The sequence below is a fragment of the Modestobacter sp. VKM Ac-2979 genome (assembly GCF_026967995.1).
Classification (GTDB): Bacteria; Actinomycetota; Actinomycetes; order Mycobacteriales; family Geodermatophilaceae; genus Modestobacter.
This window is the reverse complement of record NZ_JAPVBO010000003.1, coordinates 507,387-552,436: the sequence shown is the minus strand read 5'-3', so window position 1 is coordinate 552,436 and position 45,050 is coordinate 507,387. Positions and strand designations below refer to the sequence as shown.

32 protein-coding genes and 1 pseudogene (1 of these 33 only partly in view) are annotated in these 45,050 nt (G+C 70.5%); 18 read left to right on the top strand and 15 right to left on the bottom strand.

Features of this window, described 5'->3' with window-relative positions; translation table 11 throughout:
• Positions 1 to 2,248: heavy metal translocating P-type ATPase (locus tag O2W15_RS11390; RefSeq protein ID WP_269179509.1), on the bottom strand; the 2,248-nt coding region annotated here is incomplete at its 3' end.
• 654 nt (positions 2,249 to 2,902) lie between these two features.
• Between O2W15_RS11390 and O2W15_RS11385 the strand changes: the two genes are divergently transcribed.
• The 15 genes from O2W15_RS11385 (at position 2,903) to O2W15_RS11315 (ending at position 16,900) form a co-directional block, all read left to right on the top strand.
• Complete coding sequence (locus tag O2W15_RS11385; protein ID WP_269179508.1) at positions 2,903 to 3,658, top strand: hypothetical protein; 756 nt, start codon at positions 2,903 to 2,905, stop codon at positions 3,656 to 3,658.
• A gap of 293 nt (positions 3,659 to 3,951) precedes the next feature.
• Entirely contained in the window at positions 3,952 to 4,593 is a 642-nt protein-coding gene (locus O2W15_RS11380) for a hypothetical protein (RefSeq protein ID WP_269164348.1), read from the top strand.
• Complete coding sequence (locus tag O2W15_RS11375; RefSeq protein ID WP_269164349.1) at positions 4,590 to 4,880, top strand: hypothetical protein; 291 nt, start codon at positions 4,590 to 4,592, stop codon at positions 4,878 to 4,880. Before O2W15_RS11380 ends, O2W15_RS11375 begins: the two co-directional genes overlap by 4 nt.
• Before the next feature lie 56 nt (positions 4,881 to 4,936).
• Positions 4,937 to 5,719 carry a hypothetical protein gene (locus O2W15_RS11370; RefSeq protein ID WP_269164350.1) on the top strand — a complete coding sequence of 261 codons (783 nt, stop codon included), beginning with the start codon at positions 4,937 to 4,939 and terminating at the stop codon, positions 5,717 to 5,719.
• A gap of 181 nt (positions 5,720 to 5,900) precedes the next feature.
• The gene (locus O2W15_RS11365) at positions 5,901 to 7,163 is read left to right on the top strand and encodes a type IV secretion system protein (protein ID WP_269179507.1); all 1,263 of its coding nucleotides are present in this window, start codon (positions 5,901 to 5,903) and stop codon (positions 7,161 to 7,163) included.
• Entirely contained in the window at positions 7,160 to 8,689 is a 1,530-nt protein-coding gene (locus tag O2W15_RS11360; protein WP_331253869.1) for an SCO6880 family protein, read from the top strand. Before O2W15_RS11365 ends, O2W15_RS11360 begins: the two co-directional genes overlap by 4 nt.
• On the top strand, positions 8,686 to 10,206 hold the full coding sequence (locus O2W15_RS11355) for an ATP-binding protein (RefSeq protein ID WP_269179505.1): 1,521 nt from the start codon (positions 8,686 to 8,688) through the stop codon (positions 10,204 to 10,206). The genes O2W15_RS11360 and O2W15_RS11355 overlap by 4 nt, the downstream gene beginning before the upstream one ends.
• Before the next feature lie 634 nt (positions 10,207 to 10,840).
• Positions 10,841 to 11,362, top strand: coding sequence for a M23 family metallopeptidase (locus tag O2W15_RS11350; RefSeq protein ID WP_269179504.1), 522 nt, complete (start codon positions 10,841 to 10,843; stop codon positions 11,360 to 11,362).
• 60 nt (positions 11,363 to 11,422) lie between these two features.
• Positions 11,423 to 12,040 (top strand): conjugal transfer protein, encoded by a 618-nt coding sequence (locus O2W15_RS11345; RefSeq protein WP_269179503.1) that lies wholly within the window; start codon positions 11,423 to 11,425, stop codon positions 12,038 to 12,040.
• Positions 12,040 to 12,348, top strand: a complete 309-nt coding sequence (locus O2W15_RS11340; RefSeq protein WP_166756781.1) for a hypothetical protein — start codon at positions 12,040 to 12,042, stop codon at positions 12,346 to 12,348. The genes O2W15_RS11345 and O2W15_RS11340 overlap by 1 nt, the downstream gene beginning before the upstream one ends.
• A complete protein-coding gene (locus tag O2W15_RS11335; RefSeq protein WP_269179502.1) occupies positions 12,348 to 13,640 on the top strand; it encodes a hypothetical protein in 1,293 nt (430 codons plus the stop codon). The genes O2W15_RS11340 and O2W15_RS11335 overlap by 1 nt, the downstream gene beginning before the upstream one ends.
• 17 nt (positions 13,641 to 13,657) lie before the next feature.
• The gene (locus O2W15_RS11330; protein ID WP_269179501.1) at positions 13,658 to 15,169 is read left to right on the top strand and encodes a type IV secretory system conjugative DNA transfer family protein; all 1,512 of its coding nucleotides are present in this window, start codon (positions 13,658 to 13,660) and stop codon (positions 15,167 to 15,169) included.
• A complete protein-coding gene (locus tag O2W15_RS11325; protein WP_269179500.1) occupies positions 15,157 to 15,648 on the top strand; it encodes a hypothetical protein in 492 nt (163 codons plus the stop codon). Before O2W15_RS11330 ends, O2W15_RS11325 begins: the two co-directional genes overlap by 13 nt.
• Before the next feature lie 117 nt (positions 15,649 to 15,765).
• Entirely contained in the window at positions 15,766 to 16,470 is a 705-nt protein-coding gene (locus O2W15_RS11320) for a hypothetical protein (protein ID WP_269179605.1), read from the top strand.
• A 202-nt stretch (positions 16,471 to 16,672) separates the two neighbouring features.
• A complete protein-coding gene (locus O2W15_RS11315; protein WP_269179499.1) occupies positions 16,673 to 16,900 on the top strand; it encodes a hypothetical protein in 228 nt (75 codons plus the stop codon).
• 43 nt (positions 16,901 to 16,943) lie between these two features.
• Here O2W15_RS11315 and O2W15_RS11310 read toward each other — a convergent pair whose 3' ends face one another.
• The gene (locus O2W15_RS11310) at positions 16,944 to 17,405 is read right to left on the bottom strand and encodes an HIRAN domain-containing protein (protein ID WP_269179498.1); all 462 of its coding nucleotides are present in this window, start codon (positions 17,403 to 17,405) and stop codon (positions 16,944 to 16,946) included.
• A 731-nt stretch (positions 17,406 to 18,136) separates the two neighbouring features.
• Here O2W15_RS11310 and O2W15_RS11305 point away from each other — a divergent pair.
• Positions 18,137 to 18,553 (top strand): hypothetical protein, encoded by a 417-nt coding sequence (locus O2W15_RS11305; RefSeq protein ID WP_269179497.1) that lies wholly within the window; start codon positions 18,137 to 18,139, stop codon positions 18,551 to 18,553.
• 393 nt (positions 18,554 to 18,946) lie between these two features.
• Here O2W15_RS11305 and O2W15_RS11300 read toward each other — a convergent pair whose 3' ends face one another.
• Entirely contained in the window at positions 18,947 to 19,447 is a 501-nt protein-coding gene (locus O2W15_RS11300) for an STAS domain-containing protein (protein WP_269179496.1), read from the bottom strand.
• A gap of 181 nt (positions 19,448 to 19,628) precedes the next feature.
• Entirely contained in the window at positions 19,629 to 25,166 is a 5,538-nt protein-coding gene (mobF, locus tag O2W15_RS11295) for a MobF family relaxase (protein WP_269179495.1), read from the bottom strand.
• 280 nt (positions 25,167 to 25,446) lie between these two features.
• Here mobF and O2W15_RS11290 point away from each other — a divergent pair.
• Positions 25,447 to 25,844: pseudogene (locus O2W15_RS11290) on the top strand (integrase core domain-containing protein); the annotation flags it as partial.
• A 200-nt stretch (positions 25,845 to 26,044) separates the two neighbouring features.
• Positions 26,045 to 32,299 carry a hypothetical protein gene (locus O2W15_RS11285; RefSeq protein ID WP_269179494.1) on the top strand — a complete coding sequence of 2,085 codons (6,255 nt, stop codon included), beginning with the start codon at positions 26,045 to 26,047 and terminating at the stop codon, positions 32,297 to 32,299.
• 20 nt (positions 32,300 to 32,319) lie between these two features.
• On the opposite strand, the gene O2W15_RS11280 is transcribed toward O2W15_RS11285, so the two are convergent.
• From O2W15_RS11280 to O2W15_RS11230, 11 genes are all read right to left on the bottom strand, one after another.
• Positions 32,320 to 33,648: an AlbA family DNA-binding domain-containing protein gene (locus tag O2W15_RS11280; RefSeq protein ID WP_269179493.1), complete on the bottom strand. Its 1,329-nt coding sequence runs from the start codon at positions 33,646 to 33,648 to the stop codon at positions 32,320 to 32,322.
• Positions 33,649 to 34,732: 1,084 nt separating this feature from the next.
• A complete protein-coding gene (locus O2W15_RS11275; protein ID WP_269179492.1) occupies positions 34,733 to 35,794 on the bottom strand; it encodes a helix-turn-helix domain containing protein in 1,062 nt (353 codons plus the stop codon).
• Positions 35,791 to 36,228 carry a hypothetical protein gene (locus O2W15_RS11270; RefSeq protein WP_269179491.1) on the bottom strand — a complete coding sequence of 146 codons (438 nt, stop codon included), beginning with the start codon at positions 36,226 to 36,228 and terminating at the stop codon, positions 35,791 to 35,793. The genes O2W15_RS11275 and O2W15_RS11270 overlap by 4 nt, the downstream gene beginning before the upstream one ends.
• Before the next feature lie 1,188 nt (positions 36,229 to 37,416).
• Positions 37,417 to 38,202, bottom strand: coding sequence for a class I SAM-dependent methyltransferase (locus O2W15_RS11265; RefSeq protein WP_269179490.1), 786 nt, complete (start codon positions 38,200 to 38,202; stop codon positions 37,417 to 37,419).
• 4 nt (positions 38,203 to 38,206) lie between these two features.
• Positions 38,207 to 39,199: an ABC transporter substrate-binding protein gene (locus O2W15_RS11260; RefSeq protein ID WP_269179489.1), complete on the bottom strand. Its 993-nt coding sequence runs from the start codon at positions 39,197 to 39,199 to the stop codon at positions 38,207 to 38,209.
• Between the two features lie 67 nt (positions 39,200 to 39,266).
• On the bottom strand, positions 39,267 to 40,082 hold the full coding sequence (locus tag O2W15_RS11255) for an ABC transporter ATP-binding protein (RefSeq protein WP_269179488.1): 816 nt from the start codon (positions 40,080 to 40,082) through the stop codon (positions 39,267 to 39,269).
• Positions 40,079 to 41,191: a FecCD family ABC transporter permease gene (locus tag O2W15_RS11250; protein ID WP_269179487.1), complete on the bottom strand. Its 1,113-nt coding sequence runs from the start codon at positions 41,189 to 41,191 to the stop codon at positions 40,079 to 40,081. The genes O2W15_RS11255 and O2W15_RS11250 overlap by 4 nt, the downstream gene beginning before the upstream one ends.
• 279 nt (positions 41,192 to 41,470) lie before the next feature.
• Positions 41,471 to 42,961, bottom strand: a complete 1,491-nt coding sequence (locus tag O2W15_RS11245) for an ABC transporter ATP-binding protein (RefSeq protein ID WP_269179486.1) — start codon at positions 42,959 to 42,961, stop codon at positions 41,471 to 41,473.
• The gene (locus tag O2W15_RS11240) at positions 42,958 to 43,851 is read right to left on the bottom strand and encodes an ABC transporter permease (RefSeq protein ID WP_269179485.1); all 894 of its coding nucleotides are present in this window, start codon (positions 43,849 to 43,851) and stop codon (positions 42,958 to 42,960) included. Before O2W15_RS11240 ends, O2W15_RS11245 begins: the two co-directional genes overlap by 4 nt.
• Positions 43,848 to 44,825, bottom strand: coding sequence for an ABC transporter permease (locus tag O2W15_RS11235; protein ID WP_269179484.1), 978 nt, complete (start codon positions 44,823 to 44,825; stop codon positions 43,848 to 43,850). Before O2W15_RS11235 ends, O2W15_RS11240 begins: the two co-directional genes overlap by 4 nt.
• A gap of 1 nt (position 44,826) precedes the next feature.
• Positions 44,827 to 45,050: the 3' end of an ABC transporter substrate-binding protein gene (locus tag O2W15_RS11230; RefSeq protein ID WP_269179483.1), read on the bottom strand. 1,387 nt of this gene lie beyond the right edge of the window; the window shows 224 of its 1,611 coding nt (coding positions 1,388–1,611); its start codon lies off the right edge, out of view; it ends in the stop codon at positions 44,827 to 44,829.

The window sequence follows — 45,050 nt, the reverse complement described above, 5'->3', positions numbered from 1 at the left end:
CCTGGTCCAGGTCGGCTTCCTGGTCCAGGTCGGCTTCCTGGTCCAGGTCGGCTTCCTGGTCCAGGTCGGCTTCCTGGTCCAGGTCGGCTTCCTGGGCGAGGGCGTCGAGGTGGGTCTGGACCCGGCGGGTGAGCCGGCCGATCTCGGCATGTGCCCGGCTCATCGGCGCGACCGCCTCGTCGGACCCCAGGGCGTGGGCCAGGGCCGGGTAGAGCTCGGCCTCCTCGGCCTGCTCGTGCGGGACCAGCCGTTCCACCAGCGCGGTCCTGGCGCGGCGCAGCGCCTCGACCGCCTCCGGGGTCGGCGCGTCGACCAGTGCATCAGCTGCTGCCCGGACAAGCGGGAGGACCTGGTGCAGGTCGTTCTGCTCTGCGGCGAACCGGCGCAGTAACACCTGGGTCGCCGGCTGCACGGGACGGCCTCCGACCCCACCGCCACGCAGGGCCCGGAGGGCGTTGAGGATCACCGCGACGTCGATGGCCTCCTGTAGCAGTGCCCCGAACGCGGGCGGGATCAGGCCGACAGCGGCCAGCCCCATCGCCGTCAGGGACAGTCCCATGCCCACCGCCGCGCTCTGCACCGCAATGCGCCGCGCGTACCGGGCGATCTCCATCGCGTCGGCGACCCGGTCGAGCCGGTCGGTGGTGAGCACCACGTCGGCCGCCTGGGAAGAGGCGGTCGAGCCACGAGCGCCCATCGCGATACCCACCGTGGCCGCGGCGAGCGACGGGGCGTCGTTCAGGCCGTCCCCGACCATCACCGTGACCGCCTGTTCGCGCTCGGCCCGCACCGCCTCCACCTTGCCGGCCGGCGTCTGCTGGGCGCCCACCTCGTCCAGCCCCAGCACGGCGCCGACCTCCCGCGCCGGTTCGGGCCGGTCGCCGGTCAGCATCACCAGGCGGGTGATGCCGGCCGATCGCAGGCGGCGCATCGTCCGACCGGCGTCCGGCCGGAGCGGGTCCTTCAGCAGCAGCGCACCCACCAGGACGCCGTCGACCTCGACCCACACCAGGGCGCAGCCGTCCAACCCGGCCCGGCTGACCGCCGTGCGCGCCCAGGCGGCGTCCGGGACGGTGTCCTGCTTGCCGACCCGCACGAATGCGCCGTCGACCATGGCGACGACACCACGACCGGGCTCTTCCTGGACGTCGGCAGGCAGCACCAGCGGGATGCCCCGCTCGCGCGCCTCGGCGACCACGGCCTCGGCGAGCACGTGCGGGGACAGTTGGTCGGCCGAGGCCGCCAGCCGCAGCACCTCCGCCACGGCCCGACCGGGCGCGGTCAGCACCTCGGTCACCGCGGGCCGGCCGGCCGTCAGCGTGCCGGTCTTGTCCAACACCATGGTCCGGGCGGAACCCAGGCGCTCCAGCGCACCGCCACCGCGGACGACCACCCCCAGCCGTGACGTCCGGGACAGGCCGGAGACGATCGCCACCGGGGCCGCCAGCAGCAGCGGGCACGGGGTCGCCACCACCAGCACCGCCACGGCGCGGTCCGGCGTCCCGCTGACCGCCCAGGCGAGTCCGGCGACGACGAGGGAGAGCGGCAGGAACCAGGCGGCGAACCGGTCGGCCAGCCGGACCACCGGCGCGTTGTCGGCGCCGGCCTGCTGCACAAGGGCGACGATCCCGGCGTAGGTGCTCTCGGCGGCCGGGACGGTGCAGCGCAGCGCGACGGCGCCGCCGGCGTTCAGCGTGCCGCTGCGCACGGCCTCGCCGACGGCGCGCTCCACCAGCTCCGGCTCCCCGGTCAGTGCCGACTCGTCCAGGACCGCGGGGCTGTCGACCACCACCCCGTCGACCGGGAACACCTCGCCCGGCCCCACCAGCACCAGGTCACCGACGGCCACCTCGTCCACGGGCACCTCGGAGACCACGGACCCGACGCGACGGCGTGCGGTCCGGGGCGCCCGCTCCAGCAACGCCCGGAGGTCCCTGGTCGCCCGTCGCTGGGCGGCCGCCTCCAGGGTTCGGCCGGTCGCGAGCATGACCGCTATCAGGGCGCCGGCCAGGTACTCGCCGACCGCCAGGGTCCCCACCAGCGCGAGCAGAGCGATCAGGTCCACCCCCAGGCGCCGTCGGATGAGGTCTGCGATCACCCACCCTGCTGACGGCAGGACCGCGACCAAGGTGGCGATGGCCCACAGCGCGTCGTCCCACCTGCCGAGGCCGGTGGCCCAAGCCAGCCCGCCTGCCGCGAGCAGTGCCAGGGTCACCGTCAGCAGCGCCGGCTCCAGCCACCGGCTCACCTTCGACAACCAACTGAGCCCAGCCGTGGGCCGGGACGTAGATCGGTCGGACATGCGCCCCTCCCTGACCACCGGCGTTCGACCGACGCCGCGTGGTCTCGACCCTCGTGGGGAGCCCCTGGATCCGGCCATCGGCGCCAGTCCTCGGCCGGCATGACCTTGGTCCTCAACTCGACCGACCGACCGAGCGACCGACGGATGTCACCCGCCGTGGTCGGCAAAATCGAGTTGGCCACCGATCAGGTGCGTCTGCTCCTCGAACCGTGAGGCCGCCAAGTTGGTGAGTGCTCGCTTCAACCAGAAGGCGACCCAGTCGACCACGGCGGAGCGATCCCGTCGTGGTGAGCGCACAGAATGGACGCAACAGATTGAAGTACCGAATCTCCCAAAGGGTGACGCTGCTAGGGACTGCCAAATTCCAGTTGGACAGCCCCTGAACGACCGCCAAGTCCGTCCACAGTTGGAACGGTGAGGGCCCCGGCGTCGACCGTGCCTCCGTCTCCCTGCTCAAACGTCACAAGAGCCGGCATCGGTGCGCGGGTCACCCCCCGCGGGTTACGCCGGTCCCACGTGTGTCACCCCGGCGGGGGGACGTCACCGTGAACGTTTCTTCGGAGCGTCGACGGCATCGCACTGATGCCGGAGGCGCCACAGATGTTCCACGACCCCACGATCGTCGGCAGTTGGCCGGCGCTCGCCGCCCGACTCGACGCCAACGCCGCCCTGCCTCGCTGGGCCGAATCCGAACCCGCACTTGTAGGTCTCGCCGCCGTCGCCGACCTCGTCGAGGTCTGCTCCGAGTCGGGCGAGCACGAGCGAAGCAACGCCGTCCTGGCCGCACTCGTCCGGCTCGCTGCAGTCGACGGCGGGCGCGACGACGATGAGCTCGCGCTGTTGCTGCACCTGCTGAGCGGGCTGGTCTGGACGATGGTCCGGCAGTTGCGAGACCTGAGCCCGGACATCGTCGCCGTGGTGGTCGGGGAGCTCACCTGCCAGATCCGGCGTTACCCGTGGCAGCGCCGCCCGCGTGCGGTGGCTGCGAACCTGCGGGCCGACACCCGTCGTGCGGTGCTCGCCGAACTGCGACCGCGAGACCGCCGCCACCCGGAACGTGGTGAGTTCCTCACCGTCGATGGTGACGTCACCCGGTTGATGCCTGCCGACCCACGCGACGACGCCGAGGACCTCGACATCGCGGACTTGCTGCAGTGGGCGGTCCGGTCCGGGGTGGACGCTGCGGACCTGGAGTTGCTCGTCGCGACCGAGTGCGGCCGTGACCTTCAGCAGGGCGGCGACTCGAAGGTCGCCGCTGAGTACGGCATCTCTACCCGCACGCTTTACCGCCGGCGGAACCGCACCATCGCCGCGCTGCGCACCGTCGCCCGCGACTACCTGGCGGCGGTCGCGTGAACACCCCACTGGCTCCCCTCGACAGCCCGGCATCGAGTGAGGGCGTCTGCGCGGGCCACCCTGCTGAGCGCCGCCTACTGGCCGTCGCCGAGGTCCAGCAAGCCCTGCGGGAACTGCGATCAAGGCAGGCTGTTCGCCTCGTCGACGTCGGGGGTGACACGGCTTCCGAGCCTCGGAAGAGCCGGGGTGACAGGACACCGGGGAGGCACCGGGCGGGGGGTGACAGTGACCTGCCGACCGGCTGGATCACCGTGTTGGCGGGGCACGCCGGTGCGGGGGCTTCCACTGTGGCCTTGGCGATCAGTGACGCTGCTGCAGCAACTGGTCAACCGGCGCACCTGATCGATAATGCGCACCCCGCCCGTTCCGGCCTCGGGGCCGCAGCGTCGGCGGAGCTGGGAATGGACGACACAGGGGCCTGGCGCCGGGGCCTCCGGTCCACCGTCACCATCGACCGCCGTGCGACGGATGCGTCGCCGAGCGGCTGGCCGGTGCCGACCGGCCATCGCGCGGGGGTGACGGTCCTCGATCTTGGGCTGGACGCTGACGGTCGGGCTTGCCGCACCGTCAATCGCGCGCACACCGTCGTCGTCTGCCGGCCGACCGTCCCCGGTGTTCGCCTGACGGAGGCACTCCTCGATCAGCTGGGGAATCAGGTCGTCGTCGTCGCTGCCGTCGGTGGCCGCCGATGGCCCGGTGAGGTCGCTGCCAGCTCGGGGCCTCGGCTGCGTGCTCTGCGCCTTGCCGGACAGGTCGTCGCCGTTCCGCTGGAGCGGCGACTCGAGGTCACCGGCCTCACCGGCCAGCCACTGCCCTCGTCGATCCAGGCGGCCGGCCGCGCGCTGCTTGCACTGCTGTCTTCCCGGCGCCCCGGGGTCGCGCTGGCGTCAGTCACGACCACCAGTCCAGGACCCTTCCCAGGAGCATCCCGATGACCGCCCGGCTTGCAGATTCGTTGATGGCCGCCGGCGTCTGCCCGGCCGCACCACCTGGCATGCAGGTCTACGCCGATCAGATCCAGTCCTGGGTGAAGTGGGGCGTCCTGGCCGTTCTGGGGATCTGCTTCTTCGCCAGCGTCGGGATGCTGATCTGGGGGCGGGTCACCCACCATCCCCGGGGAGCCCGGCTGGGGATGGACGGGATCCTGATTTGCCTGGTCGGCGCGATTCTCTACGTCGTCGGGTACGTCATCGTCCTGTCGATCGTCGGGACCGGCTGCTGATGGTCCGCCATCGGAGCGGCCGTGAGCCGCACGGCTTCCCGTGGTCACGGCGCAAGATGCTGACCCTGCTGGCGGGTGCAGGAGTCGCGGTCGCAGTCCTGGCAACAGGTCTGGTGCTGGCCGTGGTGCACGCCGTCCGGCCGGCATCCGGGCCCACTGACTCCGCTTCTGCAAGCGACCCGGTCGGGTCCGCACCCGCGTCGACCACAGCGCCGACCGACCGAGTCGCGCTCGAGGACTCACTGGCCGCCAGGCCGATGCCAGTCGTCCCGGAGTCGGCGTCCCATCCCGGGCCCGTCTCCGACCGCGATCCGGGCGCGCCCATCCTGCTTCCCCCGGCAACCAGCATCGGACCGGCCGGCGTGCCGACAGGCTTCCCCCGCACCCCGGAAGGGGCGTTGGCTCAGCTGGCCGCGATCGACCAGGTCGCCCTCCAGTCCGCCTCATTGGCCGGCGCCCGTGCCGTGATCAGCGCCTGGGCCATGCCCGGCGGTCCGACGACCACGAGCTGGTCCGGTGTGCGCGCGGTCGGACGGCTCCTCGATGCCGCAGGCCTGTCCGGGGGTGGCTCCACGCAGTTCGCCGTCGTGCTGACGCCGCTAATGGGTCTGATCAAGGGCAGTGTCGGATCGGACTTCGTCGTCGCCTGCGTCGACTTCCAACTCGACGTCACGCTGCAGCGCACTGCCCGGGGGGCGGTGGCGGACTGCCAGCGAATGGTCTGGCGGACCGACCGGTGGTTGATCGGGCCGGGCGCTGAACCTGCCACGCCACCGTCGGTGTGGCCCGGCACCGATGTCGCCTTCAGCGTCGGCTACCGGGACCTGCGACATGAGTGACGACGTCCTGGCCGTCGACCTCAATCCCCTGAACTGGCTGGGGAACGCTGCCTCTGCTGCGGTCACGGATGTCTGGACGGCGGCGATGGTCAGCATCTGGTCGGCGGGGCTCTGGCTGCTCACCCTGGCTTTCGAGGTCATCGATGCCTTCACCACGCCGGACGTCTCTGCGGACGGGCCGATGGGCGCGGTGCTGCCGACGACGCTGTGGCTCGGTGCCTCGGTCGCAGCGACCATGATGTTCGTCCAGCTGACCATGGCGCTGATCCGTCGCGACGGGCAGTCCATCGGCCGGGTGCTCCTCGGTATTGGACAGTTCGGCCTGGTTTGGGTCGGCTACCTGGGCGTCGCCGGCGGTCTGGTCGCGGCCGCCGCGGGACTGTCCCGCGGGATCTTGCAGGCCATGCTGGAGGTCGACAGCCTGTCGGCGTTCGATCCCGGTAGCTCGTGGCCGCGCGAGGTGGTGGACGCAACGGCGGCCACCGTGCTCGGCCTCTCGTCGCTGCTCCTGCTGATCCCAGCGTCGTTCTTCTACCTGGTGATCTCGCTGGTGCGGGCGGCCGCGCTGATCATCCTGGTCGCCACAGCGCCGATTGCGGCCGCCGGGTTGCTCAACGACAGCACGAAGGCGTGGTTCTGGAAGAGCCTGCGCTGGTTCTTCTCCTGCCTGCTCATCGCGCCGACCGCGGCCCTGGTGCTGGGCATCGGCGTGCAGCTGTCCGCCGGCGTCGTCGCTGGCGCGGGTGACTCCACCGCACAGGCCGCAGGAGCTGCGGTGATCGGCGCGATCATGGTGGCGATCGGTGCGCTGTGTCCGCTCGTGCTCTTCCGGCTGCTGGCCTTCGTGGATCCGGGGACCGCGTCGGGCTCGGCCCTACGGCAGTCGTGGGGCGATGCCGGCGGACTGTCCGGGGTCCTGTCCGGCGGCAAGCAGGCGTCGGGTAGCGGTGCCGCTGCGCAGAGCGGTGGCGATGGACGTTCGCAGGGGGAGGCCGCCGCCGAAGCGCAGTCAGCGAGCCGGCTCGGGTCGATGCTCGGGACGGTCGGCTCGGCGGTGGGCGCCAGCACGGTCGCGGCGGCTTCGGTTGCCCACCGGGCCGTCGACGTCGCCTCGGACGTACTCGGCTCGACAGGCGTCGGACACGCCGGCCACAGCCTGACGCCGACCGGTCAGCGCAGCAGCCGACGCGCGAGCGGGAGCGGTCAGGCGGGCACTTCTGGCTCCACCACCGGCTCTGGTGGGGGTGCTGAAACTCCCGAGGGCTCGACCGATGGCGGCGGAGGTGCCCTTCCCGATTCTCCGCGAGCAACACCGCCGTCGGGTGGGGGGCCTGGGATGCCCGCGGAGCCACCGGCCCGGAGCGGAGGCCTGGCGAACTGGGCGAAGGCCGAGCCGACCGTCGGCGCCGCGGCTCCCGAGGCTGCTGCAGTGGTGGCGCTGTGACCGCGTCTGCCGGACCGGTCCGTTACGGGTCGTGGTCGAAGGACAGGCCGGGCTGGTTCGGTGGGCTCAGCGCTCGGGCCTGGATCGGCGTGGGGCTCGCCGGTCTGCCCATGCTGCTGGCTGCCAGTGCGAATCGATGGCTGCTGGCACTGGCCTGGGCACCGGTCTGGGCTGTCCTGGCCGTGCTGCTAGCCGTTCCCGTCCGGGGCCGGTCCGCGTTCCGCTGGGCGCTGGACTCCCTGCTCCGCGGGATCGGGGGCGCGCTGGGGTGGACCGACTGGCAGTCCCGAGCGGCTGCTGGCGTTGCTGCCGACCTGGACGACGCCGACCTGCCCGGCGTTCTGTCAGGGGTCCAGACCCACGACGGTCCGCCCTTCGGCCCGCTCCTCGCGCGCCCCGCCGTCATCGCCGATCACCGGGAGCGGACCTGGGCCGTGGTGGCTCGGATCACCCACCCCGGGATCGGGATGTCCGAGACCACCGCTCGCACGCGGATGGGCATCGGACTGGCCGAGCTGCTGGAGGGCGCGGCCACCACCGAGTTGGTGTCGGTCGTCGCCCTGCAGGTCCGGACACTGCCCGACGACGGCGCCGAACGCGCAGCGTGGCAACAGGCCCATCTGCGACCCGAGGCTCCGCCGCTGGCGCGTGCGGTCACTGCGGAGCTCGCGGCCGTGATGACCCAGGCCGGCGTAAGGCATGAAGCATTCGTGACGGTGGTCGTGCCAGAACGGCGGATCCACCGCCAGGCCAAGGAAGCCGGAGGCGGCGTCGACGGGCGTGCTCGCGTGCTCTACGGCGTGATGAGCGAGATCGAGGCCCGGCTGGTCGGACCGGTTGGCTGCTCGAGCGTTACCTGGCTGGACTCTCCCGCGCTCGCGTCGGCCATCCGCACCGGCTTCGCCCCGGGTGACCGCGCCGGCTTGGCGACCGCCGAGCTGGCCGTGAGCACCAATCCGCGCATCGTCGCGGCGCTGCCGATGGCCGCTGCGGGGCCCACCGCTGCCCCTCCGCCGGAACGGCGTCACTACGTGCACGACGCCTGGCACTCGGCGACCTGCACCGTCCTGCTGCCTGACAAGGGTGCGGTCATGGGTGCCCTCGCGCCGGTCCTCACTCCGACGACGGCGGGGGAGCGGCGGTGCGCCACGGTGTTCTTCGAACCGATCAGCTCCACCAGGGCTGGTCGGATGGTCGGCAACGAGTCGATGAGCTCCGAGCTGGCGACCGAGATCCGGCGCCGCGGTGGGTTCAGGGACCGGGCGGCACATCGTCGGGACGCGGCCCGGGTCGAGGGCCAGGACGTGCGGCTGGCCCAGGGCAATGCGCTCGTCCGCGTGGCCGTCGCAGTGTCGGTGACCGTGCCTGGCACGTGGTCCATCACCGACTACGGCCGTCGGCTGGAGGCCAGCGTCACCGGCAGTGGGTTCAAGCCGTTGCGGCTCGACCTGGCTCAAGACTCCGCTTTCGCTGCCGCCTGCATACCGCTCGGAATCGGGTTGCCGCGGCGCCGAGGTGCCCAGTGAGCAGCCGGCGCATCGGTCGGCAGCGACAGAGCACCCGGGGCAGGGGAGTGGCGCAGCTCGTCTCCGACTTCGGTCACGAACTCCCGTCGTTGCTCTCGCCACCGGCTCGCCCAGCCGACGTCGACCCCTTCGACACGCTGGTCGGCCGACGTGGTCGGACCGGCCAGGCCGCCGGCTGGGCGGCGGTGCCTGCACCGCTGGCCGTCTACCGGATGACCTCGGAGCAGGTCGGCGGGGTCTGGCCGCTGATCGCCGGTGACGGGCTGCCGCCGGGCGGTGCGATCCTCGGCATCGACTACCTCTCCGGCGGCGCCTTCTCCGCCGATCCGATCGGCTGGACGCTCAACAGCGTCGCCGGCGTCACCAACCCGAACATGATCCTCTTCGGGGCGCCGGGCCGGGGGAAGTCCGGCACGGTCAAGATGTTCGCCCTCCGGCAGATGGCCTACGGCTACCGGACGCTGGTGCTCGGCGACGTCAAGGACGAGTACGAGCCGCTCTGCCGGGCCCTGCAGGTCCAGCCGCACGCGGTCGGTCACGGCCTCCCTGCGCGGATCAACCCGCTGGACTTCGGGCCACTGGGCAACGACTGGACCCGGCTGCCCCGGGCTGAAGCACGGCGCCGCGCAGCCATGGTCTTCTCCCGATGGCTGCTGCTCATCCGAGGCCTCGTCGGCTCACAGCACGTGCCGTTCGGGCCGACCGCGGAGACCGCTGTCGGTCAGGTCCTCCGCGACCTGACCGGCTACGCCGACGGCGCCGACCGGATGCGGGAAGTGACCATCCCTCAGCTCTGGCAGGCGCTGCGCGCGCCCAGCGACGAACTCGTCGACGCGTGCCGCTACGCCACCCGCCAGCACTTCCTGGACGAGACCCGGCCGGTGCGCGACGCACTCGGAGCCCTGGTCACCGGTCATCTGGCCGGCCTGTTCGACGCACCGACCACCGTCTCGGTGGACTGGCGCGCACCGATCCAGTCGCTGTCCCTGTCCCGGCTGGACCCACTGGGTGACGAGGCCGTAGGCGTGGCGCTCACCTGCCTGAACTCCTGGGGCCGGGCGATGACCCAGCTGGCCGAGCCCGGAGATCTGCGGATCGTCATCCGGGACGAGTGCTGGAAGCAGATGCGGCTGGGCACCGACGCGGTCAAGTCCCTGGACGCCGACCTGCGCCTGTCCCGCAACGACGGGTGCATCCAGGTCGTCATCGCACACAAGCCCTCCGACATGTTGACCGTCGGCGATGCGGGTAGCCAGGCGGTGGCCATCGCCAAGGACCTGCTGCATCTCTGCGCCACCAAGGTGCTGCTCGGCCAGGACGAGCAGATCGGGGACGAGCTCTCCGACCTGCTCGGTCTCAGCCCGATGGCCGAGCAGATCGTCACCGACTGGGCTGCCGCAGCCAGGGGTCGAGCGCTCTGGCTGGTCGGCAGCCATGTGGCGAAGGTGCAGACCGTCCGGACCTCGTTGGACGTCGCCCTGACCGACACCAACGACGCCCTGGACACAACGGCATGACTGGGACGGCGGAACGCATGGCGAGGGCCTGGCTGTGGAAGGCCGCCGTCCCGCTCGCGCTGCCGATGCTGGCCGCGCTCACTCTGCTGATCCCGCTGGCCGTCCTCGCCGCCGCGGCCACACCGACAGCATCGGCATCGTCAGCCTGCTCGACAGCCGGCACCGGCGCCACCGTCGCCGGCATCGAGCTGGATGCCGTCCAGATGGGCCACGCACAGACCATCGTCACCGTCGGCGCAGCACGGGGGTTGAACTCGTACGCGGCCACCGTGGCGCTGGCGACCGCCTGGCAGGAGTCCCGGCTGCGGATGCTGGCCAACGACGGCAGCAGCCCTGAACTCACGCCCGCGCAGGCTGCGGAGACCGCCACCAGCCTGACCCATCCGCACGACGGGCTCGGTTCCGACCACGACAGCGTCAACACCTTCCAGCAGCGCTGGACCGCCGGCTGGGGGACCGTCGCCCAGCTGATGGACCCCGTCTACGCCGCCGAAGCCTTCTACACCCGGCTCGTCGCTGTGCCGGACTGGGAGGCCATCCCGCTGACCCGGGCCGCGCAAGCCGTGCAGGTCTCGGCCTACGGGGATGCCTACGCCCACGGGGAGACGCTCGCCCGGCAACTCACCGCGATGTTGTGGCCCGCCGCCCAGGGGGCGGCTGCGGATCCGGCCGGGGCGGTAGCCAGCGTCTGCCCCGCCCTGCCGGTGCCGGCCGGCGCCTGGGCCCGGCCCACCACGGGGCAGCTGACCTCCGGGTTCGGGCTCCGCTGGGGCAGCCAGCACGCCGGCGTCGACTTCGCCGGACCCCGCGACACCCCCGTCTACGCCGCCGCGGCCGGCACCGTGATCACCGCTCTGCCTGCACCAGTACCTACTGCGACCGCGACGGCAGCCTCAACCTCAAGGGCTACGGCAACCTCGTCGAGCTCGACCACGGCGCTGGAGTCACCACCCGCTACGCCCATCTCTCCGGCTACACCGTCACGCCAGGGCGGCAGGTCCCCGCGGGCGCGCTGCTCGGGCACCAGGGCGCCACCGGCAACAGCACCGGCGTCCACCTGCACTTCGAGGTCCGCGTCCACGGCGCAGCCGTCGACCCCGTCCCATGGCTGGCAGAGCGCGGCGTCGACCTGCACGCCACCGCCACCGCCGGTTGACCGGCAGAGAGGGCAACCAGGAATGAACGTGAACATCCACCGCCGACCGAGGGCCGGCGAGTGACGACGCCGTCCCGACGTCGCGAGGCGCAGCCGATCGGCCGGGGATGGGAGCTGGCCGTCGCTGCGGTCGGCGGCGCTCTGATCGCGGTAGGGCTGGCGGCCATGGCCGGGCTCGGGCTCGCCTCGGCGTTGTGGGGCGGTGGCTGGGTCTGGCCGGACGGCATCGATTTGGCCAGCCGCGTCCTCGGCGGGCTCCTGAGCGGAGATCCCGGCCGTGGCCTGTCCCCGGATCAGCTGGGGAAGGTCGCCGAGCCCGCCCCGGTGTACGCATGCGTCGCCGCCGCCGAACTCGTCCTGCTGACCGTCGCGGTCAGCACCGCGGTCCTGGGCGTCCGCCACCGGCGTCCCGGCGATGCCCGCAGCGGGATGGCCACCCGTAGCGAGGCCGCGCAAGCCCTCGGGCTGCGCCAGCTCCGCGCTGGACGAGCGGTCATCCGCCCGGATCTCTACCCGCTCAGACGCGACTGGGAGCGCCTCGGCCGCCTCCTGTCCACAGGCGGCGACGCGACGCGCAGTCGTACCCACAGATCCGTCCAGAGCAACAGTTCCCCGTCGATCTCCCCATCACCGTCGACCCAGACATCACCCACGTCCACTGCGAAGGAGATCCCTTGATGACCAAGAACGACGACGGCTTGGACGCCGATCTACTGGCCGCCCGCTCGGAGGCCTCAGCGCTGTTCGCCGCCGCTGCCCGCAACGACCAGGCGGGGGTGACGGCGCAGCTGCACTGTCTCGCCGCTGCCACTGCCCTTCGTGCGCCCAGCGGACCGGTTCCCGCGACGGCCGACGCCGCCGACCCCGACCGGCTCGTCGAGCAGGCGTTGCACATCCTCGGTGAGCTGGAGCCCGAAGACTTCGCCCACCCCGATGTCCTCGCCGCAGCCCGGCACGGTCGCCGGGCACTGCGGGCACGGCGCTGATGGCCACTTCGCTCGGGCAGCTCCTCGACGCCCTGGCCGAGACCGCACACTCCACTGAGCCCACCGCTGCGGCCCGCGCCGATGCGGGTACCGCGTTGGGACAGCTGGGCCGGGCGCTGGCACAACTGCGCCGCGACGGCGTGTCCCCAGCCATCGGTGACCGACGGGAGCACCAGGTCGCCGAGCTGGCCGCCGCCTGCACCGAGCTGGCCGCTCGTGCGCCTGCGACCGAATCGACCCTGGCCGGGCTCGCGGCTGCTGCGGCCGACACCCTCGCCGTCCTCCACGACCACAGCACCGTCGCCTCACGATGGGCTGCGGCCACGGCGGTGGCCGAGACCATCACGCCGCTGGTCCAGGTGCTGGCCGGGACACTGCCCGCCGGCCCGGCGGCCCAGTGGCTCGCCGAGGTAGAGCGGCAGTCGGTACTGGTCCAGCAGACCGCGGCACTGCAGCCGCCATCGCGGGCGGACGCCGCCATCCTCGACCGACCGTTGGCTGGGCCCGCGGTCCCGGCGAGCTCGGACCCTGCTCTCGTCGTCCCCGACGCGGTCGCCGTGCTGCTGCGCGCCACGGGCAGCGCGGCGGAGTCCCCGTCGGTCGCGGAGGTGCTCGCGTACACACTCGCCGCAGAGACGCTCAGCGATGCCGCGCAGCGGCTCGACTCGGTGGCCGAGCCGGGAGCCGGGCAGGCGGCCGCACCTGCTTGGCGGGCCGTTCGAGCCGCCTTGCGCCCCTACGACGACGGGAGCCGGCGGCCGCACCACGATGCACCGCCGGCTGTGCACGCGGCTCTGCGTCTGCACGCCTCGCTCAACCGTCCGGGCTCGGACCCGGCGCTCCGAGCAGAGCCGTTGCGTGCGGCCGTCGCGGCGGCTGCCCAGCACCTGCCGACCTTGGCGACCCAGCTGATGTACCGCACGGTCCGGTCGTGGGCGGACACCGGTGCGCTGGTGGCCTACGCCCGCGACGTGCCGCCGCGGGAGGAGCGGGTGGCCGCCTATCTGCGGGGCTACCAGCTCGGCGGACTCGTCCGGGTGGACGCCGTGGACCTGCAGCCGGTGGCTGGGGCGCTGCACAACGCCCGGCTGCTGTCGCTCGCGGTGGCGACCCGGGCCGCAGCAGTCGGCGTGCCCACGACGGCCGACTTCCCGCGACGGGCGCTGGCCGCCAACCAGGCGCTGCTGGGCCAGCCGCAGACGGCCGCCGCGCTGGAAGCGGCGACGCATGAGGCCGGTCGGCATCTGCAGTTGGCGCGTGGCCAGACGTCCGGCCCCACCCGAGCTCGTTGATCGTGAGGAGCACACGTATGTCCCGGTTCGAGCCCACGGACGTCGGCTGGCGGGTGGGTCGCTCGTCGCTGCCCCGTGGCGTCGAGCTGTGGTGCCGGTACGACCGCACCACCGGCGTGTACGGAGAGCAGGGCTCCGGCAAGACCTTGGACCTGTTGGCCCCGGCGTTGCTGGCTCACCGCGGCGCCGGTCTGGCGACGCTGACGAAGGTCGACGACCTGCTGCTGACCGCTGGACGACGTCAACGCCCCGTCCATCAGGGCGGGCCGGCCCGTCCGATTGCGGTGCTCGACCCGTTCGGTGCTGCGCCGGGGATCCCGGAATTGGTGTGGGATCCGATCGCCGGCTGCGTCGATCCGCAGATCGCTGAACGACGCGCGAAGGCGTTCTCCGCTGGCACGGTCACCGGTTCGGTCACCGGTGGCCGGCAGGACAACGCTGCACGGTTCTATGCAGCCGAGACGGCGAAGGTGTTGCAGGGCTTCCTGCACGCCGCGGCCCTCACGGGTCGCACCCTGGACCACGTCCTGGAGTGGGTCGCCAACCCGGTCGCCGCCGAGCAACCGGCCGAGATCCTGCAGCAGCACCCGCACGCGGCACGCTTCTGGGACGGGCTGCTCGCCGGGGCCCTGCACGGCAGCCCGGACACCGTCGGCAACACCGTCACGACCGTGCAGCAGGCGATGGCGCTGTTCTTCCAGCCGGCCATCCGCGCCCGCTGCGTGCCGTCACCCGGCCGGCCGGCCACCGACCTGGTCGACCTGATCACCCGGCAGGGCACGGTGTACCTGCTCGGTCGCGACGACCCGTACGCCTCGGCGGCGCCGTTGATGACCGCCGTCGCCGAGCACGTCCTGGACACGGCGCTGCAGGTCGCCAACACCTCGCCGCACGGGCGGATGACGCCCTGCTTCCTGGCCTGCCTCGACGAGTTGCCCTCGACCACCCCGCTGCCCACCTTGCGGGTGCGGATGGCCAACGAACGCGCCCTCGGCCTGTCGTTCATCTACGCCGCGCAGACCTGGAAGCAGATGGTCGTCTCCTACGGGGAGGACGAGGCCCGCTCTCTGCTCGGGCTCACCAACACCTTGGTCGTCTTCGGCGGAGGCAAGGACGTCCACTTCTACCGGGAGCTGTCCGACCTGCTGGACGACGTACGGATCAGCCGGCAGACGGTCACCGACGGCCCCGGTGGTGTCGGTACATCGCGGTCGGGGGAGGACGTACGAGTGCTGCGACCTGGGGACATCCGTCGCGTGCCGGAGCGGCACGCGCTCGTCATCGCCGGAACTGCGCCACCCATCCTGGCCAGGCTCCGCCGCTGCCTCGACGGCAAGGACGGGCAGCAGCTGAAGGCCGAGCTCTCGGCTGCCCGCGCGCAGGTATCCCGTGCCCGCGCTGACGTGGTGGACGTCCAGGAGCGCACTGCCGCAGCGCTGACCTACGCCCGCGACCACCGGCTGACTGCTCGGCCGGACGACGTCTCTGGTGGGCCGTCCACCCTGTGGCGCGGGGAGTGGCCGCAGTGATCGTCCTACCGTTCCCGCCTCCGCCGGTTGGCGTACTGGTCGCACTGGAGCTGCTGCAGGACGTGCGCCGCCGAGAGTCCGGGCAGCCAGCCCCGGTCGGCGTCGTGGCCGACATGGAACGCCCGTGGGAACCGGCCGGGTGCAACAGCGAGCTCAGCGCATCGGTGTGGAACTGGTGCGACGACGTCGCGGTCTGGATCAACCACGAGTACGCCTGGCGACCCGCGCAGATGATCCCGGCTTGTTGGCGCCAGCATCCGCACATCGCTCGCGAGCTACCGGTGCTGGCGGTACTGCGGTGGCAGGCGGAGAGCGCGGCCGCTCCCGAGCTGGTCGAGGAGTGGAACCGCTACGCGTTTCCGATGTTCTGCGACCGGATGGTCGAGCGCCTCGGCGAGAGCACCTGCCGCACCGGTCGGCACCAGGGTTGGCCGGCGGAGAGCCGCTATGCAGCCTTCCTCGAAGGTGCTGGTCGCTGACAAGGCCAGGGGCCGCCGCGGGTAGGTGCAAGGGCAAGACGAAGCCCCGGCGACATGGCCAGAGGCCAGCGGTCCACCGGGGCTTTCGTTAGGGAGTGTACGTCAGGATGGAACGTGATGACCGAGTCGACACCGCCGCAGCCGGCGCCAGATGTGCCGCCGGCTGGCGCCTGGGTGGAGCGCTGGCTGAGCGTCCCGCGGTTTTCGGTCTACCTGGCTGCCGCTGACTCCGACCGGGGTCGCGCACTGGCGCTGTACGAGTGGAACACCCAGACCAGCGCGGCACTGCTGCACGACCTGGCGCACGTCGAGGTGGGGCTGCGCAACGCCTACGACCGCGCGCTGGCCGATCGCTGGCCAGGCCCGCCGCACTGGACCCTGGCCGGGGAGACGGTCTTCGCTCCGGTGTACCGGACCCGGGGCCGCCGTCGGGTCGACATCAACGAACGACCGCGGGAGAACCTGCGTCAGGCGATCGGCATCGCCGGTGGCCCGGCGGCCCGGCCTGGGAAGGTCGTCGCCGAGTTGATGTTCGGCTTCTGGCGCTACCTCAGTTCGGCTGCGCACGAGAAGGCGCTGTGGGTTCCTGCACTCCACCGCGCCTTCCCGCGGGGTACCGATCGCGCCAGCCACGTCGACGGGCCCGTGGGGCGTCTGCACGAGCTGCGCAACCGGGTGGCCCATCACGAGCCGCTGTTGACGACCGACGTGACGGGCCGGCTCGCGGACCTGCTCGGCCTAGCCAGTCGCCTCGATCCGCAGTTGGGGCTGCACCTGCGGGCGACCAGCGATGTCTTCGGGCTACTGGCTACCAGGCCGTGAGCCCCACGCCCGGACTGCGTCGGTCATGCGCAGCTCGCTCAACGGTTCGGTAGGTACCCGGTTCATCTCGGTCGTCCTGACGTCACCTGGGGTGGGCGTCGTCCCCCGCGCGGTAGCGCCAGCAACTTGTGCCGCGTCCGGCAACCTCCGCCCGAAAGGCGGCTTTCGGGACGTCGGCGCCGGGGGCGGGGGACCATGAGGCATGGACGGTTGCCGCGCTCTGCACGTCGATGGGCAGGACTTCACTGTGACGCATCGCCGTGGCGAGCCGGGCGTCTATGACTTCGACTGGCTCAGCGGCCCCCACACCCCGGCATACGGGTTCACCACCGCTCGCTCCGACGGGGCAGCGATGAGTGAGGCAGAGATGCGCGCAGCGATCGTTGGATTCCTGTCACAGATCTACCCGGAGACGGGCTACATCGACTGATTTCCTGCGCGGCATTAGGTTGCGTCCCGGCAGTGCGCCGTCGTCAACCCTTGAACACCGGGGGCGGGCAACCGGGTGGGCGCGGTGAGCGCACGTGCGCAAGCACGTCCGGAGTCGCCGCGAAGATCGACACCACGCCGGTCTCGTGCGCAGGCCCGGTGCCACGCAATGAGATCGCAACCAGGTTCTCTCCTGCGGCAACTCGCTTCAGGTAGGCCCGCGCCTTCTGCTTGTTCAGGTACCCAGCGCGGTAGCGACCGGTCCGGTCGAAGACCGCTACTGCTCGATCGTCGTGCGGATTATTCGGCTCGGGCACCAATCTCACGTCGGCGCCCGGACGAAAGTCGCCGCCATTGTTCTCGTAGTACGACCCGCCGCGCAGGTTGGACACGAGCAGCCCAGCAGGCCCTAGCCGCCGATCAGTGGGGCCGACCAACAAGCCGGTGGCGTCCTCGCAGAACCGCAGCACTCGTCCATCCCCGGCCCCGTAGTCGATCAGGTGCACGGACGGCAGCCCGTCGGCGCCGAGGAAGCGCTCAGCATCCCCGTCAGGGACGGCGTACCAGGGGTCGTGCGGCCCAGAGTCGCCCGGCCTGTCCGGCACACCTCCGGACGCAGAGCCGGATCTTCGTGACGCTGGAGAAGGTGTCGGTGGCCCAGGTTCGACGGTGCGCGCATCGCGTGTGCGGCCGAACAGACGGTCTAGTAGCCCCATGACCCCGACCGTAATGGGAGGCCACTGTCGCGCTCGGTCATGCGCCTTGGGCGCGGCTGCTCCTTCAGTGGGCAAGGCCGCGTGCAAGTGCTGACAACCCTCGACGAGCAAGACGGCATGGCGCGCCAAAGCACCTGACTAGCGGTGCCGGATGGCACCGTCCGGACATGTCGACCCAATCCCGCCGTCGTCCGCGATCGACCGCTCCGCGCTGCCGTGGGACACGGTCAAGCTCTTCGCGCCTCCCACGGACCTGGAGACTCTCGCTGGAGCGCTCGGTGGGCTGATCCAGACCGGGGCGTCGAAGGTCGCCTCCGCGCACTGGCGGGCGGTCCGGTTGTGTGGGTTGGGGAAATTAGCTCGGCGTGATGCTTCCGACCTTCCCGGTCAGCATGCCGATCTGATCGCCGTGCCGCGCCTTGAAGGACTAGGTGCCCGGCTGAGACAGGGAAACGGCAAAGACGTTCACCGAGCGGCAGGAGCAGTCTTCCTGGGCCTCAATGTTCAAGGAAGCGTGGCCGATGATCATGTACAGTCACGGCATTCTGCCAGTCGCAGTGCACCACAAAGGAGGGCTGACGATGGCCCCCTATTCTCGGGGATCTCGCGTACTGATCGCTGTCTCACTCGTGGGCGTTCTCGGCCTCGCGGCCTGGCAGGGGCGCATGGTGTGGGAAGACAGTGGCTCGTTCGTCTTCCTCCTGTTCGGCATCCCTGCGGTGTGTGCCGCTCTCGCCCTGTGGGTCGAATGCGCCAACAGGACGATGCTGGCTCCGGCGATCGTCGCCGTTCTCGCTGTGGTCTCACTCGTGTGGTCGCTGATCACGGGGCTGGGTGTCGGCTGGGGCCTCCTTGTGCCATCGCTCCTCCTGCTGGTCGCCGCCATGATCTCCGGGGTCGACAGGCGGCCAGTTCGCTCCGCGCCAGCGCGGAACTGATCGACGGCGTGTTGATTGGACCGAGCGCTTCCTGCTAGCGCTGCGTCTTTCACCGTTCGGCCTGGGCGGTTCTCCCCGTGCGGTGGAGGTGAGACGGAGCCTGGCGGACGTGCCGTCACCCTGCGGGATCTACGGCCCTGTAGAGGTCGGTCGTAGATCCCGGCGGCGTGTACCCCGGCTCTCGCAGACGCCAGCCGTCACGGATCGGCTCGCGTTCGGCATCCGGCCAGCCAGGGGAGGGGGTCAGGTACGCGAGACCACGTTGTACGAGACGCGGGTAGGCGTACCGGTCCACGAAAGGCGTGTGGAACCACAATCGCAGCCACCAAGGGGCTGACGCCACGTCGAAGTCCGCCCCGTAGCCGCGAGGCATGTGGTTCCAGCCTTCCAGTCTCACGCTGAGCAGTCTGGCCGCGAGCGGTCATCTGCACCAGCGGCCAGCACGCGCTCTGACGGCCTCCAGCACCCTCTTGATGGGGTGAACGTTGCCGGATGCGGCACTAAGCCAGCCACGGCTGCCGGCTCGTTGACGATCCCGTCTTCGTCGATGGAGTCCATGAGCTTGCGGAGAGCTCGTGGCGCATCAGCTACGACGACGTCGGTGTGCGCGCGCACGGCTCGGGCCCGGGCCGCGAGGATGACGCCCATAGCCGACAGGCTGAGATACGTGGCCCCGGAGAGGTCGATGCGCAAGGAACTTGGTGTATCTGAGAGCGCTGAAGCCAGAGTGGTCTGCAGCTGCGGTACGGCTTGGGCGTCGACCTCTCCGCAGAGTTGGACGATGACCAAGCCGCCGCTAGCCGTGATGTCGATCGAACAGGTGTCGAGCAGGGCGAACTCCGCTGAGTAGCCAATCAGACCCGGTGGTTCGAGCCGCCCGTAGTCGGCCTCCACCGTCCGAGCGCAGGCAACGTAACAGCGGAGACCTGTCCCTGACGCCGATCTGTTTACGTTGTAAACAGCTTGGCGGCGAGTGTCATCGGGCAGTGATCAATCGACTTCCGTATGTGGGCGACCACGTGGCTCACCCGGTCGACGTGACACCCCAGTTGCCCGTCTCCGCCAGGCCGCGTCATCACCGTCGTTGCCCCGGCGTAGTCCAAGCCGGGCGCCGTGTACCCGGGGCTGCGCGTTGCGCTGCCCGAAGGGTGGCAGCGGGCCTCTCGGCGCTCCCTTCCGTTGCGGATGGCCGCGTGGCACCTGACAAGGTCACTCCATCCAGGCCGACTGTCGCGTTCGCCGTACCCGTCTCTTGTCGTCCCCTGGCGGCCCCGGCGCGGCGTTGGGCCGCGTCGAAGACTTCCGACATCGCGATGTCCGGTGCGATGTTGGTGCGGGCGACTACGTGCGTCAGGTGCGCCGGCCAGCTGGTGGCCGGAATTGCGGCGATGACTTCTGCTGCGTGACGGGTTGCGAGCACCTGACCTTCGACGGTGTCCAGCCGCTCGGCGTAGACGTCGATACGCGCGTCGATGAGCGTGCTGGCGAGGCTGTGCGAGTCCTTCAAGGCTTGACACAGAGCGTCGGCGCCGGCCGTCTCCAGCAACTCGGCCGGGTCTTTGCCGCTCGGGACGGCGAGGTGGCGGGGGTCGGCACCTCGTTCGGTGAGCTGCCAGAAGATGCGGTGGGCGGCGAGCTGCCCGGCGCGGTCGGCGTCGGTGGCGACGATGATCTGCGGTCGGCCGTCGCTGATCAGAGGGCGCAGTCGGTCGGCCTGCGCGTCGGTGAACGCGGTGCCCAGAGGAGCGATGCCGACGATCTTGCCCTCACCGGCAAGGGTGACGGCCAACGCGTCGAGGGGGCCTTCGGCCAGGACCGGCGTCGCGCCCCGGGCCAGGGCCGCCGCGCCCTCGGTGAGGCCGTACAGCTCATTGCCCTTGGTGAACAGGTCGGTCTCGGCGGTGTTGAGGTACTTGGGCACGGCGTGACTGCTGGCGCTGTCACGGGCAGGGTCGCGGCGGCCGATCCAGCCGTGGATCTCGTCGCCGTCCCGGATGGCGAAGACGATCCGGTCGCGGAAGCGGTCGATGACGCGGCCGGTCGAGGCGTGGCTCCCGAGGCCAGCGGCCACGATCTCGGCATCGCTGGCACCCAGGTCGCGGAGATGGTCGGTCAGACCGGTCCAGCCGGCGGGTGCGTAGCCGATGGTGAACCGCTCGTCGTCGATGAGGTCGGCGCCGAGCCGATCGGTCAGGTAGGCCGGTGCCCACGAGCTCTGGTACGCCGCGGTGAAGAAGGTCGCTGCCTGCTGATTGAGCTCGAGGAGCCGCTCCCGGGCGACCCCTGACGAGCCGACCTGGTGGAAGGACTCGGTGGCAGCGGGCTCCACCGGGGCGATGTCGAGCGGCTCGGGTGCGCGCTCGGTGTAATCGGGTTCGGTGAGGCCGACCATCCAGTCCGCACCGGATGCTTCGTCCGAGGCGGATGGCTGATCGAGGACGGTCAGCGCGCCGACACGAGGACCTGCGACGGGGATCGGGTCGGTGAGCAGGCCGACCCGCCACAGCAAGGCGGTGGCCAGTTCATGGGGGAGCAGCGCCTCGTCGTCTGGGTGTCCGGCGCGCAGCAAGTCGTACGCGGTGGACAGCAACTGCGCTGGCTGCCAGCCGCCGTCCCCGCCCCGACCGACGGCAGCAACCAGCGCAGGCCAGTGGGGATCGGCGACCACGCGATCGGCGGCCGCGCTACCGAGGAGCGCTGAGAGGTCAGACGTCCAGTCCGGGCGCAGCGTCCTGGCGGATGCGTCATCGGCGGCCATCACGGCGGGGGAGAGGTGGCGGGTCAGCCGCCACCAGAGCGCGGCCGCTGGCTGCTCGTCCGGGAGGGCACGGCTGGTCGTCATCCGGACGAGCGCTGCGACGTCGATGCCGGCGCGCTCGGCGGTGCTGAGGCGCTCGGCCAGGACGGGCCAGTAGGGATCGGTGGCGATCCGGGCGTCGATGGGGTCGACCAACGGCGTCCACCGCGCGGTGACAGTGCCGGGATCGCCCAGCACACGAGCGACGCGGGCGTCGAGCCCGCGCTGGGCTCGGGCATCAGCGGCTGCGGGGAGGGCCGGACCGGTGGGGCGGCGGTCGCCGTCGTCGATGCCGTGGGCGGCGCGCCAGACGGCGAGGTCGGCGACCAAGGCAGGGTCGTGGTCGAGGAGCGGGCGTGCCCAGAGCGGTGCGCTGGCCGGCGTCCAGCTGTCGGCGTGGGTGGCGACGTCTGAAGCGAGCGCAGTGACCTTGCGGGCGCGGTCGTCGAGGTAGGGCCCCCATGCGAGGTCGGCGCGCAGCGGCTCGGGGACGGTCGGGAGCCAGGGGAGAGGGCCGGTACCAGCCGAGTGGTGCCCGGTGGGATCGATGCGCCAGTCCAGAACGGCTGCGACATCACGTGCGTCGTCCAGCCCGCGTGGTGAGGCCAGCGCTTCCCGCAGCACGTCGGCGGGGTCGCGGCCGGCGACGGCGCAGAGGGCCAGGTGCGCACGGAGCACGGGGTAGGCGTCCTGCGTGGTCAGTCCGGGCACTGCTGCGTCGGCGGCCGTGTCGATGGCGGCGAGCCCGGCCGAGCCGAGTCGTTCCTCGGCGGCGACGTTGAGTGCGTGGTGGTAGCGGCCGGCACTGTCGTGCAACCGGGACGCTGGATCGTCCAGCTCCCGGACCGTGCTGGTGGCCGAGGTCGGGGCGTCATCCCGAGCCAGAACTCGGATGAGGACGTCGACGGCGGTAGGCGGCAACAGCGCGTCTCGGGTGATCAGGCTGTGCGGGTCGCCGTCACCGGTGATGGGGAGGAAGACGTGGTTGGCGTGGCGGCCACGGGTGAGGGCCACGTAGAGCAGCTGGCGGGACTCGGTGCCGGTGGTGATGGCGTAGCAGCTGTCGGCGGTGACGCCCTGGGCGCCGTGCACGGTGGTGGCGTAGCCGAGGGTGACGTGGTCGCGCACGTAGTCGGCCGGGAGGGTGACGTGCCGTCCGGTGCGGCGATGGACCACCTCGAGGGCGCCGGAGGCATGGACCTCAGCGACGGTCCACCGGTCGCCGTTCTTCACCCAGTCCGTGGCACCGATCGGGATGGTCCGCTCGTTGCGGCGGGTGATCACCGCATCGCCTGCCGAGGCGCGCGCTGAGTCGGCCAGTGCGACGTCGGGATCCGTAGGGCCGGTTGTCCGAGCCAGCCGCTCGTCGCGGGCCCGGTTGTTCAGCTCGGCGACCAGCTCACGGGTGGGCGCCAGCATGATGGCGTCGCGGCCGGCGGCCCGGTCGGTCGCCCAGGCGGCGTACGCGTCGTCGGTGACGGTGGCGAGGTCGCCGACGTGCACCCGTCCGTGGTCGACGTAGTACGCCAGCGCCGCCGGGTCCCCGTCGCGCAGGGCCAGCGAGGCGGCGCCCTCGGCGTGGTTCGGTGCGCCGGTGTCCGGGTCGGTGAAGCGGACCACCTGGGTCAGGCTCACCGCGCCATGGCTGGCGGCGAGGTCGCGCAGCAGCCCACCGGCGCCGATGGCGGCCAGCTGCCGGTCATCGCCGACCAGCCGCACGGATCCACCGGCTTCGACGACGAACTCGACCATCCGCGCCAGGTCGGGGGTGCTGGCCATGCCGGCTTCGTCGACGACAACGAGCGTGTCCGGGCCGATCGACGTCACCCAGGTTGGAACGTCGGCTCCACTGGTCACCGCGTGGACCAGCTTGGCGAGGGTGTCGGTGTCGGCGCCCAGCTGCTCGCGCAGGACCGCGCTCGCTGCAGCGGAGGGGGCCAGGCCCACGATCGTGCCGCCGTCCGACTGCCATGCTGCGGCGAGCGTGCGTAGCGCGGTCGTCTTGCCGGTGCCCGCCGGCGCTAAGGCGAGCTGCACTCGTGCTCCGGACGTCGCCAGTTCGTGAACCAGCTGCACCTGACCCGGGTTGAGCTCCACCCCGTTGGCGGACGACTCGAGCAGTGCCAGATCAACGGATGCAGCCGGGGTGACACGTCCGTCGCGTCGGCCGGCGGCCTCGAGCACGGTCCGTTCGGCGGTGAGAACCTCGCTCGCGGTGTAGCGCGCCGAGCCGGCCACGGTGAAGACGGACGTGCCATCGGAGCGGCGTAGCGCGGTAGGTTCCTTGATCGCTTCCTGCGCGCCCAGCCGGATCGACAGCCGGGGTGACAAGGCCGCGGCAACGATCGCGTCGACGGCACGGTCGACGTCGGGGAGCGTGATGCCGGCGGCGCGGGTCCGCCGCTCGGCTTCGGCGCGGACATGGCTCTCCTGCCAAGTCGCCCGGGCGCTCGCCACCACCGACAACAGAGCTGCGGCAGTCTCGTTGACCCACGCGTCAGTCGCTCGTTGCGCCCTGCGAGGAGAGTGCCCGCGGAGGACGCCGTCGAGGTAACGCCTCAGCCGATCGTCTTCACCGAGCACGGCCAGGGCTTCGGTCCGCCAGCTGGCTCGCTGCTGGGCATACGAGCGTGGCTCGTGCTTGGCCTGGCGTGTCTCCAGGTTGGCCTGCTGGGCCAGTGACACGGACTCCTTCATCGTCGGTGGCCGGCCGTGGTCCGCTTGGAACTGTGCGGACAGGACTGCCCGTCGGGCGTCGATGGCGGTGCGCCGCGATGACCAGAACCGGGGGAGTGGCCCGTCGACTCCGACGATCTCCCGTACCGGGCGCTTGCCGGCCTCGGTGCCGGGACGGTCGGCGAAGCGCACGCCGAGACGTTCGACCAAGAGCGCCTCTAGGCGCGTGTTGTAGCGCTCGGAGGCGACGACGACGTTCTTGTGGATCGGTCGGCCGTCCAGCGCCAGCCACCGGCCGTCGAGGGTCTGCACCTTGTTGCTGATCGCTACGTGCGTGTGCAGGTCGGGGTCGCCGGCGCGGGAGTCGCGGTGGGTGAACGACGCCGCGATCAATCCGCGTACGTCCACCTGGGCCACCCCTTGGTGGCCGGTGCGCGTGTACGCCGCAAGGTCTTCCAGCCAGGTGAGGGTGTCGGCGACGGCGTCGGCATGCGCCTGTTCGATGACCGCTGCGACTTCGCGGGGTGCGATGGCCCAAAGCGTTGAGACGCTCTTGACCGGGCTGAAGGTCAGGTCGTAGCCGGCGACCGCCGTGGTGGCCTGCCGGGAGATACGGGCCAGGTGGCCGGACAGCTCCCGAGCATCGAGCGGAGGACGGCCGTAGCTCTCGACGAACATCGTCCTGGCCAGGGCGGTGCGGATGCTGGCGCGCTCCTCAGCCGGCACCGGGGTGGCAGCCGCCAGCCCCCGGGCGGAGTTGTACTCGCGGAACTCGATGGCGCTGCGACGGCGGAACTCGTTCGCCTGCTCGAAGACCAGGTACGGCTTGCCCAGACGGCTGGCTCGATCGGCCTCCTGCGGAGCCATGCCCGCCAACTGAGCGGCCCGCTCGATCTGATCGGCGTTGGGGTGACGTCCCTGGCCGAACAGCGCCAGCATCTGCGCTTCGGTGACCGTGCTGCCGACCGGAAAGTCCGGCACGCCGGCAAGGCCGCGCCCCATCCAAATCCCGGGCGCCTCGCCCTTGTCGCTGTAGTACTGCCCGAGGCTCCCGAACCCCGGCTCGGTGGCGTCGTGTGCAGCCACCTGGCGGGTCAGATACGTGTATCCGTCCCCGGCCGTGAGCTTGTGCAGCGTCATCACGAACTGACGCTATGGACGCCTGTCCCGTATCAAGATCGCCCGCGGTGCAAGAGGTGTGTCGGCTGGCCTTGTCGTCATTGGTCAGGGTGGTGGCACGTGGGGGTATCGGCTTCTTGCGGAGCCAGCGAGTGCGCTGCTGCTTCGGCGGTCGTGGTTGGACGGACCGATAGGCCGTGAGGTGTCCCCTGCGCCGCGCTCGAAGGTCGTTGTTCGTGGGCGGGAACTAAGCGCGCTGGATCGTCCGCCAGCACCGGGCCGCACTGTCAGGGGTGCGTGCGCCAACCGGATCGTCGGCTACGCGATGGACGTCCGCATGCAGTCCCGGCCGACCGTGTCGGCCCTGGACTCCGCGGTCGCCCGGCACAGCACGGCCGTCCACGACGTCGCCGGATGCATCGTGCACTCCGAACGACCGAGGGTCGCAGTTCCGGTCGCTGCGCTACGTCCACGCCCTCAGTAGCCGCCAGCTGGACGGATCCATGGGCCGAGTCGGGGCCGGCGGAGACAACGCACCCAAGGAGTCCTTGTTTGCCTCCTGCAGAGGAACGTCCTCAACCGTCGCCGGTGGGCCACACGTGAAGAGCTGCGGATCGCCATCGCCACCTGGTCGAACGCGCCTACCAGCGCCGACGACATGCCGCCCTCGGCTACCGCACCCCTGTGAGTACGAGATGATCGAACTCGTGACGGCAGCTCAGACCGCCGGACCTTGACTGTCACTTATCCGTGCAGCAGTCCAAAACGACGTCTCGTTGCTGACTTGGATGCGTCGCGTCGAGGACGCGCATGTCGGCCACGCGGACGTCAGCAAGGTCGTCACCTGGACGCGACCGATGGGATAGTAATTGGAGATCGGACCGGTACGAGGGAGAAGCGTGGATCCAGCCGAAGGTGAACGGCGAGCCGCCATCGGCTTCGCCGGGCAGTACGGCCTGGCGGCGAGGATCGTTTACGACCGCCTCTCCACGCTCGAATGGATCCACCTGGCTGATCCAGACGCCGGGATCGCAGACGACTTCCAGTTCAAGGCAGGCGCCACCCGTCACGCGCTGCAGGTCAAGTGGGCTCAATATCCCGAGTCCTTCACCTGGAGCGCACTGACCAGCACGACCGCATCCCAGGATGCTTTGCTCGCCGGGCTGGCTCGAGCATGGGCCGCGATTCGAACGACTTGGGACGGTCCGCTGGTCGTCCACCTGTGTACCAACGGCCAGCCGTCGGTAAGTCCGCCGGCTGCGGGATCCGTTCTCGCGTCCGCGACAGCGAACGGACCGAAGCATCTGGCAGCGTTCTTGGCGCGATCCTTCCGGCCCGCGCAGCGTGCTGTGCGGGACAACCTCCTAAATATGGGCGCCCTGCGGTCGCTGGAGGTTTTCACCGAATGGGAGTCGGTTTGGACCGAGCTGAAGCGAGTCTCAAGCCTCGGCGACGATGACTTCCTCCGTTTCGTCGAGGACCTTGAGTTCGACTTCGGGGTCGGGACGCTCGACGAGGTGCCATCGACCGTCGATGGAGCGCTCGATCTGCAAACGAAAGACGACCTGCGCATCCTGGCCAGCGAGCTCCAAGCCTGCGTCGCCGACCCGGCTAGGCCCCGGCGTATCGACCGAGCTGAACTGCTCCATCGTCTTGGTTGGGAGACACGCCTTCGATATAGGAACCGACACGAGTTCCCTGTCCCAGGCACCTACACCCCGAACCAGGCCGCAACCAGAGCCCTGCACGACGCGCTCACCACACTCGATGGCGGATACCTGGCGCTCGTAGGCCCAGCCGGGTCGGGAAAATCGACGCTGCTCTCGGACATCGCGATCGAAGGGCGGGTGGTTCGCTATTACGCCTTCATTCCGGACTCGCCCAACCCTCTCGGTCACCGAGGAGAGGCGGAGTCGTTTCTTAACGATCTGGCCCTCGCCTTGGAGGAGGCCGGGATCTTTCGGAGCGGTCAACCGTCGGGCCTCCCCGGTCTGCGATACTGCATTTCACAACAGCTTGCGCGGGCACAAGAGGCATGGAGTGCGCGCGGCGAAAAGACCGTCATCATCATCGACGGCCTCGACCACATAACCCGAGAGCAGAACCCTAGCCGATCCATGCTCGAGGAACTGCCCGCTCCGGCTAGTCTCGGAGATGGTGTGTTTGTCGTGCTTGGCTCACAAACAACGACCATCGCCTCGGCTGACATTCGAGGCGTGCTGAGCAGACCGGGTCGCACTATCACGTTGCCGCCACTGGCGCACGACGAGGTGCGAAAACTCGCGGAACAGGCGGGTCTCATAGACTGGTTGCGGCCTGGCCAGATCGACACTCTCATCGAGGTCACCGAGGGACATCCACTCGCGGCCACCTACCTACTCGGCGAGCTCAGCAGTCTGTCGGCCACTCCTGGCGAGGAGCTGCGCCGCGTCAGCGCGGAGCGCATCTTGGCTGATGCGTCGAATTATGGTGGAGATGTCGAGCTGCGCTACCGCGGCTACTTCCAGGCGGTTAGAGCGGATGCTGAAGTCGTCGCTCTCCTCGCCAGTGTCGCGCGCCTGCGTACCTCGCTCAGTTTGCGGTGGTTGTCCTCATGGGCATCCGCCGAAGTTGTCAACCGATTCGTGTCGGACACCAAAACCTTCTTTCGAGTCGCCGACGACGAGTGGCAGTTCGTGCACAACAGCTTTCGCCGTTTCCTTGCGGACGAGACCGCCCGAATTGACGGTTCCGTCAGTGAGGGGCGGAACCGAGACCTCCACCTCGACCTGGCAGATCGATGCGCCGGCTCGGGTGACGCGTGGCCAACTTACCGCGACGAGGAGATCGCGCACCGTTACCTAGCTGGAGATGATCATCTAGTCCTCACCCTGGTCACGCCCGCGGCCATGCGCGCCAGGCTCCGCGCTCTTCAGGCCGCACCCGTGATCCAAGATCACACCAGTCTCGGGCTGCGAGCCGCTGCGAGATCCGGGGACAACACCGCTTTTGTGCGGCTCACGCTCTTCACCGCCGAGCTGGCTCAACGCGAACATGCTTTCAGCGCAGAACAGCTGGCGATAGCACTTGCAGACCTAACCCCAGCCGCAAGCGCAATCGACTATGTCGTCCGAGGCTCGCGGGTCCGTATCGCGGCGAACACCGCCGCGGCGATCGCCGCATCTTGGGCAGAACACGGCCACAGTGCAGCCGCTGCTGGGGTCCTCAACGCCCTAGGCGGTATCACCGCCCTCACCGAGGCACGCGTCAGTCGCAGTGGTGAGGCCGACGGCTTGACCGACTGGGCGATAGCCACCTTTCATGTCTCGGGCCTTGACGCCGTCCTCACGCACCTGGAGCGCCACCTCCCGCTGCCAAAGCCCAGACCTTCGTCGCTCCAAGAAGCCTCGGAAAACGTGGACCAGGCGCCTCGGGACTGGCGCCTTGAACGAGAGGATAAGGAACGGCGGCACCAACGACTCGAGGTGTTGGCAGCGTGCTTCGACGAACTCCTCGAGGTCCGCGATTTTGCCAACCTCGATGGCATCGGCGCAAGAATCGATGCGGAAGGTGACCTGGGCTGGCAGGCGCGGGGCCGTCTCATGCGGGCCCTCACCGCCGCGGCGGATGGAGACGCGGAGGAGGCGGTCGCCCAGATAAGGAAGATGCTCGAGCTAGGGAAATCGTCGCAGTCTCAGAATCAGGACGGTGGCACACGGGTGCCTCTCGGATTCCGGTTACGGGCCGCAGTGGCTTTGCTGTCTCTCGGTCTCAGCGACAGTGAGACCTTCCGCGCGCTGATCGGCGACGACGAACGACCGATCATCAAGGACGATCCGGGCCACGAGCCAGACGCCTCGTACCGGCAAGTTCTGGATCTGGAAACAGTCCGTCACTACCTCGCCCTAGTCCGTCCGGGAGACGCGCCCGGGCGACCCTCACATGCCGCGGCGGACGACTCCGAGACGGCAGGGCGGGCTGGGGCGACGGAGGCCGCTGGCAGACGCCCCCACGACGCCGCACGCAAGCGCTTTCTCGACGCTGTGGTTGCCGCAGCCCGCCTCCGTGCCGAGGCGATTGCGGCGCGAGAGGGTGTGGTTGATTCGCCAGCGGTAGCTGGCCGAGCGGCAGAGGTTATTCAAGTCATCGAGGTGCCCCGGCAGATCACGAACGACTGGCACGGCTGGTACCGCGTCCGAGAAGCCTTCCCGAGCCTGATGGCCCACGTCATTCACCTCGCCCACCGTGTAGGAGGATCCGCGGAGCTTTTGCGCCTGACCGGCGTACTCGACCGGGCATGGAGCGGACAGCGCGCGTCCTACTGGTCCGTCGAGTTGCGTCATGCGGCGCTCGAACAGTTCGCGACCCTCGATCAGTCCTCTCACGACTGGATTCAGCGGAAGCTCGAGGACATCGGATCGTTGATTACCGAGCGGTCCTACGATCCGCAGTCGCAGGTCGAGGCCTGGCTTAAGCACGCCGAGATCCGGTCGTCGTTGCGCCAACGCGCCCAGGCGCTCGACGCAGTCGCCACTGCGGTCGATGCGTCCCTGGGCCTAGGAATGACCGATGACGACGAGCAGCTCGCCCAGTGGTTCGGCTGGCTCACGACAGCGAAGCGCTGCAGCGCCATCTCGGAGCGCGAGTATCTCGCCGCCATCGATCGCTTCGCCACAAGACTGCCGGGAGCTGCGCGGATCGACGAACGCGCAGCGGCCACGGCCGCCGAGCGACTTGTTCGCGAGTGCTGGCAGGTCTCGCCTATGCACGCCTATCGCGTCGGCAGCGCGCTGACCGACATTGGCGTGCTCCCAGAGGTCGACCTCATCACGAGCGCCCTCCTGGGCGCTCTGGATACTAACGACAACCGTGCCAGCCAGCTTTCAATACTCGTCGCCACGGAGATGCTTCTGCCCGTCAGCGGCAGCGATCGTGAGAGCGTGATCGAACGGCTCCGAGCAACTGTTCGGGATGCAGACCGCGACACGATTGATCGGTCGATGCAGACTTGGGGACTCGTTGAAGCGACGGAGGAATCCGACAGGAAATCAGCGCCGGAGCAGATCGAGGAGTCGCGGGACGACTCCGCCGACCAGGAGAGCCCGGGGATGGCCAGCACGCCAGTGGCCGCGAATACGCCCCCCACGGCTGCAGCGCTCCTCGGGCTACTGCGGAGACTTCCTGACGGCTCCGAGTACTCGGATAGCTGGTGGAACACTGCCGCGATCACCGCCTACCGCGATCCCATCCCACTCAACGTCGCACGAGCGCTGGTCCAAGAGTTAGGCCGGCTGCGGGCAACCGAGGACGCATTGGGTCTGGCATGCGGTGCGCTGGCGGCGGCGGGAGAGCCGGAGGTGGCACGAGAGGCTCTTCAAGTTCGACTGGCCAGGCTCCCCAGCAGTGGATGGTTTAGGCACTACGACGGCGGCACCCGGCGCAAGTTGTTCGCTGGCGCGTTGCGCTCAGGTGCCCCGGCGATAGCCCGGCTGGCGCTGTCGGATCTCGCCGAGACCCTCGCGGGCGACAGGTTTGCGTGGACGCGGTTAGCAGACGACGTCCGACAGGTCCTCGAACTCGTGGCAGGGCCCCAGGCCGTCGGCGCAGCCTGGTCAAATGTCGACACCTACCTGGAGATCGTCGCCCCCGTCGACTCCTCCTTTCGGGAAGCCAGCATTGGACCCCGGACGGGCGCCGTCACCGACAGCAGCGCAGCGGCGCTCGCGGCGATGGTGGGCGACTTCCTGGGGCACCCCGCCAAGGCCCCCGAGGAAGGCGCACGTCGGACTTTTATTCGGCTGCTGACAAGCGGAGCGCCCGAAGCTGCGTCCCGGACGGCCGTCCTTGCCGCCCTTGAGGACGCCGTTGAGCGTGGAGGGTGGCCGGCCGAGTCCGCCCTGACAGTGCTGTTGCTGTCGGCACCGGACGACGCGCCGGCCACACTGGTCGCCGCGGTGCAGAGGGCAACAGCCGCAGAAGATCAAATCCTGAGAGATCTCGCTCGCCGGATATGCAGTCAGTGGGGTCAGTCACCGGTGGTACCAGCGAAGCGTGACCTGTCACCGTTGTATGGCATGCAGCTTCCACCACTACCGATTCATCAGCCTCCGGAGGTTGACGCTGATGGCGTGTCCTTCATTGACCTCGACGACCCCCAGCAGGTCGTCGCGCCTTTCAACAACCTCCTGGAGGCGTTGGCCGAGATGGCGGAGCTACCTGAGTCGGCCGTCATGTATCGCGCCTCACAGCTCGCGCTGACGGAAACTGGCGATCCCTGGACCGATCGTGGAAATCGCGCGATGGCCGATCGGTTGAAGCGTCGAGGGCAGCAGCACACCTATCGACCTTGGGCTTACCTAGTCGGCAGACGCGCGGCCGGTCGGGTGCTCGCCGACCTAACGGATGCAGGCCTCGTGGATGGTGCCTATCCGGCGTTCGCGTTTGACTTGTTGGCTCCTGATCTCCTTCGGCTTGAAGCCGGCCCGCTTCCTGATTCGATTCCTAGGCCGTGGCGTCCCGCCACGGTCTCGTCATATGACACTCGGGGGTGGTGTGGGGAAGCGCAGGAGGCGTTGGAGCACTATCGCGTCAGCCTGGCATCCGAGCCCGACTTCGTGCTCGCAGAGGTTTCGGACTGGGGCAGTCTGGAGTGGGGGCTGCCGCGAGAAGAGCGGAGGCTGGATCCCGTCCAATTCCGCGGGTTAAATTCCGCCGGGCTGCCGGTTCGAGCGCCTGCTATCGAACAGGGAGGAACTGCCTACTGGTATCCCAACCGGGCGCATTTTGCATGGCGTCGCAGCGAACTCCTCGTCCGGGGGTTCGAGATGCTGACCAACGCCCCATTCCTAAGGTGGATCGCCTTTCACCCGAGTGCAGCAGAGGCCCTGGACTGGGAGCCGCTCGAAGGGCAGCGGTTTGGGTGGCGAGGCTCGGACGGTGGCTGGAGAGCTCGCACGGATTACTCGGTGCGTGGGCTGCTCAGTCACAATCCTCCCGCCCACAGTTATGTCGCCGAAGTGTGGCGTGTGGTCCTCAGCCAGCGAGGCCGTGAGGAAGTGGAAGACAGGTTCGGCTCTCTTGTCCGCCGTCTCACCGTGACTCGTATCCAGCCTGCAAGCCGACGCGAGGGCACGCCAGAGCAGCGTATGACCGTTCGGCGGAACGTCGAAGGCTGAACGGGCATCTTCTGGGCCGGCTACCTCCAGAAGGGCGGGTGCTGGTCGCCCGATGGGGGCTCGGCCAGGGATCGAACTTCTTCGGCCGTCGCAGGGAACGTGCTCGCACCCCGACGGACGTAGAACTCGACCGGGCGGTCGTTGAATTGCAACCCGTAGGGGCGTGAGCGGCTCGGCTCCACCCGCAGTGCGACGACGAGCTTGTGGTCGACCTCGGCCGATTGGATCGAAAAGTTGGCGTCCCGGGGCACTACGTTTCCGCGGATCAGCCGCCCCAGGTGGTCGCGCAGCGCTTTTAGGTCCGCGCCCTTGAGCCCGACGACGGTTGTTTCATCCGGGTCCATGCCGAAGACGATGTTCCCCCCGCCGCCGTTGGCGAAGGCGGCGACAGTCTTCAGCACTTTGCGCCTGCTGTCGGGATCGCGCTCCGGCAGCTGTCGCTTGTACTCCATGTACGGCCCCTCACCCACCACGAGCAGGGCGCGAATCTCTGCCTCTTCGTCGCTGTTGAGCTGCACGTCGACACCCTCGTCCTTGCCAGTACTCCGAGCCGTGCCGAGCGCTCGATAGTCCAGCCATCGCCGGTCGCGGGACAGGTACAACCAGGCGTCGTCGGGCAGTCCGGTCACCAGGGGAATCTGAACCCTGCCGTCAGCGCCGACTGTCCGGCTTGTGGCATCGGTGGAGCCGTTGACCTCAAGACGCGCGCCCTGCCGCGCTGGTCCGGCGACGTAGACATCCATGTGGGTCGGCGTAACCGTGACGCGCGACAGCCAGGCGTTCTCTTGCAAGACGCGCACCCGGGCCAGCCCGGTCGGCATAGAGCTGGGGCTGCGCACAAGCGACACGACACCGTTGAAGAATGCCTCCGCCGCCTGCTCGAATGATGGAAACGATGGGCAGTCGTCTCCGACCAAATGGCCGGAGCCCGGCGTGATCGTGCCCGTCGACTCGCTTGATTGCGCGGTGATCTCGTACACCGCATGCGGCCAGTCGAGGCGCGGCGTGCTGTGGCGCGATAGGCTCGGCTCCCGGCGGACCGTAGCGTGCGCGAAGACCTGCGGCACCGTCGCAATGACGGCACCTAGGCAGCATTCGCCAGCCCGGTCCGTGTGGAACCACGACCGCAGAGCGTCAGCCTGCAGCTGCTCGGCGATGAACACGACGCCGTCGTACCGCCAGATCACCGGATTTGCCCTGGGAAGCTGTCTGCCGGCGACGGCGTCGAGGCGGTGAAGCGTCCACCCGGCGTCGGCCCTGATGAGGCAGGCGCGGACGACGGCGGAGAGGTCCGCGATCTGATCCATCAGCTCGGTGAGGGCGAACTGGCCGCTATCACGGTCGGGCATGCCTACCCCCCCTGGCTTACGTCCCAGGGAGCGTGCTCCCCGGGCGCGGGGAGCACACGGCCGACAGGCCGACCCCGAGGACGCGAGCTGCGGTCAATGGACGTGTGCATACGGCTGATCCTCCGTGTCGCTTAGAGATGCGTGTGGAGCGCATAGCCATATCGAAAGCCAGACGTTGCCGACAGTCGGTGTGGTGGTCTAATCATGCGGGGAATCTCTTGCAGGGGTGTGGTGCTCGATGGCGCCCGTCACCTGCGGGAGGAGGGTCTGTGCTAGTGCTTGGAAAGATGCGTCGGGCTCTTTTCGCCGCCCAACGACCGGCTTCAAGCACGGGTCAAGGGGCGCCGCCACTGTAGATCGTCGAGACGGCGGCTGGGCTGATCAATCGGCCTGGCTGCGTAGCGAGCCCTGCTGGGCAAGGCAGGTCGGGAGTCTGGACATCGGACTCCCAGCAGCGCGCTGACCTACGCCAAGGTCCCGGCGCCGGCACCATCGGCGCGGGTCAGAATCCGCTCCCGAAGCCGCGCGGCAGCGGGCTGAACTGGCTGCAGAGGGGCCGCCACCGCGTGACGCGAGCCCTGGAACGCGCGCGCCGACCGCATCGCAACCTAGTGGCCCCCGCGTAGCTGGACGTAGCCGCCACGCGACCTGTCGCCGTCCGCGCGAGCCTGCCGCGCTCGGACGGGTCCGTTGGGCCGAGGACGAGCCACGTGGCCGCGCCCGGCGAGGCTGGGGCTGCCGCGCCGCTCGACTAGCCCAGTGGCCGTGGAACCGTTGCTGGCGCTGAACGATCTTGCGCGGATTACGACGTCCATCCGACTGGCACGCAAGGTGCGCGGGACCGTGGTGCGGGGCGCAGGCTTACGACGGATCGGTGATTAATCGTGCCGCCTGGGCATCGTTTACTCATCGAAAACGCACTAAGACGGGCTCATGCACCCAACGTGGGCCAACGCTAAATCTGCTGTTCAGAGGCCTTCTTCGTCAGATGCCAACTTTGTTCAACTAAGTCAAGATCAAATCGCAGGTTCGCATGGCGCGGGTCGCGGAGAACCGCGTCCCTCGTCGGCCGTAGCCGCTCGGGCTATCTCGAACGTAGGGGTGCGCGGTGGCGCGAGACGGTGCGTTTGGTTGTGGCGAGCTGGGCGGCGATATCCCGGATAGATCGGCCGTGCTCGGTGAGGCGGTGGACGACCTGGTCTTGCTCAGCAGCGGTCAGATCGGCGTAGTGGACACCGTCGCCGGCCATGGCGCGTTCGACGGCGATCTCGTCGACGTCGTCCGTCGGCAGCTGGGCGGGAGCCATTCGCGGCGGAGCGTCGGTGTCGATGTCGTCCCACGCCATCGGTGGCAGCCATCTCCGCGCAGTGGCGTGGGACCGGGAGGCGTCTACAGCGGCGCACTGCTTGCTGGTGTCTCGCGGTGGCGCGGTGTTCGACAGCCGCTCGTACAGCGCGGCGACGTCCCGGGCGGTGCGGGCGGTGACCGACGGGCTGGTCATGCTGCGCCGCAGACTGCTCGTGCGGCGATCGAGCTCGGCTGCCAACAGTTCGGGGGACCAGCCGATGGCTGCGAGAGCCTGCAGTCGACGACGAGTTCCGGTTGCGTCCACTCGGCTGTGCGGGGCCCGGTGGTCGTCGGCGATGTCGATGCTCAAGATCCGAGCGGCGGTGCTGGCGCGGATCCGTTGGGTGGCGGGGGAGTGGCCGTGGTCGTAAGCAGCCAGCGTGCGGATGTGGCTGACGGACATGCCGGCGAGCCCGGCGATGCGCTCGACTCCTACCCCGGCGGCTCGTAGCGCGACGAGGTGGTCGTGGACCGGGCCGGCGTCGGTGAGCGCCTGTCGCCGCCCGTAGGCGCGTTCCCGGTTGGCGGCGCGCGAGGCCGCCGTATTCGCAGCGGTGCACGCCGTGCAGCGGCATCGGTCCTTGACGTAGGCGGCCCGGGTGCCGTGGATGTGCCGGTGCTCTGCATGGCTGCACTCTCGTGTCGTGCGCGTGCGGGCACGGTCCGCGCGCCGGGCGGCTCGTTCCAGAGCCAACCGGTGCTTGGCGCAGGAGTGCCGGGGATGGTGCGCATCGGCCAGCGGCGCGCTGGCGTAGTCGGTGGTGTAGCCGCATTTCGAGCAGGTCCTAGTGGTCCTCATCGCCCGCGCGGATGCCGGGGTGACGTCCCTGGGTGGCTGTTCACTGGGATCTGGCCGGTAAGGCTGGCTCGGAGCAGTACATCGTCGATCCAGTCGGTGCGGATCGTGCCGGCGTCCCCGATGTGCTCGTCGAACGCCATCGCAGTGAGCTGGGAGGCGATGGCCGACCACGCGGGGTCGGACAGCGACCGTTCCAGATGGGCTTCGACGGTGGGGCGATCGACGTAGGCGATGCTCGCTCCGAGCAGGTCAGCCACGTCGGTCAGCAGCCGGTAGGCGTCACCGTTGTAGACGCTGACCAGGGCCACGCACAGCCGATGTCGATCGGCCGCCGCGTCGAGCTCTTCGGGGTCGGCCACGAGGGACTGCGACGGATCGCTCGACCTCCTGGTCGAGACGTCGTCCGGAATCGCCTCGTGGGCGTGGCTCGGCATCGGCGCTCCTCCCGACAGTTGGTGCTCGCGTCGGGATCAGGCGCCGGGGGACGATGCGTAGTGACACCTCGACCGGGGCGGCCTCGGACGCCGTGGGATTCGGCGCCGCCTGCGCGCAGCCGACGGTTGGCGGCCCGTCTGCGAGCCGGGTGCTGGACGACTGTCCGGCCCGGTCGTCTCTCAGGCGACCAGGTGGTTGCCTGCGCCTGCAGGAGCTGGGGCACCACGCCACCGGTGCGACGCGGCCGATGCTTGTCAAGGGATGGTTGGCCGCGCTGCGGCGCGGTGCGGCCGCTGGCCGGCTTCACGAGCGGTCTGTCGGGGCGTCAGTCCGGGCGAGTCATCGAGGCGGTGTGCGTCCGCGGTATCGGCGTTGCCCTGGTGCAGTCAGCGCGCCAGGGGGAGTGGCTGGCTGGGGGAACAGTGGCCGCCGTCGTGCTCTGCGCGGATATCTGGCCGCTGGCCGACGCGTGGACCTGCCGGCGTGCCGAGTCCACTGCTGACCGGCTCGCTGCAGACCACGGCTGCGCACGTGAGCTGGCCGCAGCGCACCGCGCTGCGGCCCATCGGGCACGACCGTTGGTTGGTACCAGAGGCTACTCGTGACCCGCCAACCCGGAGGAACGGATCAGCACGGCCTGGCTGCGCCGACGGTTCACAGGTGCGTGGCAGCGACCTCGGGGGTGCTCGATCGGGCTCGGGCGGCGGTCATTGCCCCCGGCTCGTTCGGCACCGATCTTGACCACCGCTTGAGTCCGTCCCCGGTCGTTCGCGTTGGTCGGACGGAGCCACAGACCTGCAGCACGGACTGCAATGGACTGCGACGCCCCCGACGATCAAGGAGCACCGGTTCGCTTCCTGTCACCTCGACCGAACAGGGGCAGCCCACAGATGGGTCGTCCGATGCTGTGACAGCGACTCGTACAGCAACACAGGTCACCAGCAACAGTTGGCGATCTTGCACGGCTCCCGAACTCGACTGGCTGACCCGCGGCGCAGACTGTCGCCCCGGGGGCGCTGCCCCGACCCGGAACGTCCTGTCTTCGCCGATCGGTTGTCGACGCCAGGGTCTTCGGGAGACCGGACGCGCACTCCGTATGGCCTCCTCTCCAGCCTTGTAGAGGCGTGCGCGTCGGTGGTCGGGCCCACCTCGGGGGATCAGGCACTCGTCAGTCGGTCGCCCGAGTGTCAGCCCTTCACCGCGCACAGCACCCGGTCGTCGAAGTGCTGCCACACGGTGTCGACCTCGGTGAACCCGGCGTCGCGGAGGGCGGCGGCGTGCAGGGTGAGGCCGGTCCCGCGGTCGTCGCGGGGCAGCCCGGCGAACCGGCGTTCTCGTTCGTCCCAGGGCAGCTCGGGCGCGGCGGCGCGCAGCGCGGCGTGCCAGGCAGCGTAGTCGTCCGTGCCGTCCGCGCCGAAGGCGGTGGCCTCCCGGTCGTCCTGCAGCGACCGGGTCACCTTGGCGAGCACCGGCTGGTCGGCGGCGTAGCGCATGTGATCGCCGTTGAGCAGGACGCCGCCGGGACTGAGCAGGTCGAAGGCTGCGCGGTAGACCTCGGTGAGCGCCCCGGCGGTCAGCCAGTGCAGCGCGGTGGTGCTGACCACCGCAGCAATCCCGTCCGGGGCTGCCGCGGTGACCTGCTCGACCCACCCGCGGCTCGCCAGGTCGGCCTCCACGTGCAGTACGCGGCCCGGGTCGACGGCGGTGCGGCGGGCGAGCTCGATGAGCACCGGGTCGAGGTCGACCGCCACCACCTGGACCGAAGGAAGTGCCCGCAGCACCCGGTCGGTGGTGGAGCCGGGGCCGCACCCCAGGTCGAGCACGGTCCGCCCGGCCCCGTCGCCGAGCAGTGCCCGCAGCAGGTCCGTCATGGCGCTGTACCGGCCCTCCCGGTCGGCCATGTAGCCCTGCTGCTGCCGGTCCCACCTGCTCAACCACTCGCGGTCGGTCTCCGCTGCGGTGTCCGTCAACATCTGGTCACTCCTGTTCGAATCGGTCGGCGATGCGCTCCAGCCCGTCGAGGACGAGGGGCGTGGGTGGCTCGGTGAAGTTGAACAACTGGACCATCACGTTCCCGGTCTGCACGGCGCGCAGGTCCTCGGCTCCCGGGATGTCCAGCAGTGCCTGCTCGATCTCGGCGTCGGTGCCGTCGGTGTGCAGCAGGATGATGACGTCGGGGTCGCGGCCGAGCAGCTCTTCCATCGAGGTCTCGAACACCCGCTTGTCGGTGTCGGCGAAGACGTTCTCGAAGCCGAGGGTCGTCAGCTGCGGTGTCGCCATGCTCTGGCCGCCGTAGGCGCCGACGGTCCCCTGCCCGCGATACGGCCACAGCACCGCCGCGGTGCGCCCCTGCTCGTCGGGCAGGTCGGCTTCGACCTGGTCGACGCGTTCCTCCAGGTCGGTGACCGCTTGCTCGGCCGCCCGCTGTTTGCCGAAGACTGCACCGTAGAGGCGCATCTGGTCGTAGATCGTGTCGTAACCGGGGTCCTGTATCCCCTCGGGGCAGAAGCTGGGTTCGATCAGTACGGGGATGCCGGCGGCGTCCAGCGCCTCGCGTGTCACTCCCTCCGGCAGGCCGAGCACGAGGTCGGGCTCCTGGTCGAGGATCGACTCGAGCGAGATGTCCAGGTGTCCCTCGGCGTTGAGGCGGTCGGTGAGCGAGGGCACCTCCTCGACCGCGGCCAGGGTCTCCGGCGAGTAGTAGTCGGGCGGGAACTTGCCGGCTCGCGAGCTGAGCCGGTCGAGCACGTCCAGGGACGCGAGGTACTGAAGCGGCGCGCTGTTGACGATCATCACCCGGGAGGGGGCGCGGTCGAAGGTGACGTCGGTCCCGCAGTTCTGGACGGTCACCGGGTAGGTCGAAGCATCCTGCCCCGACCGCGCCGTTGCGTCGCTGTCCCCGGAGCCGCAGGCGGCGGTGACGGTCAGGGCCAGCAGGCCGGCGGCGAGCCGGAGGGGCGTGCGTGTCATGACGGAGCTACTCCTCGTGGTGGGTGCTGAGATCGGTCGTCCGTGTCGGGTTGCTCGCCGGTACCGGTCAGCGCATCGCCGGGTCCGGGGTGGGCGCCTCGCGGCGGGGGTCATGGGCGTCGAAGGGATGGAAGAGGAACTGCAGCCCGCGCGAGGTGTCCAGTCGCTCGACGCCCACGCCGTAGACCGATTCGAGGAGCTCCGGGGTCAGCACCTCGCCGCAGGGTCCGTGCGCGACGACGGCGCCGCGGTTGAGCACCAGGACGTCGTCGCAGTACCGGGCCGCGAGATTGAGGTCGTGCAGCACGATGACGGTGGTGACCCCGAGGCCGCGCACAGTGCGCAGCAGCTCGTGCTGGTACCGGATGTCGAGGTGGTTGGTCGGCTCGTCGAGCACCAGGTGCGTCGGCTGCTGGGCGAGCGCGCGGGCGATCAGGACCCGCTGTTTCTCACCGCCGGACAACCCGGCGAACGCCCGGTCGGCGAGTTGCCGTGCCCCCACGCGGCGCAGGGTGGAGGCTGCGATCCGGTGGTCCTCAGCGCGGTTGCCGGAGAAGGTGGACCGGTGTGGCGCCCGGCCGAGCAGGACCATGTCGGCCACCGTGATCGGCAGGTCCCCGGCCGACTCCTGCAGCACCACCGCGATCTGCTGCGCGGTGGCGCGGCGGGTCATCGCCGCCAGCGGGTGGCCGTCGAGGAGCACCTTCCCACGCCCAGGCGGGACGATCCCGCTGAGCATCCGCACGACCGTGGTCTTGCCGCTGCCGTTGGGCCCGAGGAGACCGAGCACCCGCCCGGTCCGGGCAAGGACGTCGACGTCCCGCACGACCGTGGTCGCCCCGTAGGCGAAGGTGAGGGCATGTCCTTCGATCACGGTGGTCACTCGCTCCCGGCGTGCATGCGGCGTACGAGGACGAGCAGGAAGGGAGCGCCGACGAGGGAGGTGATGATGCCGATCGGGAGTTCCTGCGGGCTGAGCAGGGTCCGGGCCGCGAGGTCCGCCCAGAGCAGGAAGACCGCCCCGATGAGCGCGGCGACCGGGACGGCCCGACGGTGCGTCGCGCCGACCATGCGCCGGGCCAGGTGCGGGATCACGAGGCCGACAAAGCCGATGCTCCCCGAGGCCGACACCAGTACCCCGATGGCCAGGGACACCAGGACGAGCAGCAACAGGCGGAACCGCGCGGGCGCGACCCCGAGCGTGTGCGCGGTGTCATCGCCGATGGCGAGCGCATCGAGTTGCCGGCCCCACAGGGTCAGGCCCGCCACGACCAGCACCACGACCAGCAGGGCGATGAGCAGCGGAAGCGACCAGCGGGCCAGCGCGAGGGTGCCCAGCAACCAGAAGAGCACCGAGCGGGACCCCTCGGCCGAATCGGAGGCGAAGATCAGGAAGCTGGTCAGCGCGTACAGGGCGTAGCCCACCGCAACGCCCGACATGAGCAGTCGCGTCGAGGTGATGCGCCCGGCACTGCGGGCGACCACGAAGACCAGCAGCGAAGCGGCCAGCGCGCCGAGGAACGCTGCGCCCTGCAGCGCGTACTCCCCCCAGCCCGCTCCGAAGCCGAACAGGATCGCCGCCGCGGCGCCGGTCGATGCCCCGGAGTTGACGCCCAGCAGGTAGGGCTCGGCGAGCAAGTTGCGCACCATCGCCTGCAGGGCCATGCCCGTCACGGCCAGCCCGGCGCCGACGGCTACGCCGAGCAGGACTCGGGGCGCCCGGACCCGCCACACGATCGAGTCCTCTGCGGCGCGCCAGGCAGTCGCGCCGTCCGCCCCGGTGAGGTGGTGGCCGAGGATGCGGAGGACGGTGCCCGGCGGTACGGACACGGCTCCGAGCCCGACGGCCAGCAGCACCGTGGCGGCGAGCGCCGCGGCGAGGCCGGCCAGGAGCAGCGTGAAGCGGTGCCGCCGGGTGGCGGCGCCCAGGTCGTCGAACTCGGTCGACCCCGCGTCCGCCGCCGGGGACGGCGCGGTGGACGTCGAACTCACCGGCCTCCTCCGAGCTTGTTGCAAGTCATCGGCAACAAGCAAGCATCCGTGCCGCCGCTGTGTCAAATGAGCACTTCTCCCGGTGCGTCCGGTCCGAGACGGCGGCGAGTGGGTTGGTGACTGTGTGCGCGTCTGCGCAGGTGCCCGCTTGGCAGACCAGGCGTGCGGTTCCTGGCGTGCGTTCCGCCGTGGTGTTCGGGAATCCGGTGCGATGCCGGCGCGGCCCTCGCCACTGTGAAGCGGTAGTTGGCACGCCACGCTCGCGTCCCGCCCGGGCAGTCACTGGGCCGGCAGGCACAGCTCCCCGTCGGTCATCCGCACCAGCCGGTCGGCGTAGGAAGCCAGCCGCGGCTCGTCGTGGCTGACCACCAGGACGGCGGCACCGTCGTCCGCGGCCTCCCGCAGCAGCGCGGCGACCGCGGCGGCGGCGTGCACGTCGAGGCTGGCGGTCGGCTCGTCGGCGACCACCAGTGCCGGGCCGGCGATCAGCGCCCGGACGACGGCGACGCGCTGGCACTGCCCCACCGAGAGGGTCGCCGGCAACCGGTCGACGTCGAGGTTCGCGAGACCGACCAGGGCCAGCGCCGCCGCGGTCCGGCGGCGCCGTTCGGCGCGGGACAGCCGGGTGCCGGTGACCACCAGCGGCTCTGTGACCGTGCGCCACAGCGGCCAGCGGCGGTCCAGGCTGGCGACCGGGTCCTGGAACACCGGCATCACCCAGCCTCTGCGCGGTCGCACCGCCCGGCGCCGGCGATGCCGGGGCCAGGCGTCCGCTCCGGCCAGCTCGACCCGTCCGCCGTCCGGTGGCTCCAGCCCCGCGGCCAGCCGGAGCAGCGTCGACTTTCCCGACCCCGACCGGCCGACGACGCCGACCACCTCGCCGGCACCCACGTCGAGGTCCACGTCGCGCACCGCCGGGAGGGCCGCGGCGCCGGTCGCATATGTGCGCCCCACGCCGGTCAACCGCACCACCGGTGCGGCACGGGTCGGCACGGGATGTGCCGGGCGCATCCGGGGCAGCGGCGTGGAGGCCGCGACGAGCAACCGGGTCACCTCGTGCCCGGGCCGGCCGAGGACGGTGCCGGCCGCGCCGTGCTCGACCACCCGCCCGTGGTCGAGCACGAGCACCTCGTCGGTGTGCCTTGCGACCAGCGCCAGGTCGTGGCTGACCAGCACCAGCGAACGGCAACTGCGGCGCAGCAGCTCGAGCACGCCGTCGGACAGCTCGGCGTCCAGAGCGCTGGTCGGCTCGTCGGCGAGGGTGAGCAGCGGCTCGTGCGCCGTCCCGGCCACCGTCGTCGCCCGCTGCAGCATGCCGCCGGACCACTGGTGCGGGTACTGCGCGGCCCGCCGGCCTGCGTCGGGGATGCCGACGCCGGTCAGCCGCTCGACCACCGCGCCCTCGGGTGGGCGCAGTCCGTGGGCGGTCCAGGCCTCGGCCACGTGTCGCTCGACCCGGTGCAGCGGATCGCAGGCGGCGTAGGGATCCTGCGCGACGTAGCCGATCTCCCTGCCCCGCCGACGGCGCAGCTCGCGCTCCGCGCAGCCGGTGACCTCCCGGCCACCCACCCGCACCGACCCGGTCACCTCCGTACCGTGCGGCAGCAGGCCGAGCACCGTCCGGACCAGCGTCGTCTTGCCGCAGCCCGAGCTGCCGACGACGCCCAGCCTGCCACCGTCCGGCACCACGAGGTCGATGCCGGAGAGCCCCCGGAAACCGTTCGGGTAAGTGACGGTGAGCCGTCGTACCTCGAGCGCCGGCGCGGTCACGAGCGGGTGCCCGGGTCGGTGACGTCGCGCAACGCCTCGCTGAGCAGCGTCGCGGCCAGCACCGTCACGACCAGGCCGGTGGCCGGGCCGATGATCTGCCAGGGCGCGTAGCCGAGCGTCTCCCGCGCGCCGGCGAGCATGGTGCCCCACTCGGCCGTGGGCGGCTGCGCGCCCAGCCCGAGGAACGAGAGGCCGGCCAGGGCCAGGACCACCTCGCCGACGCCCAACATCGCCACGACCAGCACTTGCGCAGCCGCGCCGGACAGCACGTGCCCGACCGCGATGCGCAGCTCCTTGGCCCCGGCCAACCGGGCGGCCAGCACGTCGGGCCGGGTGACCGACGTGCGCGCGTAGGCCCGGGCCAGCCGCGCCATGCCGGCCCAGCCGGTCAGCGACATGGCGATCACCAGGTTGACGAAGCTCGGACCGAGCAGTCCGACCAGGGCCAGGGTGAGCACCAGCCCGGGCAGGCCGAGCAGGACGTCGACGATCCGGGCCAGGACGACGTCGACGACGCCGCCGGCGACTCCCGCGACCATCCCCACCAGCAGGCCCACCACGCCGGTGATCGCGGTGATCAGCAGCGCAGCACCCAGCGACGTTCGCGCCCCGGCCACGGTGCGGGCGAGCAGGTCGCGGCCGGCGCCGTCGGTGCCCAGCAGGTGGGCACCGCCGGGCGGTTGCAACTGGTTGGTGTACTCGGACAGGTTCGGATCGGCGGTGAGCAGCGGGCCGACCAGCGCGACCAGCGCCAGCGCGCCGACCAAGACCAGGCCCACGCGGGCGTCGGCGCGGGCCACCAGGCGCCGCCACGCTCCCGCGATGACCGTGATCTCGGGGGCGTCGGCGGTCGTGGTGCCCGGCCGCAGCAGCGGGTTCAGCACGGTCATGCCGCGCCCCGCGCGGGCGCCGGCCGGCGGGCTCCCGGGTCCGACGCCGGCCGCAGGCGCGGATCCAGCGCCGCGGTGAGCAGGTCGGTGCCCAGGCTGACCACCACGTAGACCAGCACCGCGATGATCGTGAACCCGGTGACGACGGGCATGTCCCGTGCGGTGATCGCCTCGACGGTGAATCGGCCGACGCCGGGCCAGGTGAACACCGTCTCGACGATCGGCGCACCCCCGAGCAGGGCGGCGCTGCCGAGCCCGACCATCGTCAGGTAGGGCGGCAGCGCGTTGGGCAGCTCGTGGCCCAGCAGCCGCCGCATCAGGCCGGCGCCCCGGGCGCGGCTCACCCGCAGGTAGGCCGCACCTCGGGCCTCGAGCAGCCCGGCCCGCAGCACGCGGGACCAGGTCGCGGCCGCGCCCAGGCCCAGGACGAGCGCCGGCAGGAACACCGTGGCCCAGGTGCCGTCGGCGATGACCCGGCCCAGGCCGAACTCCACCACAACGAGGTCGAGCAGAACGACGCCCAGCAGGAAGCCCGGCACCACCAGCACCGCGGTGCTGAGCACGCGGGCGAGGTGGTCGCTCCACCCACCGGGCCGGGCGGCAGCGAGCAGCCCGAGCGCCAGTGACAGGACGACGGCCAGCAGCAGCCCCGCGGTCGTCAGGATCGCCGTTGCGGGCAGCCGCTCCAGGAACTCCTCGGTGACCGGCCGGCCGGTCCGCCAGGACACCCCGAGGTCACCCCGGAGCAGGCTGGTGAGCCACTCCCAGAACCGCTGCGGCAGCGGGTCGTCCAGGCGCAGCTCGTCGCGGACCGCCGCCACCGCCGCAGGCGAGGGGTCCTGGATGCCGCGTGCGGTGAGCACCCGCCGGGCTGGGTCGCCGGGGGCCAGCACGAGCAGGGGGAAGACGACGATCGCCCCGCCCGCCGCGCTGACCCCGGCCTGACCGACGCGGCGCACCACGGCACCGCCCACGTCACTCCCCGGGCGCGGTGTCGGTGGTCACCCAGAGGTTGCTGATCGGGGTCTCGTAGCCCCGCCAGGTCTCGTTCGTCACGACCCCCGGGCGGCGGGCCACGGTCGCGGCCCAGTACCCCTGGTCGGCGATGACCTGCTGGATCTCCTCCAGCAGAGCGATGCGCTGGTCCTCGTCGAAGGTGGCTCCCAGCTCGGCGATGAGTGCGTCCAACTGGGGGTCAC

Bases quoted from the DNA above. Each gene is read 5' to 3' on its own strand.
- O2W15_RS11275 (WP_269179492.1), bottom strand. From the start codon at position 35,794: ATGAGGACCACTAGGACCTGCTCGAAATGCGGCTACACCACCGACTAC.
- O2W15_RS11365 (WP_269179507.1), top strand. From the start codon at position 5,901: ATGGGCGCGGTGCTGCCGACGACGCTGTGGCTCGGTGCCTCGGTCGCA.
- O2W15_RS11330 (WP_269179501.1), top strand. From the start codon at position 13,658: ATGTCCCGGTTCGAGCCCACGGACGTCGGCTGGCGGGTGGGTCGCTCG.
- O2W15_RS11375 (WP_269164349.1), top strand. From the start codon at position 4,590: ATGACCGCCCGGCTTGCAGATTCGTTGATGGCCGCCGGCGTCTGCCCG.
- O2W15_RS11280 (WP_269179493.1), bottom strand. From the start codon at position 33,648: ATGCCCGACCGTGATAGCGGCCAGTTCGCCCTCACCGAGCTGATGGAT.
- O2W15_RS11260 (WP_269179489.1), bottom strand. From the start codon at position 39,199: ATGACACGCACGCCCCTCCGGCTCGCCGCCGGCCTGCTGGCCCTGACC.
- O2W15_RS11320 (WP_269179605.1), top strand. From the start codon at position 15,766: ATGACCGAGTCGACACCGCCGCAGCCGGCGCCAGATGTGCCGCCGGCT.
- O2W15_RS11315 (WP_269179499.1), top strand. From the start codon at position 16,673: ATGGACGGTTGCCGCGCTCTGCACGTCGATGGGCAGGACTTCACTGTG.
- O2W15_RS11240 (WP_269179485.1), bottom strand. From the start codon at position 43,851: ATGACCGTGCTGAACCCGCTGCTGCGGCCGGGCACCACGACCGCCGAC.
- O2W15_RS11385 (WP_269179508.1), top strand. From the start codon at position 2,903: ATGTTCCACGACCCCACGATCGTCGGCAGTTGGCCGGCGCTCGCCGCC.
- O2W15_RS11370 (WP_269164350.1), top strand. From the start codon at position 4,937: ATGCTGACCCTGCTGGCGGGTGCAGGAGTCGCGGTCGCAGTCCTGGCA.
- O2W15_RS11305 (WP_269179497.1), top strand. From the start codon at position 18,137: ATGATCATGTACAGTCACGGCATTCTGCCAGTCGCAGTGCACCACAAA.
- mobF (WP_269179495.1), bottom strand. From the start codon at position 25,166: ATGACGCTGCACAAGCTCACGGCCGGGGACGGATACACGTATCTGACC.
- O2W15_RS11340 (WP_166756781.1), top strand. From the start codon at position 12,040: ATGACCAAGAACGACGACGGCTTGGACGCCGATCTACTGGCCGCCCGC.
- O2W15_RS11270 (WP_269179491.1), bottom strand. From the start codon at position 36,228: ATGCCGAGCCACGCCCACGAGGCGATTCCGGACGACGTCTCGACCAGG.
- O2W15_RS11335 (WP_269179502.1), top strand. From the start codon at position 12,348: ATGGCCACTTCGCTCGGGCAGCTCCTCGACGCCCTGGCCGAGACCGCA.
- O2W15_RS11265 (WP_269179490.1), bottom strand. From the start codon at position 38,202: ATGTTGACGGACACCGCAGCGGAGACCGACCGCGAGTGGTTGAGCAGG.